This window comes from Sporosarcina sp. OR05, from assembly GCF_041414805.1.
In the GTDB taxonomy this organism is placed as follows: domain Bacteria; phylum Bacillota; class Bacilli; order Bacillales_A; family Planococcaceae; genus Sporosarcina; species Sporosarcina saromensis.
The window spans coordinates 57,672-114,283 of record NZ_JANKJL010000011.1 but is presented as its reverse complement, the minus strand read 5'-3'; the positions used below and the strand labels follow the sequence as shown (position 1 = coordinate 114,283).

62 protein-coding genes and 2 pseudogenes (1 of these 64 only partly in view) are annotated in these 56,612 nt (G+C 40.8%); 19 read left to right on the top strand and 45 right to left on the bottom strand.

The features are described 5' to 3' along the window. Positions 1–226: 226 nt before the first annotated feature. From NRI27_RS14445 to NRI27_RS14410, 8 genes are all read right to left on the bottom strand, one after another. Positions 227–1,006, bottom strand: coding sequence for a DUF4367 domain-containing protein (locus NRI27_RS14445; protein WP_371391359.1), 780 nt, complete (start codon positions 1,004–1,006; stop codon positions 227–229). Next, positions 993–1,568: an RNA polymerase sigma factor gene (locus tag NRI27_RS14440; RefSeq protein WP_317945056.1), complete on the bottom strand. Its 576-nt coding sequence runs from the start codon at positions 1,566–1,568 to the stop codon at positions 993–995. The genes NRI27_RS14445 and NRI27_RS14440 overlap by 14 nt, the downstream gene beginning before the upstream one ends. Positions 1,569–1,935: 367 nt before the next feature. Next, positions 1,936–2,130 (bottom strand): hypothetical protein, encoded by a 195-nt coding sequence (locus tag NRI27_RS14435; RefSeq protein WP_371391358.1) that lies wholly within the window; start codon positions 2,128–2,130, stop codon positions 1,936–1,938. A gap of 10 nt (positions 2,131–2,140) precedes the next feature. Continuing rightward, the gene (locus tag NRI27_RS14430; protein WP_371391357.1) at positions 2,141–2,389 is read right to left on the bottom strand and encodes a hypothetical protein; all 249 of its coding nucleotides are present in this window, start codon (positions 2,387–2,389) and stop codon (positions 2,141–2,143) included. Between the two features lie 55 nt (positions 2,390–2,444). After that, positions 2,445–2,867 carry a hypothetical protein gene (locus tag NRI27_RS14425; RefSeq protein WP_371391356.1) on the bottom strand — a complete coding sequence of 141 codons (423 nt, stop codon included), beginning with the start codon at positions 2,865–2,867 and terminating at the stop codon, positions 2,445–2,447. Positions 2,868–3,016: 149 nt separating this feature from the next. Next, positions 3,017–3,505 (bottom strand): GNAT family N-acetyltransferase, encoded by a 489-nt coding sequence (locus tag NRI27_RS14420; protein WP_371391355.1) that lies wholly within the window; start codon positions 3,503–3,505, stop codon positions 3,017–3,019. A gap of 478 nt (positions 3,506–3,983) precedes the next feature. Then, positions 3,984–5,342, bottom strand: coding sequence for an aspartate aminotransferase family protein (locus tag NRI27_RS14415; protein WP_371391354.1), 1,359 nt, complete (start codon positions 5,340–5,342; stop codon positions 3,984–3,986). A 20-nt stretch (positions 5,343–5,362) separates the two neighbouring features. Further along, positions 5,363–6,832, bottom strand: coding sequence for a CoA-acylating methylmalonate-semialdehyde dehydrogenase (locus NRI27_RS14410; protein ID WP_371391353.1), 1,470 nt, complete (start codon positions 6,830–6,832; stop codon positions 5,363–5,365). A 148-nt stretch (positions 6,833–6,980) separates the two neighbouring features. Here NRI27_RS14410 and NRI27_RS14405 point away from each other — a divergent pair, with 148 nt between their 5' ends. Continuing rightward, complete coding sequence (locus tag NRI27_RS14405) at positions 6,981–8,636, top strand: PucR family transcriptional regulator (RefSeq protein WP_371391352.1); 1,656 nt, start codon at positions 6,981–6,983, stop codon at positions 8,634–8,636. Positions 8,637–8,858: 222 nt separating this feature from the next. After that, positions 8,859–10,274 (top strand): GABA permease, encoded by a 1,416-nt coding sequence (gabP, locus tag NRI27_RS14400; protein WP_371391351.1) that lies wholly within the window; start codon positions 8,859–8,861, stop codon positions 10,272–10,274. Positions 10,275–11,240: 966 nt separating this feature from the next. Here gabP and NRI27_RS14395 read toward each other — a convergent pair. From NRI27_RS14395 to NRI27_RS14365, 7 genes are all read right to left on the bottom strand, one after another. After that, complete coding sequence (locus NRI27_RS14395) at positions 11,241–12,014, bottom strand: sulfite exporter TauE/SafE family protein (protein WP_371391350.1); 774 nt, start codon at positions 12,012–12,014, stop codon at positions 11,241–11,243. 60 nt (positions 12,015–12,074) lie between these two features. Then, complete coding sequence (locus tag NRI27_RS14390; RefSeq protein ID WP_317944925.1) at positions 12,075–12,302, bottom strand: sulfurtransferase TusA family protein; 228 nt, start codon at positions 12,300–12,302, stop codon at positions 12,075–12,077. Positions 12,303–12,331: 29 nt separating this feature from the next. After that, positions 12,332–13,459: an MBL fold metallo-hydrolase gene (locus NRI27_RS14385; RefSeq protein ID WP_371391348.1), complete on the bottom strand. Its 1,128-nt coding sequence runs from the start codon at positions 13,457–13,459 to the stop codon at positions 12,332–12,334. Between the two features lie 48 nt (positions 13,460–13,507). Beyond that, the gene (locus NRI27_RS14380; protein ID WP_371391346.1) at positions 13,508–14,071 is read right to left on the bottom strand and encodes a sulfurtransferase TusA family protein; all 564 of its coding nucleotides are present in this window, start codon (positions 14,069–14,071) and stop codon (positions 13,508–13,510) included. Positions 14,072–14,122: 51 nt separating this feature from the next. Beyond that, positions 14,123–14,419 (bottom strand): rhodanese-like domain-containing protein, encoded by a 297-nt coding sequence (locus NRI27_RS14375; protein WP_317944921.1) that lies wholly within the window; start codon positions 14,417–14,419, stop codon positions 14,123–14,125. Between the two features lie 83 nt (positions 14,420–14,502). Further along, positions 14,503–14,982, bottom strand: a complete 480-nt coding sequence (locus NRI27_RS14370) for a DsrE/DsrF/DrsH-like family protein (protein WP_371391345.1) — start codon at positions 14,980–14,982, stop codon at positions 14,503–14,505. Positions 14,983–15,061: 79 nt separating this feature from the next. Beyond that, positions 15,062–15,325 carry a metal-sensitive transcriptional regulator gene (locus tag NRI27_RS14365; protein ID WP_371391361.1) on the bottom strand — a complete coding sequence of 88 codons (264 nt, stop codon included), beginning with the start codon at positions 15,323–15,325 and terminating at the stop codon, positions 15,062–15,064. Between the two features lie 254 nt (positions 15,326–15,579). Between NRI27_RS14365 and NRI27_RS14360 the strand changes: the two genes are divergently transcribed. Next, a complete protein-coding gene (locus NRI27_RS14360; protein ID WP_317944917.1) occupies positions 15,580–15,801 on the top strand; it encodes a DUF2187 family protein in 222 nt (73 codons plus the stop codon). Positions 15,802–15,848: 47 nt separating this feature from the next. Here NRI27_RS14360 and NRI27_RS14355 read toward each other — a convergent pair whose 3' ends face one another. Continuing rightward, a complete protein-coding gene (locus NRI27_RS14355; RefSeq protein ID WP_371391344.1) occupies positions 15,849–16,871 on the bottom strand; it encodes a YeiH family protein in 1,023 nt (340 codons plus the stop codon). 111 nt (positions 16,872–16,982) lie between these two features. Between NRI27_RS14355 and NRI27_RS14350 the strand changes: the two genes are divergently transcribed. The 4 genes from NRI27_RS14350 to NRI27_RS14335 all read left to right on the top strand — a co-directional run bounded on the left by NRI27_RS14350 (position 16,983) and on the right by NRI27_RS14335 (position 20,910). Then, positions 16,983–17,879, top strand: a complete 897-nt coding sequence (locus NRI27_RS14350; RefSeq protein WP_317944913.1) for a LysR family transcriptional regulator — start codon at positions 16,983–16,985, stop codon at positions 17,877–17,879. A 55-nt stretch (positions 17,880–17,934) separates the two neighbouring features. Continuing rightward, complete coding sequence (locus NRI27_RS14345; RefSeq protein ID WP_317944911.1) at positions 17,935–18,594, top strand: lysoplasmalogenase; 660 nt, start codon at positions 17,935–17,937, stop codon at positions 18,592–18,594. Positions 18,595–18,699: 105 nt separating this feature from the next. Continuing rightward, on the top strand, positions 18,700–19,926 hold the full coding sequence (gene pepT / locus NRI27_RS14340; protein ID WP_371391343.1) for a peptidase T: 1,227 nt from the start codon (positions 18,700–18,702) through the stop codon (positions 19,924–19,926). Between the two features lie 15 nt (positions 19,927–19,941). Continuing rightward, a complete protein-coding gene (locus NRI27_RS14335; RefSeq protein ID WP_317944908.1) occupies positions 19,942–20,910 on the top strand; it encodes a DMT family transporter in 969 nt (322 codons plus the stop codon). Positions 20,911–20,958: 48 nt separating this feature from the next. Here NRI27_RS14335 and NRI27_RS14330 read toward each other — a convergent pair whose 3' ends face one another. Then, the gene (locus NRI27_RS14330; RefSeq protein ID WP_371391342.1) at positions 20,959–22,251 is read right to left on the bottom strand and encodes an ABC transporter permease; all 1,293 of its coding nucleotides are present in this window, start codon (positions 22,249–22,251) and stop codon (positions 20,959–20,961) included. Between the two features lie 354 nt (positions 22,252–22,605). On the opposite strand from NRI27_RS14330, the gene NRI27_RS14325 reads away from it, so the two are divergent. After that, positions 22,606–23,106 (top strand): hypothetical protein, encoded by a 501-nt coding sequence (locus NRI27_RS14325; protein ID WP_371391341.1) that lies wholly within the window; start codon positions 22,606–22,608, stop codon positions 23,104–23,106. Between the two features lie 159 nt (positions 23,107–23,265). Here NRI27_RS14325 and NRI27_RS14320 read toward each other — a convergent pair whose 3' ends face one another. From NRI27_RS14320 to NRI27_RS14295, 6 genes are all read right to left on the bottom strand, one after another. Next, complete coding sequence (locus NRI27_RS14320; protein ID WP_317944902.1) at positions 23,266–24,369, bottom strand: ABC transporter substrate-binding protein; 1,104 nt, start codon at positions 24,367–24,369, stop codon at positions 23,266–23,268. Continuing rightward, entirely contained in the window at positions 24,366–25,172 is an 807-nt protein-coding gene (locus NRI27_RS14315) for an ABC transporter ATP-binding protein (protein WP_317944900.1), read from the bottom strand. Before NRI27_RS14315 ends, NRI27_RS14320 begins: the two co-directional genes overlap by 4 nt. A gap of 4 nt (positions 25,173–25,176) precedes the next feature. After that, positions 25,177–25,998 carry an ABC transporter permease gene (locus NRI27_RS14310; RefSeq protein WP_371391339.1) on the bottom strand — a complete coding sequence of 274 codons (822 nt, stop codon included), beginning with the start codon at positions 25,996–25,998 and terminating at the stop codon, positions 25,177–25,179. A 308-nt stretch (positions 25,999–26,306) separates the two neighbouring features. Further along, complete coding sequence (locus tag NRI27_RS14305; RefSeq protein ID WP_371391338.1) at positions 26,307–26,657, bottom strand: rhodanese-like domain-containing protein; 351 nt, start codon at positions 26,655–26,657, stop codon at positions 26,307–26,309. Positions 26,658–26,671: 14 nt separating this feature from the next. Then, complete coding sequence (locus tag NRI27_RS14300; RefSeq protein ID WP_371391337.1) at positions 26,672–28,063, bottom strand: MBL fold metallo-hydrolase; 1,392 nt, start codon at positions 28,061–28,063, stop codon at positions 26,672–26,674. Positions 28,064–28,395: 332 nt separating this feature from the next. Then, the gene (locus NRI27_RS14295; protein ID WP_371391336.1) at positions 28,396–29,667 is read right to left on the bottom strand and encodes an acetyl-CoA hydrolase/transferase family protein; all 1,272 of its coding nucleotides are present in this window, start codon (positions 29,665–29,667) and stop codon (positions 28,396–28,398) included. Between the two features lie 93 nt (positions 29,668–29,760). On the opposite strand from NRI27_RS14295, the gene NRI27_RS14290 reads away from it, so the two are divergent. From NRI27_RS14290 to NRI27_RS14265, 6 genes are all read left to right on the top strand, one after another. After that, the gene (locus tag NRI27_RS14290; RefSeq protein ID WP_371391334.1) at positions 29,761–30,468 is read left to right on the top strand and encodes a hypothetical protein; all 708 of its coding nucleotides are present in this window, start codon (positions 29,761–29,763) and stop codon (positions 30,466–30,468) included. A 64-nt stretch (positions 30,469–30,532) separates the two neighbouring features. Further along, positions 30,533–30,862 (top strand): CHY zinc finger protein, encoded by a 330-nt coding sequence (locus NRI27_RS14285; protein ID WP_371391333.1) that lies wholly within the window; start codon positions 30,533–30,535, stop codon positions 30,860–30,862. A gap of 105 nt (positions 30,863–30,967) precedes the next feature. Further along, entirely contained in the window at positions 30,968–31,921 is a 954-nt protein-coding gene (locus NRI27_RS14280) for a calcium/sodium antiporter (RefSeq protein ID WP_317945623.1), read from the top strand. Positions 31,922–32,218: 297 nt separating this feature from the next. After that, positions 32,219–32,467 carry a DUF3923 family protein gene (locus NRI27_RS14275; protein ID WP_371391332.1) on the top strand — a complete coding sequence of 83 codons (249 nt, stop codon included), beginning with the start codon at positions 32,219–32,221 and terminating at the stop codon, positions 32,465–32,467. A gap of 63 nt (positions 32,468–32,530) precedes the next feature. Continuing rightward, entirely contained in the window at positions 32,531–32,926 is a 396-nt protein-coding gene (locus tag NRI27_RS14270) for a group-specific protein (protein ID WP_371391331.1), read from the top strand. A 113-nt stretch (positions 32,927–33,039) separates the two neighbouring features. Beyond that, entirely contained in the window at positions 33,040–33,762 is a 723-nt protein-coding gene (locus tag NRI27_RS14265) for a metallophosphoesterase family protein (protein ID WP_371391330.1), read from the top strand. 150 nt (positions 33,763–33,912) lie between these two features. Here NRI27_RS14265 and NRI27_RS14260 read toward each other — a convergent pair whose 3' ends face one another. From NRI27_RS14260 to NRI27_RS14225, 8 genes are all read right to left on the bottom strand, one after another. Continuing rightward, positions 33,913–34,419, bottom strand: a complete 507-nt coding sequence (locus NRI27_RS14260; protein ID WP_371391329.1) for a hypothetical protein — start codon at positions 34,417–34,419, stop codon at positions 33,913–33,915. Further along, positions 34,416–34,898 carry an NUDIX hydrolase gene (locus NRI27_RS14255; protein ID WP_371391328.1) on the bottom strand — a complete coding sequence of 161 codons (483 nt, stop codon included), beginning with the start codon at positions 34,896–34,898 and terminating at the stop codon, positions 34,416–34,418. The genes NRI27_RS14260 and NRI27_RS14255 overlap by 4 nt, the downstream gene beginning before the upstream one ends. A 25-nt stretch (positions 34,899–34,923) precedes the next feature. Then, positions 34,924–35,997 (bottom strand): metallophosphoesterase, encoded by a 1,074-nt coding sequence (locus NRI27_RS14250; RefSeq protein WP_371391327.1) that lies wholly within the window; start codon positions 35,995–35,997, stop codon positions 34,924–34,926. Between the two features lie 171 nt (positions 35,998–36,168). Further along, on the bottom strand, positions 36,169–37,254 hold the full coding sequence (locus NRI27_RS14245; protein ID WP_317945634.1) for an AI-2E family transporter: 1,086 nt from the start codon (positions 37,252–37,254) through the stop codon (positions 36,169–36,171). A 275-nt stretch (positions 37,255–37,529) separates the two neighbouring features. Next, positions 37,530–37,880: a DUF6568 family protein gene (locus NRI27_RS14240; RefSeq protein WP_317945636.1), complete on the bottom strand. Its 351-nt coding sequence runs from the start codon at positions 37,878–37,880 to the stop codon at positions 37,530–37,532. A 55-nt stretch (positions 37,881–37,935) separates the two neighbouring features. Further along, positions 37,936–40,194: a bifunctional glutamate--cysteine ligase GshA/glutathione synthetase GshB gene (gene gshAB, locus NRI27_RS14235; RefSeq protein ID WP_371391326.1), complete on the bottom strand. Its 2,259-nt coding sequence runs from the start codon at positions 40,192–40,194 to the stop codon at positions 37,936–37,938. A gap of 129 nt (positions 40,195–40,323) precedes the next feature. Continuing rightward, positions 40,324–41,157: an S-formylglutathione hydrolase gene (gene fghA, locus NRI27_RS14230; RefSeq protein WP_371391325.1), complete on the bottom strand. Its 834-nt coding sequence runs from the start codon at positions 41,155–41,157 to the stop codon at positions 40,324–40,326. Positions 41,158–41,162: 5 nt separating this feature from the next. After that, a complete protein-coding gene (locus NRI27_RS14225) occupies positions 41,163–42,278 on the bottom strand; it encodes an S-(hydroxymethyl)glutathione dehydrogenase/class III alcohol dehydrogenase (protein WP_371391324.1) in 1,116 nt (371 codons plus the stop codon). Positions 42,279–42,496: 218 nt separating this feature from the next. On the opposite strand from NRI27_RS14225, the gene NRI27_RS14220 reads away from it, so the two are divergent. Then, positions 42,497–42,865, top strand: a complete 369-nt coding sequence (locus tag NRI27_RS14220) for a winged helix-turn-helix transcriptional regulator (RefSeq protein ID WP_371391323.1) — start codon at positions 42,497–42,499, stop codon at positions 42,863–42,865. Positions 42,866–43,055: 190 nt separating this feature from the next. Here NRI27_RS14220 and NRI27_RS14215 read toward each other — a convergent pair whose 3' ends face one another. From NRI27_RS14215 to NRI27_RS14190, 6 genes and pseudogenes are all read right to left on the bottom strand, one after another. Then, the gene (locus NRI27_RS14215) at positions 43,056–44,186 is read right to left on the bottom strand and encodes a DUF4179 domain-containing protein (RefSeq protein ID WP_371391322.1); all 1,131 of its coding nucleotides are present in this window, start codon (positions 44,184–44,186) and stop codon (positions 43,056–43,058) included. Continuing rightward, positions 44,183–44,749 (bottom strand): sigma-70 family RNA polymerase sigma factor, encoded by a 567-nt coding sequence (locus tag NRI27_RS14210; protein ID WP_317945641.1) that lies wholly within the window; start codon positions 44,747–44,749, stop codon positions 44,183–44,185. The genes NRI27_RS14215 and NRI27_RS14210 overlap by 4 nt, the downstream gene beginning before the upstream one ends. A gap of 215 nt (positions 44,750–44,964) precedes the next feature. Then, positions 44,965–45,036 (bottom strand): annotated as a pseudogene (locus NRI27_RS14205) (GNAT family N-acetyltransferase); the annotation flags it as partial. Between the two features lie 30 nt (positions 45,037–45,066). After that, the gene (locus tag NRI27_RS14200) at positions 45,067–45,684 is read right to left on the bottom strand and encodes an NUDIX hydrolase (RefSeq protein WP_371391320.1); all 618 of its coding nucleotides are present in this window, start codon (positions 45,682–45,684) and stop codon (positions 45,067–45,069) included. Then, positions 45,681–46,324, bottom strand: a pseudogene (locus NRI27_RS14195) (HAD family hydrolase). Before NRI27_RS14195 ends, NRI27_RS14200 begins: the two are co-directional and overlap by 4 nt. Before the next feature lie 182 nt (positions 46,325–46,506). After that, positions 46,507–47,355 (bottom strand): VOC family protein, encoded by an 849-nt coding sequence (locus NRI27_RS14190; protein WP_371391319.1) that lies wholly within the window; start codon positions 47,353–47,355, stop codon positions 46,507–46,509. 101 nt (positions 47,356–47,456) lie between these two features. On the opposite strand from NRI27_RS14190, the gene NRI27_RS14185 reads away from it, so the two are divergent. Next, entirely contained in the window at positions 47,457–47,780 is a 324-nt protein-coding gene (locus NRI27_RS14185; RefSeq protein WP_371391318.1) for a winged helix-turn-helix transcriptional regulator, read from the top strand. A gap of 64 nt (positions 47,781–47,844) precedes the next feature. Here the strand turns inward: NRI27_RS14185 and NRI27_RS14180 are convergent, their stop codons facing one another. The 6 genes from NRI27_RS14180 to NRI27_RS14155 all read right to left on the bottom strand — a co-directional run bounded on the left by NRI27_RS14180 (position 47,845) and on the right by NRI27_RS14155 (position 52,903). Next, the gene (locus tag NRI27_RS14180; RefSeq protein WP_371391317.1) at positions 47,845–48,516 is read right to left on the bottom strand and encodes a DUF4956 domain-containing protein; all 672 of its coding nucleotides are present in this window, start codon (positions 48,514–48,516) and stop codon (positions 47,845–47,847) included. Then, complete coding sequence (locus NRI27_RS14175) at positions 48,485–49,276, bottom strand: polyphosphate polymerase domain-containing protein (RefSeq protein ID WP_371391316.1); 792 nt, start codon at positions 49,274–49,276, stop codon at positions 48,485–48,487. Before NRI27_RS14175 ends, NRI27_RS14180 begins: the two co-directional genes overlap by 32 nt. A 242-nt stretch (positions 49,277–49,518) precedes the next feature. After that, positions 49,519–50,097, bottom strand: a complete 579-nt coding sequence (locus tag NRI27_RS14170; protein ID WP_371391315.1) for a nucleotidyltransferase domain-containing protein — start codon at positions 50,095–50,097, stop codon at positions 49,519–49,521. A 106-nt stretch (positions 50,098–50,203) separates the two neighbouring features. Next, entirely contained in the window at positions 50,204–50,707 is a 504-nt protein-coding gene (locus NRI27_RS14165; RefSeq protein ID WP_371391314.1) for a GNAT family N-acetyltransferase, read from the bottom strand. Positions 50,708–50,731: 24 nt separating this feature from the next. After that, positions 50,732–51,520: an alpha/beta hydrolase family protein gene (locus tag NRI27_RS14160; RefSeq protein WP_371391313.1), complete on the bottom strand. Its 789-nt coding sequence runs from the start codon at positions 51,518–51,520 to the stop codon at positions 50,732–50,734. 900 nt (positions 51,521–52,420) lie between these two features. Continuing rightward, the gene (locus tag NRI27_RS14155) at positions 52,421–52,903 is read right to left on the bottom strand and encodes a hypothetical protein (RefSeq protein WP_371391312.1); all 483 of its coding nucleotides are present in this window, start codon (positions 52,901–52,903) and stop codon (positions 52,421–52,423) included. Between the two features lie 145 nt (positions 52,904–53,048). Between NRI27_RS14155 and NRI27_RS14150 the strand changes: the two genes are divergently transcribed. Next, entirely contained in the window at positions 53,049–53,183 is a 135-nt protein-coding gene (locus NRI27_RS14150; RefSeq protein WP_317945667.1) for a hypothetical protein, read from the top strand. Between the two features lie 165 nt (positions 53,184–53,348). On the opposite strand, the gene NRI27_RS14145 is transcribed toward NRI27_RS14150, so the two are convergent. Then, positions 53,349–54,194, bottom strand: coding sequence for a hypothetical protein (locus tag NRI27_RS14145; protein ID WP_371391311.1), 846 nt, complete (start codon positions 54,192–54,194; stop codon positions 53,349–53,351). Beyond that, a complete protein-coding gene (locus NRI27_RS14140) occupies positions 54,187–54,705 on the bottom strand; it encodes a sigma-70 family RNA polymerase sigma factor (protein WP_317945671.1) in 519 nt (172 codons plus the stop codon). Before NRI27_RS14140 ends, NRI27_RS14145 begins: the two co-directional genes overlap by 8 nt. 349 nt (positions 54,706–55,054) lie before the next feature. On the opposite strand from NRI27_RS14140, the gene NRI27_RS14135 reads away from it, so the two are divergent. Further along, positions 55,055–55,417 carry an FtsB family cell division protein gene (locus tag NRI27_RS14135; RefSeq protein ID WP_371391310.1) on the top strand — a complete coding sequence of 121 codons (363 nt, stop codon included), beginning with the start codon at positions 55,055–55,057 and terminating at the stop codon, positions 55,415–55,417. Between the two features lie 486 nt (positions 55,418–55,903). Continuing rightward, positions 55,904–56,612 carry the beginning of an SLC13 family permease gene (locus NRI27_RS14130; protein ID WP_371391309.1) on the top strand. 938 nt of this gene lie beyond the right edge of the window, so only the first 709 of its 1,647 coding nucleotides appear in the window; its start codon is at positions 55,904–55,906; the stop codon falls past the right edge of the window.

Sequence of the window (56,612 nt, the reverse complement as noted above, 5' to 3'; positions counted from 1 at the left end):
AAAAATCCCCCATAATCATGGGAGATTCATAATCTATATTCTTGAATCTAACACCCACCCCTATATAAGAGGACACCTTTTGCGGTGAGTTATTATAATCTATTTTTCCCCAGTGAAACCAAATAATCTAACTCACTTTTATAATATTTGGCTTCTGGTCATGCCAATAAATTGAATACAATATTTTTCAAGGCAAAAAGCAAAAGTAAAACGTATACTATACCCTTTACATCGATTCTGCAATTGCAACAATCTCAGCTTCTTCCAATTTCCCTTCGATACTATAATACCGGCTTGGTGTCGTCCAAATTAATTGACGTACTCCATTTTTAAATGTAATCAAATTGGCCTGGCGTTCATTAATGACGATTTCCTTTACTTTTGTATCCATGCGATCTGCAGACAAACCAAATCCAAATTCCCCATCGAGTAATTTCTGTTGAATAGACAGTTGCTTATCCATGCTTACATAATTTAACGTAATGTCTGTACTGAGCTGATTCTCAGGACGAATGACCGTGACACTTGCCAATTCAAAGGTAGCGGGTACAATCGGCGACTTGATGTTAAAGGCTGTTAGCGGTTGTGCCTCTTCCAGGCTGAGCTGTTCCGTCACATATTCAATATCCATCACTTGGTACCCCATATCTTCCATCTCGGTCGAAGGCGCATCCTCATTAGTTACATGCGTTGTATTGCCACCAAATATTTGAACAACCGACCCTTGCATCTTTTGATAGAATACAAACCAATTATTGAATGCTGATCCTTGCTGAGGGGTGCCAAGAGCGAAAAAGAGAAGACAAGCTGCTGCCATTATGAGTAAAGTGCTACCATATAACTTTTTCCGTCCAGGTTTACGCACTTTTTTCAAACTCTTTCTTCTTGCTTCAAATTGGCTCCATGCCTCTTCTACTGGAATTTTAGGATCTGGATTTTGATCCATCTGCTTCTGCAATGCTTCACGGATGATGTGATCCAATTCATGCTTTTCAGCTTTTGACATTTAGCACCACCTCCATCAGTTCCGTTTGCTGTTCCAATGTCTCTTTCAACTTCAACTTCGCCCGATGTACGCGTGTTTTGACAGTTGCCAACTTCACGCCCAACATCTCCGAAATCTCTTCATACGTCAAATCTTCATAGTAATAAAGATACAAAACCTCTTTGTGAGCAGGCGTCAATCGTTCAATCTCTCTCCACACAACCTCCTTCACCAACTTCTTTTCAGCTGCTATCTCCACAATGGATGACTCATTGACTTCTGCATTAGACAGCTCCTTACTAAGTAAGACGTCATCTGCAGCGAAATCATTCCATCTTTTCATTTTTCTTAAATGATCAATTGCAGTTCTCGTCGTAATCGTCGCCAGCCAAGCGCCAATCTTCTCAATTTCGTGCACCCTATCCATATGCCTGAACGCCTTTAAAAAACTTTCCTGTACAATATCTTGCGCCAAATCCGGATCTTTTACAATGAAATAAGCTGTATGATAAACACGTTTATAATATTTCTCAAAAATAATTTTCTCCACTTCGGGTGTCGTCGGTCGTTCTCTCTGAAACATCTTTTTCAACAAATGATTCACCCCTCTATCTCTACCCAAAATTCCTCATTTTCCACTATACCGCAAAAAAGTGATGAGGAATAGCAGAAATATTGAATGGTCATTCATTTAATTCCAGACATTTCACACTTATTTTTCATACTAAAATGATCTACTCCAACTCGTCTTTTTCCGTTATCACCGCTCAATAGACATTTATCGCCGCTTAACCTCAAGTTATCACCACTCACCCAGTTAATGGGAAGTATTTTCATTAAAACGATTACCGACAGACAACTCCCCCCTCATCCCTTTCCACACTACAAAAAAATCCAAGTAACCGTCGTTCGTGACGGCACTTGGATTTCTCAAGGATGCTAACATCTATCTACACACTCTCTACTGGTACCCTTTTCCACCACATCATGGAGACGAAAGCAAGCAAGTACACGACTGATATGATCGCCGAGAAAACGCCATAACCTGCATTCATCACAACATTTAAACCAAATAACGGAGTGATGAAAAGCACATACAATGGGTATTGGACGGAAAGAATAATATCCAGAACTGCATTATTCATACCGCTGCTTTCAAGTAATACCATAAACGGCTAGACCTGATAGCACGCCCACAGCTAGAAAAACTTTCAACCTTTTCATCCCCTTACCGGTGTAAAAGGCAAATTTCATGAGAACAAACAGCAAAGCCCCTACAAACAAAGCCGACGTCAAAACATTCAGTACGCCCATGTTTCCATCCGGATACTTAATCGATGGCATAAAGTTTACGAATAGCGCAAGTGCATAGGTTACGAATAACAATAATAATCCTTTCTTCAATCCAATTTCCTTCCTTCTTGAAGCTCCCTTAAAAGCCCCATATTCTATATCTATATCATTCTGCCTCCACCACAAAACTCGTCAACGGTTCCCCGTCAACCTCCACTTCAACTTTCCAAATTCCCGCTTCATCCAGTGCAAATTTCGCACCACTTTGTTTGTTCACAATGTCCCATTCATACAATTGAACAGTCTCCCCGCTATCTTTATGCTTGGCGATCATCTTATATTTTTCTCCAACATAAGACTTGTCACTGTCCAAAAAATACACTTCGTAGTGCCTACCCTTACCTGCCGGAAATGCGGATTCATCCGCCTCACCATTTGCCTTAATAATGCCGAACTTTCCTTCCGTCCCGTGATAGGTTTTATCGTCAACTGTAAAAGTTGGACTGATTTCCCACTTGGCAGCATCGTCTTCCGTACAACCTACAAGCATTACAAAAGTAGCGAGGAACAAACAGACAAGCTTTTTCAAAGACTCTCCCCCTCAATAAGCGTAGTTTCACAACGTAACAATTTCCCAAAATCTTTTTCCACACAACTCTACGAAGAGATATCCCGCATACTGTTCAATCACACAATGCAAAAACTCCTCTTCTTTACAAAAGACATGCCGTACTTTATTTAAAATGAATGTACATATCGATATTGAATGAGTTGGCTATCTTTCCCCATGTATTCTTCTGTACCGCACCTACTTGCCTCCACAAACCCAAGTTTTTGAAGCATGTTTCTAGCCCGTATATTTTCTTCGTTCGTTTCCGCATTAAACACGGTGATTCCTAACGTTTCACTAGCATACTTCATCAGGCAACGAACCGCTTCGCCACCAATTCCTTGACCCCATAACGTACGTTCACCTATCGCAATGCCTATTTCAGCAGAATCATTGTGAATACTAGCTAGGTCTACGTAACCAACTAACCGATCCCCCAGATCAATTGCCATGCGGATAAAATCTGCCGCATCATTGTTTACGCATTGAAACCACCACTTATATAATTCTTCTTCCCTTCTATTATGCTCCCACCCATTGGCTTCACAAAAAGTGGCATCTTTGCTCCAATTTACAACGTGCACGAAATCACTCATGCACAGTTTGCGTATCGTCAAGATGTCATGTCTAATGATATGCTACTCCCCCCTTTTAATTAGTCTGCGCTCAAACGTACAGATTCGTCTGCATACATCCTTGCCATGAGGAAGTTGAGAGAACCTTTTTACATATTTCCCTCGAGGTTCCTCTACTCGTTTTCGTCAGATACTTTCCTTCATCTGTAATTGCTCTGTTAAGTGCAATTCTTTTGGTTAAACAATACGCTTACAGGTAGTAAATTATTGCTGGAATGCTGTTAAAATCAGATCATCTTCAACTTCTACATTTAACCAAACCTAATGGCTATCAACTAAGACTCCGTCTCATAGCAACAAATTATTACAAATTTATACATGTCCACCATTATAAAACAACTGAATATTTACATTATAATACCAACTCACAATTAAAGCCACTAATTATCATATTCTCCCATGCTTACTTATCCACACAAAAAAATCCCAGCACTCTCACTAAAGAGTACTGGAACAATGATTATTTATTTTCATTAAACACTTTCTTCAAAACAGCGACGATAAAATCAAAGTCCTCATCCGTGCACGATAACGGTGGGCTCAACGCCATGATGTTGTTATAGCCGGCTACCGTGTCACCATTCTTGCCAACGATTAAGCCATTTGCTTTGCAATCACCCATGATTTTGGCCATACGGGCATTGGTAGCTGGCTCTTTTGTTTCTTTATTCTCAACGATTTCAATGCCGAGTAAGAATCCTAAACCGCGGATGTCTCCAACGTGCGGATGATCACTCAACTCCGCCAGTTCTTTTAACAATCTTTCGCCTAACTCTGCTGAACGATCAACGAGGTTTTCACGTTCAATAATTTCAATGTTCTTCAGCGCAAGCGCACAAGCGGCAGGGTTTCCACCAAATGTATTGACGTGGCGGAAATGGCTGTTGTCTTCCCCTGTATCGAATTTGTCATAAATGTCTTTTCGAATGGCAGTAATCGAAAGCGGCAAATATGCGCTCGTCAATCCCTTCGCCATTGTTACAATATCTGGTTTGCAGTTAAAATGCTGATGCCCAAACATTTTCCCTGTGCGTCCGAATCCACAAATGACTTCGTCGATAATGAGTAGCACACCATGTCGATTGCAAATCTCCTGGACTTTTTCAACATATACAGGATGGGGAATTAAGATCCCGCCGCCTGTAATAAGCGGTTCCATAATGATGCCGGCAATCGTCTCTTTTTGCTCCCAAATGATTTTCTCTTCAAATTCTTGTGCACGTTGGAGATTGTATTCCTCCACCGACTGGCCCGCTGGACGGCGATAGTTATCGGGAGGTGCAATATGCAAGAACCCCGGCGCCAATGGTTCGTACTTATATTTACGCAACGCTTGACCTGTCGCAGCTAACGCACCCATCGAACCTCCATGATACGCACGGTATCGAGAGATGAATTTATAGCGGGAAGCTTCTCCATTTTGTTGGTGGTATTGGCGAGCCAATTTGAATGCGACTTCATTCGCATCAGACCCTGAGTTGGAATAAAAGATTTTATAATCCCCGCCAAGTAATTCATTTACCTTTTCAGCTAGCTCAATGGCAGGCCCATGGCTTTGCGTCATTGGGACATATGCGAGCTTTATCATCTGTTCATAGGCTGCTTGCGCCATTTCTTCTCGGCCATAGCCGACATTTACTGCCCAAAGGCCTGCCATTCCATCTAAATAACGATCCCCTTTATGATCCGTAATCCAAGCACCTTCACCCTTTTCTACAACCATCGGAGGATTCTTTTCATTATAGGCTGAAATATGATGCCATACATTCTCCCGATCCTTTTCCACTAACGACTTCGTTTGCTCGTGTACTGTTGTCATATGCTCCACATTCCCTTCCCTTAATATGAATGACGTGCAGTCAACATTTTCTTGCGTGTATAAAATTCGACACCATCGCGCCCATTCGCATGCAAGTCTCCATAAAACGATTTTTTATAGCCAGAGAATGGGAAGAACGCCATTGGAGCGGGTACCCCTAAGTTCACACCAAGCATCCCTGCATCGATTTCTTCACGGAATTGACGAATCGCTTTTGCGCTATCTGTGAATAAACACGCACCATTTGCGAACTCAGACTCATTTGCGTAGGCAATCGCATCCTCTAAAGAATCCACACGGACAATGGAGAGGACAGGCGCGAAAATCTCATCTTTCCAGATTTTCATTTCATTCGTTACATTGTCGAAAATTGTCGGGCCGACGAAATAACCGCCTTCTGAAGTAGATTGATCCTTTCTACCATCACGTAACAACTTCGCACCTTCTTCTACACCACATTCGATATATGAAAGTGTACGATCTTTATGGGAGTCACGAATGACTGGTCCAAGGAAAACACCCTCTTCCATCCCGTTACCGATTGTCAGTTTGTCAGCTTCCTCAACGAGCCTTTCAACGAGTGTGTCTGCAACGTCACCTACCGCAACGACGACTGAACAAGCCATGCAACGTTCACCAGCCGAACCGAATGCTGCGTTAATGATGTCTTTTACAGCTAAATCCATATTCGCATCGGGCAGTACAATCGAGTGATTTTTAGCGCCAGCTAGTGCTTGCACACGTTTACCATTTGCTGTTCCAGTCATGTATACATATTCAGCAACTGGTTGGGAGCCAACAAATGAAATTGCCGGAATGTCCGGGTGACTTAAGATTCCGTTGACGATGTCATGTGCCCCATGCACAATATTGAACACGCCGTCTGGTAAACCTGCTTCGGTTAACAGCTCTGCAAGACGATTTGCAAGCAACGGCGTACGTTCTGAAGGCTTCAAGATGAACGTATTTCCTGTCGCGATTGCCATCGGGAACATCCAGCAAGGTACCATCATCGGGAAGTTAAATGGCGTTATGCCACCGATCACTCCGATTGGATAGCGATAAGCGCCCGATTCAATATTGGAAGCGATATCCGGGAGTTGATACCCCATCATGAGTGTTGGCGCGCCAGCAGCAAACTCCACACATTCAATCCCGCGTTGCACTTCACCATATGCTTCGTTGTAGTTCTTACCATTTTCTAGCGTAATCAACTTCGCCAACTCATCCCAATGCTTCACAAGCAATTGTTGGTAGTTAAATAAAATACGAGCACGTTGTGGTACCGGTGTCTTCTTCCATTTTCCAAATGCCTCTTTTGCCACTGCAACGGCCTCTTCTAAATCCTCTGCTGTTGAAATTGGCACTTCAGCGAGAATTTCACCTGTCGCTGGATTTGGTACTTCCTCATATCGGTCCGTCCTCGATTTTACCCATTGTCCATTCACAAAATTTGAAAGCGTTTTCTTTCCAACTGATACTGTTTGCATACAATCTCCTCCTTTTATTCTCTACTTGCGGTTTCAAAAGGTTTTCTGTTACACTTCTCCATATACTTTACAAACAATTCATTCTCTTTTCACTTTACACTATGTCAAATGATCGCGAGACTTTTTTTACGTTTTGGAGGGATATTCATTGGAAAAACACCAAATTACGGTCGGGACTATCCTCAAACGACCATTGTTCAAGGATGCCAAAGTTGTCGCCGGCAAGAATGGTCTACATCGCCAAGTGAAATGGGCGCACGTATTGGAAGTACGAGATTTTGAGTCTCTCATCAATGGTGGCGAATTAATTTTAACGACAGGGGTTGGGTTGCAACTCGATTTACCAACACAATTGCAATATGTCAAAAGACTGCTAGAAAAAAATGTAGCTTGCATTTGTATCGAGCTCGGAGCATACTTCAATGAAATTCCTCAAGATATCATTGAATTTGCAGACACGCATGATTTCCCGATCCTCGTATTCGAAAAAACAGTGAAATTTGTTGATATTACTCAAGACTTGCATACGATGATCATTAATCAGCACCACCAAGCGCTTTCTCAATTAGATACTCTATCAAGAACATTCATTGACTTATCCCTTTCACCAAATGGCATTTTAAAGATTTTACAAGAACTCCACAAAGTGTTTCGCCAAGGAGTTCTTTTTATTGGTGAACAACAAAAAACAATCCATTACCCTTCCGAAATGAAGGAAGTCGGAAAAGTACTGCAACAGGAATTAGAGTTGGTCAATACACCTTCTTCAAATGAGCTGACGGTTGTAGCAGAGGGACAAACTTTTGCTTGTGTACCAGTGCGTGGACTCGGGCAGCGATTAGGATTCATTTGCCTTGAAGCATCGCAGCCACCGATGAGCGATATGACATTTTTATTATTGGACAGGGCTGCTCTTGCAATTGCTCAAGTGGCGCTTCGCAGTCGGACAATTGCAGAACGCAAGCAGAAGAGTGAAGGAGAATTTGTTCGGAATCTGCTTAATGGTCGTTCAGTCGACCGAGACGATCTCAACACGTTCCTTCCGACACCTAGCCGAAACATGTATTATCGTGTTGTCACGATCGAATTAGATGACCTTTATGTAGAGTTGGACGATGATGACTGGGAGGAAATCCGCATTCAACGTTCGATGATGATTCGATCCCTTTGTCACAAAAACGGGTTTTTCCCTGCCGTCTCAAGTACTAAAAACGAAATTGTGCTCATCGCTTCATTCTTGTCGGCTGCAGAATCCAAACGAAGTGTCGATCGCTTCCTTCAATTATTTTCACACATCGCCCAATTGGACCAAGCAGATTCTTTAGTCGGTGCGACGTGCCGATTCGGCTGCAGTGCCGTTTATCATGACGTGAAAGATTTGAAGAAAAGCTACGAAGAATCTCGAAAAGTACTTGCTTTACAAAAAGCTTCCCTAGCAACGTCATCCTTTTATGAGAAACTCGGCATCTACCGCCTTTTGGCAGAATTAATCGCAACTGACCACTTATCCGCTTACGTCAAAGATCATTTAGAGCCTGTCATCGCCTATGATCAAGAGATGGCTAGTGAGTTACTCGAAACCTTGCGTGTATTTTTGGAATGCGGCGGTGCAAAAAAAGAAACAGCCGACCGTTTATTCATCGTGCGCCAAACACTGTATCACCGATTAGAGAAGTTGGAAGCCATTTTAGGCGAAGACTTTATGGAACCTGCAAATCGTTTAGCCCTTGAAGTAGCTATCCATGCGGAGCGCTACATTGCATCACAATCTGCGAAAAAGGATGTAGATCGAATTCATTCATAATCCGCTCCTAGTAACCTTACAGAAAAATGTAAGCCGAACGAAGGAACAAGTTGGATCCTGGCGATTTTAACAGTTTGTTTAGTCAACCTCGTAATCACCTTACAGTTTGTCCAATTCACAACAGAGCCATTTCCTGTAGACTTAACATAGTAATCAGAAAGTTTCATTTAATTAATTTGTAATCGCTTACAGGTACAGGTCATTTTAAAAGGAGATGAGCATATGTCTGATGAACAGCAGAAGCAACAATTGAATCCTGATTTAAAGATCCGACACATTAGCATGATTTCAATTGCAGGCGTCATTGGAGCAGGTCTATTTGTAGGAAGTGGTGCAGTCATTAACGCAACTGGTCCGGGGGCAATTTTATCCTATGCGTTTGCAGGATTTTTAGTCGTCTTAGTCATGCGGATGCTAGGAGAAATGGCAGCGGCACACCCAACGAGCGGATCGTTTTCTACATACGCAACTGAAGCAATCGGTCCATGGGCTGGTTACACGATCGGTTGGTTGTACTGGTTTTTCTGGGTCGTCGTCATCGCCATCGAAGCCATTGCCGGCGCTGCAATTATCCAATATTGGATTCCTGGCATGCCCCTTTGGTTGATGGCTTTGATCCTAACTGTATTACTGACAATGACAAACCTTTTTTCTGTTAAGTCTTTCGGTGAATTCGAATATTGGTTTTCTTTAATTAAAGTCGTCAGTATTGGGTTGTTCCTCGTACTCGGTTTGGCTGTCATTTTCGGTTGGTTCCCTAGTATTGATTCACCTGGAACGGTTAACTTATTAGGCGAAGGCGGCTTTATGCCATCCGGTTTTGGCGCTGTATTATTAGGTATTACGGTTGTAATCTTTTCCTTCATGGGAACGGAAATTGTCGCCATTGCAGCTGGTGAGTCTGATCATCCGACAAAAGCCGTTCGTATTGCCACAAACAGTGTCATTTGGCGAATTCTCGTCTTCTATATCGGCTCCATCGCGATTGTTGTTACGTTGTTGCCATGGAATTCAGCAAACATTCTTGTCAGCCCGTTCGTGGCCGTGCTCGACTATATCGGCATCCCAGCAGCTGCACAAATTATGAACTTCATCGTTTTAACTGCCGTATTATCTTGCTTAAATTCTGCATTGTACGCCAATTCAAGGATGTTGTTCGGGATGGCGAAAAAAGGCGACGCACCAAAAGCCTTTATGAAGCTAAGTAAAAAAGGAGTCCCTGTCCGGGCAATACTCTTTAGTACCGTATTTTCGTACATCGCGGTCATTTTCAGTTATACATCACCCGATGTCATTTTCCTGTTTTTAATCAATTCATCCGGTGCGGTCGCACTACTCGTCTACTTAGTAATCGCCTTCTCCCAATTGCGCATGCGCAAAAAAATGGAGAAAGAAAACCCGGACGCACTTGAAATCAAAATGTGGCTCTATCCATATCTTACGTATTTCTCGATAGTTTGCATTATCGGCATATACATTGCAATGCTTGCCATCGACTCACTACGTACACAAGCGCTACTAACGCTCTTAATCGCCGGCTTAACCGTCGCTTCATACTTCATTTTCGCAAGGAAAAAGCAAATGGCTCAACAAGTCCAAGGAGGCATTCTCCAAGCCACATCAAGAACACTTAAATAATTTGTAAATTGCTGATGAGGCTGGGACAGAACTCTAAATAGACCGTTCCTCTGCGCTCCAAAAGGCACGCTTTCCGCGGGGCGTGCTTGAGCCAATCGAACAACGAAGAGTTCGATTTGCCGTATTTCTGCGTACTTTGCAGAAATTAAGGCATCCTTGCTCCCAACGCTACGCTTATGCTCGCAAAAGCCGTTCTACGTGACGGCTTTCCCTGCGGGGTCTCAACATTCGCGCTACAATCCCGCAGGAGTCGGCCTTTTTCCGCTCCAATCCACTAATGCATATGAAAAAGAAAAATTGTAAAGCAGAAAAAATGCATGCCGGCGAATTTTTGCCTTTACGCATTTTTTTATGTTTTATCCTATCCTCCTCTTTTTAATGGAATGCCTGATCAAACGAATGTGTCAACAGGGTATTTTCCCAGTTATCACCGCTTAAGAAGGTTTTATCACCGCTCGACGTCTTGTTATCACCGCTCGCGCGCACTTTATCACCGCTTATGACCACTTTATCACCGCTCAATCCGCTTTTATCACCACTCGCCCATTTTATAGGAATTAATCACACTTAGTATGCCATGTCTTCAAGGCATCTTCCCTAACCCGCAGCGAATCGATTTCGCGGGTGGATCAAAGTAGATGGCGTGAAACGTCGCGCAGAAATGCTTTTGACAATTTAACGGTTTGATTAGTGACACGTAGCGGTTATGCAGCGTTATCACCGATTCGGGGGACGTTATCACCGATTCAGAGCACTTTATCACCGATTCTCGAGCCGTTATCACCGATTCGGGACACTTTATCACCGATTCTCCACTATTACGTTTTTTCATCTTCAATCTGACTCGTTCACCGGATACTTTTCCAGTTATCAAAGCTCAAGCCCCCATCCAAAAAAGCGATACGAAAAAGGACATCATCCTCTTTCGCATCGCTTCTATCAAATACCTTCAAGTCACTCACTGACTCAAAAATCCAACCAAATTTTAATCGCTGTCCCTAAAATCAACACTGCCAAAATCGTTTGCAGTACTTTCGTATTCATCTTCTGCCCAGCCTTTGCCCCTAATGGAGCGGCAAGAATACTGGCTACAATCATAATAGCTGCCGGGCCGTATAATATTTGGTCTGTCACAACCTTACCGACAGTTGAACCAATGGAAGAGATAAACGTAATCGCAAGAGACGTTGCAATCGTCATGCGTGTTGGGATTTTTAGCACGACAAGCATAATTGGTACTAAGATGAACGCACCCGCTGCACCGACAATTCCAGCTCCGATTCCTACGATGAATGAAAGGCCAGCCGCGAGCCATTTGTTGAAGACAACTTGATCTGCCGGGATATCGTCAAGTCCCTTTTTAGGAACGAACATCATCACCGCTGCAATGGTTGCTAAAATCCCATATACGAGATTAATCGTTCCCTCGGAAATTAAGTTCGAACCATACCCGCCGATGAAACTCCCTAACAATATTGCACTCCCCATATAGATAATGAGTGTTTTATTCAAATAGCCACTTTTCCGATATGCCCACACACCTGAAATCGTGGCGAAAAACACTTGAATTGCACTAATTCCGGACACTTCGTGTGCAGAAAATGCAACGAGTCCAAGCATTGGCGGAATGTACAGCAACATCGGGTATTTAATAATCGAGCCACCGATTCCAACCATTCCTGAAATATAAGACCCCACAAAACCAATGAGGAATATAGTAATGATAAACGCCAAATCCATCTCGTAATTCCTCCTTTTCATTAGGAAAAGGGTACCTGGTTAGATACCCCTCCACGCTAATTAGCCTTTTTGAATGTAAAACGTGAAGACGCCTGCATCTTCTTTTTGGTCAAGCATTTCATGACCACTAGACTTTGCCCATGCTGTCAAATCAGCAACGGAGCCTTTATCCGTTGTCAGGACTTCAAGGATTTCTCCAGTTTCCATTTCCTTCATCGTCTTTCTTGCACGTACGACCGGCATTGGGCACGCCAACGCCTTTGCATCTAATACTTTTGCGATATTCATTTCAAATCTCTCCTTTTAGTGTGTGTGATTTATCTTACTGCACAACGGTTTGGACCAATTTCCATCTCGCGTTGTGTGTCTTCGTCTGGTACAACTTTCCCCATGTTCGTTTGTCGAATCTCTTGATAAGCATTAGGTTGTGGCGGTAAATTGCCCGTTACCAATTCACGGAACTCCGCTTCATCCTCAATGTTCAATCCATGATTTTTTGCGAATAAAGTACCCAACTTCTCAGCAACACTACCATCCGCATTCAATTCCTCAATAATCATGAAGTGAGCTGGAAGAACAACTAAGTCTTCCGCAAGTTCACGGTAACGGCGATACAACGTTTCACGTAAATCGCCAACCCAATCCTCTGCTAACCCTGCAAGATCCGGTCTTCCGATTGAGTCAATGAATAATATATCCCCTGAAAGTAAGTACGCATCATCGACGATAAAGGAAGTCGATCCGATTGTATGGCCTGGAGAATACAATGCTTGAATATCAATTTTCGTATTCCCAACTGTAATTGTCCGACCATCTTCTAACGGGGCATACTCGAATACCACTTCCGTTGCGTCTTTTGGCGGAAGCCAATAAACACCATTGACCGCCTCTGCAATTTTACGTCCACCCGAAATATGATCCGCATGCAAATGAGTATCGAGCACATTTGTAATCGTTACCCCTAGTTCATTTGCATAGTTAATAAACACATCTGTCATTCTCGTTGCATCGATAATTGCCGCTTCTCCGTCAGAGACGATCATATACGAAAGACAACCTTTACCGATACGAACGAATTGATATATGGCTCCCCCGTCCTTCAAGTCACCGACTTTAACAGGCTCTAAATGCTCACTCCAAGCTTTCATACCACCTTGTAAATAGTGAACATTTCTTCCTTCTTCAGAAAGCATTTCTGCGACAAAGATTGAAGATCCTTCCTTCGCACAAATGACCACAACGTCTTTATCCGTCGGAATTTGGTCAAGAACGTCTTCGACTCCATCCAACAAATCGAAATAAGGGACGTTCAAGTATTGAATATTTTCGCCTTCCACTTTCCAATCTTCAAATGCATCTTCATTACGCACATCCAAGATGAAAAATGATTCTTTTGCAATTACCTTTTTAGCAAGTTCTCCTGCTGTCATAGCTGTAACCGTCATGCTTATATCCTCCTCTTACATTTCGTTTAGTTTGTAAATCAACACACATTACATGGACTTTTCCAATGCTCCATTCCAACCACTCATACCGGGAACAACATTTTTCACATTCACAAACCCAGCATTCGTCAGTTTTTGTGCTGCCAAATCGCTTCTACTGCCGCTTCGGCAAATCACATAGATCAGGGAATCTTTATCAATCGACAAATCGGCATCAAGATCACCCAATGGTACGGATTTTGCACCGGGTATATGTCCGAAAGCATATTCCGCCTCTTCACGAACGTCTAAAAGAATAATTTCCGCCCGATTCGTAAGCAACGTCTCCAATTCTTCATTTGAAACAATATGGGGGTACGTTTTTTCCTGGATTTCATCAGCATTCGACTTTCTTACATAGTGCGTGAGTGTTCCATCCTGTTCAGTCGTACCTAAGTATTGATGACCGGCACTCGTCGCCCACGCTTTCAAATCTGCTGTCGATCCTTTATCCGTCGCTTGAACTTCCATAACATTGCCCGGCGCCAATTCTTTCATCGCTTTCCGCGTTTTCACGATTGGCATTGGGCACGCCAAACCTTTCGCATCCACAATCATATCTGTCTGTATCATTTCAGCACTCCTTTATGCCCATAGGGGTATATTGGTGAATAAAAAAATTTGTTACTCCACGTCGCCTTCCCAGGCAAGCATACCACCTGTCATATTAACCACTTTATAGCCATGACTCTCAAGTAGTTGTGTCGCCATTCCACTACGGCCACCGGAACGGCAAACCATTGTGTATTCAACCGATTTATCCAATTCATGCATACGGAACTCTAACAAACCAAGTGGAATATTAACCGCCCCTGGAATTTTCCCTTGAGCTACCTCATCGACTTCACGCACATCGATCAGATGCACTGGTTGCTTTGCAGCCAACTTCTTCGCCACTTCACTTGTCGTAATGTCTTTCACGTCCAAAACCTCCTATTTTTGTTGTATGAAGTGACCATTCAACCAAGAATCGATCACTTTGCGCTGTTTTCGATTCTCTTGATTTAAATAAACAAATCCACATTGCCGTCTTCAGCGTCCGCTAAGTAAGCAGCTACGCCAGCGTACTCAATTCCTTCCATTAGCTCTTCTTGCTGAAGGCCTAACAGATCCATCGTCATTGTACATGCGACTAACTTTATATCTTGTTCTTGCGCTAATTCGATTAATTGTGGGAGTGTCATTGCATTATGCTTTTGGATGACGTGCTTGATCATTTTAGGACCGAACCCTGCAAAGTTCATCTTTGAAATGCCCATCTTATCCGCACCACGCGGCATCATTTTCCCGAACATTTTTTCAAGGAATCCTTTATTCACGGGAATTTGTTCTTCTTTTCGAAGTGCATTTAATCCCCAAAATGTGTGGAAAATCGTCACTTCATGATCATATGCAGCTGCTCCATTTGCAATAATGTAGGCGGCCATAGCCTTATCGTACTCTCCACTGAATAAAACAATGGTCGTCTTTTTTGTTTCCGTCAATTCAATCTCCCTCTCTTTTGTATATTACCATACCCCGTAAGGTATATTACCGTAGAAAAAGAAAAGAGTCAATGATTTTTTATCGACTCTTTACTAACAAGTCTACAGCTTCTTTCACAATGGCTTCTTGAGTCATCGGATTATTTTCATCTGCATTTTGAATACAGGAAATGATATTGGAACTGACAATGACGCCAATCGTCCTGTCAATTGCTGAACGAGATGCAGATAATTGTGTGACGACTTCTTTGCAATCTTTGCCTTCTTCGATCATTCGTAGCACGCCTTTTATCTGACCTTCTATTCGTTTAAGTCGATTTACGACTTTATCATCATAATGCAAATCGAACAGCTCCTTTCTTAACTTTATAGTAAACATCATATACCCCTTAAGGTATTCTGTCAACTATATTCATTTTAATACGTTTACGTTTCAGCAAAGTTCGACAATTTATGTTATACTAGTGTTAGACAACTTGATGCACATCGTTTTCAATCAGCTAGTTGTTTTCATCTTGCATTCTACTTGCTTAGGACAAGCCTAAGCATTTTTTCTTTCGGAATGCATGATGAAAAAAGACAATAGGAGGGATTCGATTGGCTTTTCCACGTAAGGAGAAAGACGTTTCTGATTTTGTCTCAGCTCGTCATATCGATGAAGAAATCACATTTGTTCGGAATGATCATGAAGTGAACGGGACGATTCAAAAGATTCTCGAGAACTCAGTCATTGTAAAGATTTCAGACGATGATGCTGACCGGATTGGAGCTGCATCCAATCTTACTGTCGTTGCACACAAGAACTATTCTGTCCATTAATTTATATGAAAAAGGGCTCTTCCACTAGCGAAGAGTCCTTTTTTTGTTCAAATAATAAAATAGGCTAAAACAGAAACGCAAATTGACACAATCGTCATGGCCAACAACGGTTTCATGGCACGATCTCGTAAATCCTTCAAGCTAACGTTTAATCCTAGACCAACCATCGCAGCAGTCAATAACCAAGTTGTGAGTGTGCTGACGCCTTCCATAAAACCAGCAGATACAGGGATGGAATGCCCTAACACATAACTACCGAAAATACTTAGTAAGATGAACCCAACAAGGAACCATGGGAATTCAATTTTATTCTGCTCTTCGTCTTGCCCTTTGCTTTTACGTTTCATGAGATATATGAGAATAAAGCAGAGCGGGACGAGAAGAAATACTCTACCTAACTTCGCAAGTAACGCAATCGCTAACGCATCTTCTCCAGCTGGTGCAGCCGCAATCGCTACGTGGGCAAGCTCGTGCAAACTCATGCCCGACCAAATGCCGTAATCTGTCGGAATAAGCGGAACGATTGGTCGCAATATTGTATAGCCGATTGCAAATACTGTCCCCATCAGTGCGATGATGCCGACACCGATTGCCGTATCCTCATCCTTCGCTTTTACGATTGGCGCAACCGCTGCAATGGCGGCCGCTCCACATACCCCCGTCCCTACACCTAATAGGAGGGAGATGTTTTTATCCGCCTTCATCCACTTTGCGAGTAACACCATTGCCCCGATTGCAAACGCAATAATGACCGCATCCCTCACTAAGAGCCCTAATCCATCTTTGAAGACAACGTCGATATTTAACTTCAATCCGTACAAAATTATTGCTAATCGAAGTAGCTTTTTAGACGAAAACGTAATCCCTGCACGGAGCATTTCGGGATAGCCAAATATTTGTCTGAATGCTACTGCAATAATAATGGCACTTGCCAATTGGCCAATATGGTCAAAACCAGGCACTTTTGCTAATAAAAATCCTAAGAGTGCAATGAAAAATGTAAAAGCAATCCCGGCGATCCATAAGGCATTTTTATTCCCATTCTTGTTAGTCACAGAATCTGAAGCCATTTTGCAAACACCTCCTGCTGTTAGAATAAACGTGTACATATGATAAGTAAAATAAATTATAATAATAGGTATGATAAGTAATCAGTTATTAATAGAGAGGAGTGGGTCATCATGGATCAGCAGCTACAAGTATTCATAACAGTCGCAGAGAAACAGAGCTTTTCGCGTGCGGCTGAAGAGCATCACATGACGCAACCCGCCGTCAGCCAATACATTCGGCAGTTGGAGGAGCAAATCGGGTCAAGATTGTTAGAGCGGACGAATAAATACGTTCGGCTCAATCAGGCAGGAGAAATTGTGTATCATCACGCAAAGGAAATTCTCGCATTGTATACGAAAATGCAAAATCTTGTCGATGATGTCGTACATAAAGCAAGTGGACCGTTGTCAATTGGCGCAAGCTACACGTTTGGAGAATATGTCCTACCACGTATTATCGCCAATTTAAAAGTGAACTATCCTGACATCTTGCCTACCGTTACGATTGGAAACACAACAACAATTGCGGAATTAGTCGCAAGTCACCAGCTGGACATCGGAATTGTAGAAGGTTCATTCAATGCATCGAAATTAATCGTAGAAGATTTCGCGGAAGATCGGATGGTAATTGTTTGTTCAAAAACGCATCCACTTGCTAACAGGCGGGACGCAATTGAGTTAAAAGCTTTAGAACAGGAAATGTGGATTGCCCGGGAACAAGGATCAGGAACGAGGGCTGCAATGGATAATTTATTTCACCAACATCAAATTGCCCCGAAAAAACTGATGAATTTTAGCAGTACGCAGCCGATTAAGGAATCCGTTGAGGCTGGCCTTGGCATTAGTCTTCTCTCTCACTGGTCCATTAAAAAAGAGCTGACGTGTGGTGATTTACAAATGATGCACGTAAAAGGGCTCCCTTATCCAAGAAAATTTTCAATTGTCACGAGTACACCCTTTCAAACGAAAGCCCTCGATGTCTTTATCGACATTTTACGGACGAATAAATTATTAACGACACTCAATTAGCAGGAATTTCCCTTCTCTCTCTCGAACTACATGAGAGAAAGGAGATGTACATACTGTGAGAAGTTTAGTCGTAGCAGCAATCATTGTTTTTAGCGCTGTTTATATCTTTTTCATTCCACCGGAGCCGGTTAGCTTTAAAATATTCATGAAACTGATTCCGATGGCACTCATCATTCTCTTTGGCGCCTTAACTTTACCGCTCGTCTCTTCAACCTATAAAAAAAGAATCCTGTTCGGGTTATTCATCTGTATGATTGCGGACGGTGTCATTTATTGGTTCATGGCAGGATTGGTGACGTTTTTCATCGGACATGTCATCTATATTTTCGCCTTTAAACAAGCTACTCGAAAGAAAATTCCTATTTGGGTAGCGATTTTACTACTTGCCTACGGAATTGGAATGGCCGTTTGGATTGCGGGCTCCCAATTCATGGCCGATCAATTCGTTTTAGGGATCGCCATACTTGCGTACATTGCGGTCATTTTAACGATGGGCTGGATGGCGATAAAAACCGGACTAAAACTCGCCATCATCGGTGCGTTACTCTTCATGTTTTCCGATTCGGTCCTTGCAATTGACCGTTTTATCGTCGAAATCCCTTACCGCGATGCGTTCGTGATGATCACTTATTACGCAGCACAAGTATTGATTGCTGCTAGTATCGGAAGTCGCGTCGTTAAGTATTCCGTAAATCGAAACAATCTGATAAGATGAACATAGCTATTTATCACGTATACAACGCGTCCATATAATAGATTCAAGGCTACATGGACGCTGACGATACAATAAACGCACTTTAACCTCGGGAGGTAGTTTCGAATGAAAGAAAAATTGATTGAACGTCTAACACGCTATGCAAAAATTGATACACAGTCTAACGCTGACAGTACGTCGACCCCGTCGACGCCAGGACAATGGGATTTGCTGCACGTTCTTGAAAAGGAACTGCAAGAAATCGGAATGGAAGAAATTACGTTAGATGAAAACGGCTATTTATTTGCCTCATTGCCTGCGAATACGGACAAAGAAATGCCTGTTATCGGCTTCTTGGCGCATGTTGATACGGCAACGGACTACACAGGGAAAAACGTCAATCCTCAACGAATCGACGCGTATGACGGACAGGACATCCAGTTGAATGCAAATACGACGATGGCCGCTTCTGCGTTTCCTGAGTTAAAAAACTATGTCGGGCATACATTAATTACAACGGACGGTACGACACTACTCGGCGCTGACAATAAAGCCGGAATTGCTGAAATCATGACAGCCATGGAGTACTTGATACAACATCCAGAAATTAAACACGGAAAATTACGCATTGGGTTTACACCTGATGAGGAAATTGGACGCGGACCACATAAATTCGATGTCGAAGCATTCGGAGCAAATTATGCATATACGATGGACGGTGGCCCGATTGGTGAGCTTCAATATGAAAGCTTTAATGCGGCAGGTGCAACGGTAACGTTCCACGGAACGAATGTGCACCCTGGTTCCGCAAAAGATAAAATGGTGAACTCCATCTTACTTGCTAATGCATTTCAAGCAGCGATGCCCGTCGATGAAATTCCTCAGAAAACAGATGGGTATGAAGGGTTCATTCACCTAATGGATGTGAGCGGGTCTGTTGAGAAGACGGAGTTGAGTTACATCATCCGTTATTTTGACCGTGAAACGTTCGAAGCGCGCAAACAGCTGATGATTGAAACAGCGGAGCAGATGAAAAAACAACACGGTGATCATGCAGTAGAATTGGAACTCGTGGAGCAATATTTCAATATGGGTGAGAAGATTGAGCCTGTCATGGAAATCGTGGATATTATTGCGGATGCATTCAAAATGCTCGATATTGAACCGAATATTGTTCCTATCCGCGGCGGCACGGACGGTTCACAGCTTTCCTATATGGGGATGCCAACACCAAACATCTTCACAGGCGGTGAAAACTATCACGGAAAGTATGAATATATTTCCGCAGACAATATGGTAAAAGCAACAGAAGTCATTATCCAAGCTGTTCAATTATTCGAGGAACGCGCTTAAGGAGGCTTACCCCTTATGAAAGCCATTTGGATTGGGATCATCTCTGCGTTATTTTTTGCAGTCACTTTCGTTTTAAATAGATCGATGGAAATGTCGGGAGGCAGCTGGTTATGGAGTGCTTCCCTCCGCTATTTCTTCATGGTCCCTTTCCTTATTGCCATTGTCGCTTATCGAAAGGGGCTCGGTAATATGCGAAAAGCGATGCTCGCTACGCCAGTTCCGTTTTTCATTTGGAGTGTCGTTGCATTCGTATTATTCTACGCGCCTTTGACGTTTGCTGCAGGCTATAGTCCCGGTTGGTTACTGGCAGGAACGTGGCAACTGACGATTGTTGCAGGGGTCCTGCTTGCACCACTGTTCGTTATCGTCGTTCAGACGAAGCACGGTGAGCAACGAATCCGACAAAAAATTCCGCTTGCGTCGTTGGGGATTACGTTGGTCATATTTATAGGGGTTGTGATCATTCAAATACCGAATGCAAACAGTGTGGACGCGCGGACATTCGTGCTCGGCATTCTTCCGGTACTCCTTGCTGCATTTGCCTATCCGTTAGGAAACCGAAAAATGATGGACTTATTACAAGGTCGATTGGATACTTTTCAACGTGTCCTTGCTATGACATTGATGACGATCCCTGTTTGGATTGGATTTGCAATTTATGCACTACTCACTGTCGGTCCACCGTCTACAAATCAAGTCGTCCAATCGTTAATTGTCGCCGTTAGTTCAGGCGTCATCGCGACGACACTATTTTTCCTGGCAACGGACCTTGTTCAAAATGACCAAGGGAAACTTGCAGCCGTGGAAGCAACCCAGTCGACTGAGCTTATTTTTGCAATGATTGGCGAAATGCTCATTTTACATATCGCCTTACCTGGCACACTATCACTAATTGGCGTAGTAGTCATCATCATTGGCATGGGCTTGCATAGTTATCAGACGGCTGTCGCGAATAAACATAAAACTGCCAACCTCCCCGAATAACGCTCGTTCCATGATGCGGATTTATCGCGATCATGGAACGTTTTTGCTTCAAGCCGATTCAATTCGAATCTTAGCCGGTCTACGAACGATTAATTTTTCTTGTAGTGTAGCGAGCAAAAATGTAGCCATCAATACGAGCACAGTTGCTAGCGCGAGCGTCATCATCCCTGTTGAAAACGAAAACGTAAAGTTCTTCATCGTTACGGCCAGTTCGTTTGTAACTACTTTTGAAACTGAAAAGTAGTGGAATGGACTGTAAGGAGCAAAGGCGGATAAGGACGATGCCTCACTCATATTCATGCCTAAAAATAGTGTAGTGAGCACTAAACTTATCGCTACAGGCACTCTTTTTGTTAGGACGGAGAATAAAAACAACAGGGCATAACAAAACAAGAGTACCATTATGAATAAAATCATCGATTTGATTAAAAATGTGCTCATATTCATAAAGTAAAATGAATATTTTTCTCCGTATATGAGCACTGGATAATTCCAATGGCCAAGGCGGTCAAAAATGGTTCCGAGTAATAAAGCGAAAACGCCTATACCGAAAAGGAGTAGGAGCGTAGCAATTACGACCGTTACAAATTTACTCACAAGGATGTAACCACGTCGAATGGGTTGGCTTCGAAGCAATTGAATCGGTCCGCTTGTGCCTAATCGCTCTCTTGTTACGATATCTCCAAAAAGCAATAGAAAAAAACTGGCCCCAAAAACACTAAAAATAACCGAGAACAGATGGTGCACATAATAAATACCTGTAGATGAATATTTCGTACTGAGTTTCTTAATCGATTCTTCCAATCCAGGTAAATCATAAACAACATCATATGCCGTTCGATAAGCTAACGAGTTAATCGGGTAAACGGGAATGATTTCGTGTTCCCGCATCCATTTGTACTGTTCATAATTGGTTTCGGTTGTAAAAAGCGTCTGCCATGTAGAAGTATAATAATCAAAGTTAGCAAGATCACGCTTCACAATCGGTTCCAAATGATCCAATTCCATATCTAACAAGGCCATCCAATCTTCATTTTTATATCCGTTTAGCTTTACTTTATGTTCTTCGATAATGCCTTTTAAATCAGTAATTCGCAAAACTACTTCTTCGTCATCCGCTTTAACTTCGCCCTTCTTGATAGATTCCTCTAGTTCAGCCAGTTCATTTGAAACGTTAATGATCTTTGCTTCTGACTCTGCTTGTAAGTCGTTTGCTCGAATTGTATTGGTATAGATAAAAACAAAATAAGTAAGTACAAAAATAGAAGAAATAAGAAGCATTAGTTGAAAGAATTTAGATTTCATTAATTTTGTCAATTCGAATTGTATTAAGTTCAACATAATGACAACTCCAATCATTTTACTCTGTGGGAGGTGTGCCTACCAGCATACGCAGTACATTCTATGTATATTATGTAATAGATATTTCCATCTAGGAGAACACTGCTCTTGCAGAGATTCTCCTAGATAGTTCTACACTTTGTGCCCGAAAACATGACTAGAGCCATACTACATGCAACCAACAATCCAACAAGTTTCTTCATTACTTACACCTCCTAAATAGTATTTTTTCTTACACTTATTACTATTTCTACACCCACACCAATAAACCTTTGAATATTCTTAAATTTTTATTTAAATAAATTTTTTTAATGGTAATATATTGAATAAGTAACCTAGAGGGGGAGAGTATATTTGAAGAAATGGGTAATACTGTTGTTTTTTTCTGCCACCTTCATAGTAGGAGGTTGTTCTAATGAGACACCGGCACCTGATTCATTACAAAATGAAGAGGTTGAACTTGGTAGACCAGATGGACTCTTTCAAACGAGAATGGCTGCATTTAAGCCCAAGTATTCAAAGCATTGCTGGGAGGACGAAGAGCAATCTTGCGCATTTGAACCGTTTAACCCAACAAGAGCATTAGAAGATGGAATTCCTACTAAGAGCGGTCCAGGTGAAAAAATTATACTGGGGCTATCTGCTGACGCAAATTCTAATGTGCCACAACCAGATAATTATCGTGTGTTTCTATATGCAGGCGAGGATGATCCTGGAACTCCGATTGACGTAATCGACAACAAAATTACCGTTCCTGAGGAAAAGGGAAAGTATTACTATCATGTCATTGCCGAGTGGACTGAAGACGTAAAAGGCGAAGCGGTTTTCATCTTTTCAATCACCGTAAAGCCGTAATGGGGATACCATTCAACTGTTCCTCACCATCAAGCATTACAACTTCTGGAAATATTTCTTTAGGGTATCAATGAAGCTCGGACAAGTTAAAACTCGATAGAATCAAAAATCGCGTGAAACCAAGTTTCGAGAACCTTGGTTTCACGCTGTGCAAATCATTTATTCCTCGTAAACCCCTATAACTTCTACTGCCTCTTCGGTCAATGATGTATCAATTGCTTTATCAAAATCGATATCTCCTAGAATTGCTCCATTTGCGTTGTACGTGTCGTATTGCTTTTTAATATCTTCTACGAACATTTTGCCGTTTGGATCGAGTCCCGTCACGAAGACGCGATCCCATAGCTCAGGGTCTTTCAATGCCGTGTGCTTCACCATGATGTCAACGATTTCAGCCTTGCCAATGTCTTTGAAGAAGGCATCATTGTAATCTCTTACTCCTTTTAAATACGCTGCCATGAAGCGTAAGGAGATTTCTTCCTCCCCCATAAATTTCGGTGAAGCAAGCACCATAGCAATTTGTGATTCAGGCGCATAATCGGTCGTGTCTCCAAATCGTACGTGGAACCCCTCTGCAATTCCTTGTGCGATTAACGGTTCAATACTAAGCGCTGCATCAATTGTTCCCGAATCGATTGCTCCTAACATTGTACCAAAGTCAGCCATATGGACATACTCTACGTCTTCCTCTGTTAATCCTGCATGTTTCAACATTTCTTCGTAAATATAGCCATCAATCGAGTTTCTGGACGATACGCCAATCTTCTTGCCTTTAAAGTCCGGATAATCTTTTATTTCGTCCACCATATGATTGCCTATTACAAACGAGAAGTACGATTTTCCAGGCATATTATGTCCTTTATCTGCAATGATCCTCACGTCGATACCTTGCGCAATTGCATTGAAGAATGAAGCAGTCGAGACGCCTCCTGCAATATCCACTTCCCCAGCCGCTAGTGCCGGCAGCATATCATCACTGTTGGCGAAATCCGCGAAATCCACCTCAATGTTATAGTCTTCAAAGTAGCCTTTTTCCTTCGCGATATAGAAGCCCGCTCCTGAAGCAGCGCCATCTTCTGCGATTAACACCTTCACACGTTTATCGAGCGGCGCTAAGTCTCCGGATGGTACTTCTACTGTTGTATCTCCAGGATCCTTCCCATCCGTCGGTTCTTTTGCAGGTTCTTTCTTGGCACATGCGCCTGCGAGTAATAGAACAAACGCAACTAACAACATCCATCCAACTCGAAATCCTTTCCTCATGTTTTCTCCCCTTTTCGACCGTTTTCTTTTCTTGACCGTTGCACTTCGTGTTGCAAATGATTCCAAATGTCGACAAACTGTCCCGCCATAACAGGGTCTTTCCGTATATCTTCAATCGTCCGGGGTCTTGGCGTATCGATATGGATTTGATTAATGATCTTGCCTGGTTGAGCACTCATTAATAAAATACGATCTCCGAGCAGCAGTGCTTCATCTATGCTATGGGTGATGAAAATAACGGTTTTCTTTGTTTCAGCCCAGATTGATAGCAATTCTTCTTGGAGGATAAATTTGTTTTGTTCATCCAACGCTGCGAACGGTTCATCCATGAGCAAGATTTCCGGATCATTGGCAAATGCTCTGGCAATGCTTACCCGTTGTTTCATGCCCCCTGATAGTTCTTTTGGATACAAATGTGCGAACTTATCCAGTCCGGTTTTCTTCAAATAATAGTCCGTTCGATCTCGAATTAGTGATTTCGGCATTTTTCGCATCTTTAATCCGAATGCGACATTTTCCTTCACCGTTAGCCAAGGGATAATGCCCCTTTCTTGAAACACCATTGATTGCAACGGGCGTCCCTCTTGTACGGAACGAATTTCGAATTCCCCTACACTCGGTTGTTCAAGGCCAGCTAAAATTCGAAGTAACGTCGTTTTACCACAACCGCTCGGTCCGACAATACAGACAAACTCCCCCTCACCAATCGAGAGGGAAATGTCGTCGAGCGCTGTCACACTTGCTTGTTTTTTGTAAAAGGCTTTCGTTAAATTTCTAATTTCAATTTTCGATTCTTTACGCATCTCATCACCTCCAAGGTAGCAACTTTTTCTGAACACCGCGAAGCAATAAGGAGAATAGATAGCCGAAAAATGAAATCAGAATGAGTCCGACATACATTTCCTTCAGCAGGAAGGCTTTGTAGGACGTCCATATTAAGTATCCGATTCCAGAGGTAGCCCCCATCATTTCTGCGGCAACAATTGTCAACAAGGCGATTGCCTGCCCCATTTGAATGCCTTCCAACATGACCGGGAATGCCCCGGGTAACGCAATCTTGAAAAAGAACTGCACCTTTCCGGCTCCATAATTATTCGCAACGTCCAAATAAATTCGGTCAATATTTAACACACCTGCTGCCGTATTAATAACGACAGGGAAGAAAACACTTCCAGCGATCGTAACGACTTTCGACAAATCACCAATCCCAAAAAGAATAATGATGATCGGGAGCAAAGCCAATGTCGGAATTGGCATAAGCGCCATCACAATTGGCTGGACAAAATGCCGAATTGGAGAATAAAGCCCCATCAGCAATCCAATGACAACTCCAGGAATAACGCCTGCTAGGAATCCAGCAAAAATCCGGTACAACGAAATGCCGATATGTTCAGCCATTACACCACTCGTCACCATGTCGAAAAAAGTGCCGATAATTGCGGAAGGTGGCGGAAAAAAGCGGATATCCATGATTCCCGTCCTCGACAACACTTCCCATACGAGCAATAGGAAAATCGGAGAAGCAATTGTTAACAGTTGCTTATACCGTTCCTTTGATTGTCGTTGCTTCCACTCCCGCTGTTCCACCGCAAACGGATCCTGTTCAACAAACACTCGATCTTTTTTCAACGTTCACCACCTCTTCATATCATTAATATGTATACGCCTATCCAGATGGTTGGGCAGAATGGGCTGGATTTTAGGGATTGAGAGGGATTTTTGTCGGTGTGGGTAGGCATTTGGAGATTGAGGAGGTTTTTTGGTGGAGATGTGGAAGGGACTTGATTTCTTGAGCGTGGAACTCGATTGCTTGAGCGCGGGACAACATTATTAAATGCATGCGAGTCATTTCTTGTATCCGCCAAGGACCGTGCCACCGACGCGATTAAAAAAAGCATCCCGCAGCACTAGAGGCTGTCGAGATGCTTGCTCAATTGTTAACGCCAGGCGCTCATGCCGCCTTTGACGTTCGTAACATTTGTAAAACCGGATTTTTTTAGGATGTTGGCTGCTTGTGCGCTGCGCATGCCACTTTGGCAAATGACGATTGTTTCCTTGTTTTTGTCGAGTTTGTCCACTTTCGCTTTGAGTGTGTTCAACGGGATGTTTTGAAATTCACGGATGTGATTTCCTTTGTATTCTGCCGGTGTTCGTACGTCAATAAATTGTTTCGATTTGTCTTTCAGCAGTCCTTTTACGTCATTCGTTGAAATTGTTTTTACGCCTTTTGCCGGCATCATGCGCCATACAAAAAAGGCGACGATTGCTAGGATGAATATCCATTCCATGGCCGAAATCTCCTTTATTTTTCAGAATAGGTGGCCGTATATGCGCTATACCCGCCAGCCATATGTTTTACATTGTTGAATCCTCGTGCTTTTAATACACTGGATGCAATTGCAGAACGTGCGCCACTTTGGCAATGAACAAGTAATGTCTTGTCTTCCGGTAGCTCAGTCGTACGCAATTTACCTAAGAAATGATGGTGCGCTTCCTCTAGATGTCCATCGTTCCATTCTCCGTCATTGCGGACGTCGATGACAAATGCATCTTCGTCTTTCATTTCCTTCACAAAGTTCTGTACGGACAACGTAGCGTAACTTTCCGTCTCAAGCCCTTTTAACAAAGCTGGATCTGCGAACGCAACAATTGCGTCAAACCCAATGGATTGCAATGCTTTTTGTACATCTTCTTGCTCAGTCTCTCCTGCTATGACGACGAGTTTTTCATCGTACCTTACTAACCAACCCGCCCAATTTGCAAAGGCCTTATTGAATGGGATATTAATGGATCCTTTCAGCAAGTCTTTATCAGCAGTTGTTGCCGGCCTTGTATCCAAAACGAGAACGCCATCTTCCGCAGCCATTTTTACAAGTTCTTCACTTGACGTGAGCACGCGTACTTTTTCATCGCGTAAGATGGCAGGTCCAACTTTGTTCAACTTCTTCATCTCAGCGAAATAAACAGGTGCTTCCGGCTGGTCTTTCAACAGTTCCGTGACAAACGTTTCTTCATCCGTAATTTGAAGTGCCCAGTTAAATTTCTTTTCATATCCGACTGTTGAAATGGGTACGGCACCTAATGATTTACCGCATGCCGATCCTGCGCCGTGCCCAGGCCAAACGACAAGATGATCTGGCAGTTCCTTGAACCGTTGGACGGACTTGAACATATCACGAGCACCACTCTCTGCAGTACCACCGATACCTGCCGCTTTTTCAAGCAAATCTGGACGTCCAACATCACCAACAAACACGAAGTCCCCTGTGAAAATCCCCATTGGATCGGTTGCGCCGCCTCCACGATCCGTTAACAAAAATGAAATACTTTCAGGCGTATGTCCTGGTGTATGCCATACTTCAAAATCAATATTTCCAATTGAAAACTTGGAACCTTCCGTGACAAACTCCACCTCAATACCATCTGTGTACGTATACTTCCAGTTTTCATCGCCTTCATCAGACAAATACAGCTTCACACCTTGCACCGCGAGTTGACGGGCACCTGAAACATAATCAGCATGGATATGTGTATCAGCTGCCGCTGTAACGTGTAGTCCTTCTTTTTCAGCCGCTTGTAAAATATGATCAAATTCACGTGGCGCATCAATAATAATCGATTCACCCGTCCGTTGACATCCGATTAAATATGCATTCTGTGCTAAATTTTCATCTGTGAATGACTTAAAAAACATATATACCCCTCCTGGTATTATTTTTATTTAATATACCATGAGGGGTATTAGATTGCAATGCATTTGTTTGAAAAGATGAGGCTGGGACATAACATAAAAAACTGCATAATAGGCTAATTCGCCGTGATGCAGTTTTTTTATATTTTTCCAATGTTTCTTTTCGAATTCATGAGTGAATCGGAGCGGAAAAAGGCCGACTCCTGCGGGATTGTAGCGCGAATGTTGAGACCCCGCAGGAAGCGCAGCGGACGAGGAGGCTCAAGCGCGCCCCGCGGAAAGCGTGCCTTTTGGAGCGCAGAGGAACGGTCTATTTAGAGTTTTGTCCCAGCCTCTCAGTCAATTAACCCAAATTCTTTTGCATCAAACCACAATTGTTCTCTGAATTTCGGATGCGCAATGCCAATCAATGCTTTCGCGCGTTCAGCAATCGATTTGCCATGTAAACGTGCAATTCCATACTCCGTTACAATATGATCGACATCGTTTTTTGAAGTCGTCACTATCGATCCTGGACTTAGATGCAGATTAATGCGTGAAATCGTATCGTTTTTTACTGTCGAATGCATGCATACATACCCTTTTCCGTGTTTGGAGAGCCGCACCCCTCTTGCAAAATCACCTTGCCCACCACTCGATGAGTAATAACGTCCACCGACCGTTTCGGACGCACATTGTCCATAAAGGTCGACTTCTGTCGTTGCATTAATTGACACCATATGTTCTTCTTTTGCAATTTCATAAGCATTATTGACAACACTTACCGGCAAAAATTCCACAGATGGATTATTATCTAGAAAATCGTATAAACGTTGTGTTCCAAAAGCAAACGCTGCGACAATTTTCCCTTTATGGGTTGACTTTCGCATTCCATCAACAGCTCCAGCTTCAACCAGGTCAACAATTCCATCGGTAAGCATTTCCGTATGAATGCCTAGATGACGCCGATCCTTCAACATACTCATGACTGCATTCGGAATGGCTCCAATGCCAATTTGCAACGTATCGCCATCTTGAATCTCTTCAGTAATATATTCGGCAATCTTGCGGTCTTTATCAGAAATGACTGGACGAATCTCTTCTGTTAACGGCTGATCATTTTCTATGTATCCTAAAATCTGACTACGATGAATGACGTTTTTACCGAATGTCCGCGGCATATGGCGATTCACTTCAAGGATAAAAGGAACTTCACCGATGAAGTCCGCGACATAATCTGCTTGTGTCCCAAGTGAAAAATAGCCGTGCTCGTCCATCGGTGATGCAACAGCTAGGACGATCGGATTTGTAGTTGTCTTTTTTAAGAGCGGATACAGTTCATGGAACGAATTAGGTATGAGTTCTACGTTCCCGTCCCAATATGCTTTTCGTGTCGCTCCGCTGAGAAAATAAGAGATATGTGAAAGATGACCTTTCATTTTACCGTTTATATAATCTCTTTCTCGTAATGCTAACATTTGATGCACGTTAACGTTTTGCAACTGCGTATAATTTTCTTCCAATATATCAAGTAGCTTGTGCGGCTCTCCATTGGATAGTGGAATAATAAGATCCATCTCATTTTTTACAAAGTTCATTACTTCCGCTTTTTCAAGACGTTTTGTCACCCACAACACATCCCTCATTTTTGTATTCAGTATAGCCCAGACTGAGCGCTCGCTCAACTTGTTGTATCATGCAAAACTATTTATACTGGAACTATGAAAAATTTAACAAGCGAACAAATTAGACAGTTGAATAGTTATAGTGTGTACCTAACTGAACCCGTTCATCCTTTATTTACACTTCAAGACCTCTTACATGAACAGAAAACACTGGATTGCTTGAACGCTGTGCAAGTAGTTAGTGGAAGTCCAAATTTGACGGTAGCAGCTTCCTTTATGATGCGTCGAGTCGGTATGTTTGTTGCCATGCAGTTTTATAACCTCGCAGCCTACGGAGATATTTGGGAAGGAGATGCAAGCAAACTTTCATTTGGGGCAATTGAGGAGTACGGAAATCGAACGGTTAGTCTCTATGCCGATGCAACTGACTGGCAACCTATAGATGATGATGCACATGAAGAAGCGATTCGAAAGATTTTACGACACGCACATGCAGTCATCAAGCAGTTGCGAACGGTCACTTCGGTTTCACCGTTGACGCTTTGGGAAAATATCTTTGGTTTCCTTCTTTGGCAATATCACGTGCTTCTTGGCAATCCAGCGACTTCAATGGAAGCTCGGATAGACTTGGATATCCTAAAAGACGATCAAACGTGGACCGGCATCGCCTCACACTCTTTGTTCGCAAATTATTTACAAGGGTGTGAGCCATCTGATTTGCTGAATACGACTGTGCGGACGACTTGTTGTTTTTCAAAAGATGTACCCGGCCTTATTCAGTGCGGATTTTGTCCGTTAAAGTAAAAATCACACCTTACAGGACTCTCACCTTATGAACAGGAATTTATGCAAACAGGAGCGTGGTTGAATGCTGTGCCATGGACATGATGTACAAGGGAGTCTCGTCGATCGCGAAACTCGTTGTGTACATTACCATTCTAAACTGGATATCATCGCAATTAAGTTTTATTGTTGCGGCTTGCACTTTCCCTGTTTTTCATGCCATGAAGAATCTGGTTGTGGGCATCCCGCCGTTTGGCCGAAGGAACGGTTCAATGAAAAAGCAATACTTTGTGGAGCATGCGGATGCGAAATGACTGTCGAACAATATATGAGCTGTCATTCAGAATGCCCGTCTTGTCGAGCCAAGTTTAATCCCGGTTGCAACTTGCATAAGGCTTACTATTTTGAAGTGTAGATTGCTTTGCATCCAAGCTTATAATTGGTGCAAAACGGGTATGTATGGATAGCGATTAGAAGATACTCGAAACAATAAGTAAATGTGATAGGGGACATCAAACACATGGCATATGTTTTATTAGTCGTTGGATTTATTTTATTAATAAAAGGAGCTGGCTACTTTGTCGATGGCTCTTCAAACATCGCAAGATTACTCCAAGTTCCGCCAATCCTCATTGGGTTAACCATTGTCGCATTTGGAACAAGCTCTCCAGAAGCGACTGTCAGTATTATCGCAGCATTGGAAGGAAGTGCGGACGTTGCAGTCGGAAATGTTGTTGGGAGTAATATCTTTAACATTACGCTCGTCGTAGGATTGGCCGCTTTCCTTTATCCTTTGAAGGTCGAAAGTGAAACGATTCGAAAAGAAATCCCGTTTACGTTACTTGCAAGTGTGGCATTGCTCATCCTGATGAGCGACATTTTCTTGCAAGGGTTCAGTAGCAATATGATTACACGCAGCGATGGTTTCATCTTCCTCTTGTTTCTTTCCATTTTTATGTATTACGTCATTGAAATTGGCCTAAAGAGCAGGAAAAATGCGGTGAATGAACCTACCCCTAAAAATATCACTTGGGGTAAAAACATTGTTATGACTTTACTCGGGCTTGCCGCAATTATTTTCGGGGGAGATTTGGTCGTCGATAATGGAACAAAAATTGCCTACTCTCTAGGCATGAGTGAAACATTGGTCGGTCTAACGATTATCGCTATTGGAACTTCTCTTCCTGAACTCGTCACGTCAATTTCAGCAGCATTGAAAAAACAAAGCGAAATTGCGCTAGGGAATATTGTAGGAAGCAATATCTTCAACATTCTATTTGTACTTGGTGCTTCGTCCGTCATTTCGCCATTAGCGGTGAGCGATAAAGTGTTTACAGACGTCGTGCTCATGATTATTCTCACTGTAGTCTTATTGGTGTTCTCACGGACAGGTTTCAAAATTGGAAAACGTGAAGGTTTCGTACTTGCGGCGGTTTACGTTATTTATTTGGTTTATATTATCGTACGGAATTAAGAGCGGCTGATTAGGATTAAGCCACTGATTCTGTACTACCCTATAAGAATCCAAAATGACAATGCCGTAACGATGAACAGCTGTAGCAAGTAAAAGATAAGCGTTAGAGCAAGTTGTTTAAACAATGATACCGACATTTTAACGTAACGATAATATTTAGGTAAATCAAGATTATACTTTTTACATCAAAACCTAATTACACCTTAAGCCGTAGTGTGCAATATAACTCAGGTCCATTTCCAAATATTCTTATGCACTATAGAATAGAGATATTCTGCTAAGATAAGGAGTGAGATTATGCGCAAGCTATGGCTTTATTGGTGGATAGCTAACATTTTTTGGGCTGTTATTTTTTCAGTAGGTACTGCCTTCGTCTGGCTTAGAGATATTGATGGTGCAGGCGTTACACAAACACCCGAGGCAAAATTAATTGCATTTTCATTATTATTGATCGTATTTATTTTCCCAGTAATCCTTCAAGTTGTTTGGTTAATCGTTAACATAGTAATTATCAGCAAAAACAAAAATAACAGATATCATGCATAAATCTGGGCGCAGTTTTCAAGTAGCAACTGCGCTCAATTTTATTACATTAAGGAGAAAATACATATGAAAAAGTTCTATGTAGCATCCAGCTTTCAGAACAAAGAAATCGTTCGCCATGTAAGTATGCGGTTAGTAGATAAAGGATACATTCATACTTATGACTGGACAAAGAACGATCGTGCTTCCACGATTGAAGAGTTAATGGAAATCGGACTACAAGAAAAAAATGCTGTTTTGGAGGCAAATTTCATTATCGTTTTATTGCCAGGTGGAAAAGGCAGCCATATTGAATTGGGCATTGCACTCGGCCAAGGGAAAACAATATATTTGTACTCGCCAAATGATGATATCAATAATTTTGAAACAACTAGTACCTTTTATCATCTATCCAATATTGAAAAATGTACGGGAACTATCGATGAGTTAATCGATATTGTTACAACTAGACAGATCACATGACGTTCCTTGAATGCACGCATTCAGCTGATAGTGCTTGAAGTTTAGTGGTCGGATTCACATGGAATTATTATCTTGTTCAGAAGAATATTTCACATTGATCTGGGGGGATTAGTTTGTCAAAAATAGCCATCATTTCAGATATTCATGGGAATTTAACTGCTTTAGAAGCCGTGCTGGAGGATATTGAAAAACGTGGTGTAGAACGAATTTTTTGTTTGGGAGATTTGGTAGGGAAAGGTCCGCGGGGTTCTGCATGTATTAAACTTGTTAGAAAGCACTGCGAGAAAGTCATTTATGGCAATTGGGATGTATTTATCCGAGAAAAGACAGATAATGAAATCCTAAAATGGTTTCAAAGTCAGCTATCAGATGAAGATTTTAATTACTTAGCTTCCTTACCATTTTTTATTGAATTTGAATTGAACGAGAAGCTAATTCGTTGTTTCCATGCCTCACCAAGGAGCGTTTTTGAGCGAATTGCACCTGAGTATCATCCAAAAGAAAAGTGTTTATCTCTCTTTGAAAATAGTGAAGAAACACAGTCTCTACATAACAAACGGACGCCAGATATTGTGTTTTATGGAGATATTCACATAACATTATTAAGAAGCTATGAGATCGGCACCCTTTGCAATGTAGGAAGTGTGGGTTTAGATTTAATCGATGCTACATATGTCATTGTGGATGGTTCTCATGGAACAAATTCCATTAACTTTGTGCGCGTTCCTTATGATAGAGAGGCAGAGCTTAAGGCGGCAAGGGAATTAGAAATGGTAGGTTATGAGCACTATTATAAAGAGATTATGTATGATCAGTTTATGGAATCAAAGAAATAATATCATCTATTGAAAGATTGTACACCATATAGACCCGGGAAAGCCGTCACAAAGACGGCTTTTGCACGGAAAAGCAAAGCATTACAAGTAAGGTGTTTAAAACGGACACTTTCCTCTCTAAGAGATCGATAAAAAAGGAAGGACAATCATTCAGGGCTTATTCGCAGGTGACCCTTCCGTTTGCGGTCTTTTCCACTTTTCAATAAACAAATAAATGAACATCGGCAATACAGACAAAACAATAAACAGAATTGCCAATTCCAAAAATAGCATATTTATGCGATAGACAGGAATTTTCATGTCCATTAAATCTTTAATAGGATCTGCACCTATGGAGAGAAGGAGTAAAGCAAAGACAAGTTCAAATCCCCAAGTTCGTAAACGAATGATTTTTTCCGGCAACTCTATCTTCAGCAACTTCTCAAATGGAAGCTTTTTATTCGAATAGGAAGAAGCCCATTTATGTAGCGCGTAACCAGTAATACAGATTACACTAAAAAACAACAATTTGCCGATTGGATAACTTAGAATTTGTGATAATAAGTACACTAGGAGTAGAATTGTCACAGTACCTACAAGTACAATCCCCGCTTTTCGTTTCACATCCACTGTCACATGCCACTTCATCGGTGGTAATTTTACTTGTCGTTTCGTCATACTTTCTGATCCAACTTTACACTGAATTCCGGATGTGTCACATATTCCATATAGGCAACGGCACCACTACCTTCCAAATATTTCTGAAAACGCGTGCGATACGCAGGTGCAGAAATGTAGTCGAGGACAAGCTCTTTTTGAACCCAACGGCTATCGGAAGTTTCTTCAGATGTGCATAGCTCCCCGCCTATCGGGACACACGCGAAATCCATCATCACCTTTGTCGGCACATCAGTTACTCCGTCATACCATTTATGGATACCCGTATTGGAATAAATACCGATCAGTCTCGTTACCTCAATATCAATGCCACTCTCTTCCTTTACTTCCCGGCAAACGGCATCCATTAGATTCTCACCCACTTCGACTTGCCCACCTGGAAATACCCATCCTCCATGTTTCGTTTTGACGAGGAGAATATTGCCAGCTTCGTCCTCTACAATTCCACCTGCAGCTACAATATGTGTTGGCATAGCCATTTCCCTATCCCCTTCCATGCTCTTTTTACTCAATACACTCTTTTGGAATCCAACCTACGCTCCCATCACTCTTCTTAACGAGCGTGAATCCTTCACATGTAGCATTTACGATTGAAACGGTTTCTTCTTTCTTCACACTAAGGAAAGTCGTACTTACATCGCCCTTGCACATGCCATTATCTATGTATTCATTCTTCACCCATTGCTGGATATTCAATTTCACGTTTTTGCAAAGTGTAAAATAGGATTCTTTTTTAATCTCAATAAGCTCATAGTTCGGATACGTCACCGTCCCAACTCGATTCGTTAAGTCCATATGGTCCTGTACAATTTCCTTTTCTTCTAATTCATCCACATACGTACAAGTTATTTCTCCGTTTTTAATAATAAGGGCATTTAATTGTCCGTCTTTTTTAATGCCATTGCCACCATCCAATGAGATAATTCTCTTAGTAGTATCTATCACAGGGAAATTTGAACTAACGGTTTCAGAACGGTAATTGACGACTGGCCAATGCCCGACGATGACCATATTGTCCAACTGATGACCTTGTTCATAAAATAAAGGCATATACAAAGCAGATTCGAGACTTGTATTTCTCCAATCTTCCCGATTTTCCACACCTGCATGGATAACAATGAATTCATCTGTCTCATAACCAACTGGTAAGTGATCCAGCCAATCGAGTGTTTCACCAAAATATTCTCGATAGAACTCCCCTAACTCCTGCAACGACGGGAAGTGCTCAAGTTGACGGTCATGCTGTTTCAACATTTCATTCAAAATGGAATGCGGTTGTTTCGCCATATAGTTTTTGATACCCTCCACATTGTTAAAAACATATTGGTGCACGACATCACAATTCCCTTTTGTAACAAAAACCCGATCTGCACAACTAGCAAGTTCTCTTGCAAAGGCAACCGTCGCAAGGCTGTCTGGCCCCTTCTCGCAAAGATCTCCATTGATGAACAAGTAATCTTCCGTTGTGTATTGGACCTTTTCAAGTAATCTTTTAAACAATGGCAAGTTTGCATGTATATCTGACACGATAATAATTCGTCTGTTTTTATCCAAATCCAATGGCTGAATGTCGATCAAATGCCCCGTCTCCTTCGTTTTACATAGCATGTAACTACTTCTAAACAAGTTTACCACATTCGATTGAATTTTCGATGATTTTATTAATAGAAGTATATTGAGTAGCTTCTCCTACTTGAAAAACTGTATTTTAGAATGAAAAAACCCCCATAATAATGGAGGTTCCCTACCTTAACCCGCTACATCCTTCGTAGCGGCTCGTTTTATTTTCATTCGTTGTTCATACACATTGCGCACGATCACTTTCGCTACTGCATAGACCGGGATGGCAACGATGATGCCTACAAATCCTGCAATATTTCCCGCAGCTAAAATAATTGTGATGACCGTGAGTGGATGGATGTCGAGCGATTTCCCCATGACGTTTGGTGTGATGAGGTTGCTGTCAATCTGTTGTGCTACCAACGTGACGATTGCGACAAGAATGACCATTTTTGGTTCATCCAGAAATGCAATGACGACAGCTGGCGTGACCGCAATCCATGGACCAATGAATGGAATGAGGTTCATGAATAAAGCGAATAGCGCCAACAACAGTGCATACTCCAATCCAATGATCTTGTAGCCGATAAAGATCAACATTGCGAGAATCGCGCTGATTAAAAATTGACCTTGAATATAAGAGCGAAGAACATTGTCAATGTCACTCAGCGTTTTCTTGACCCATTCTCTACGTTCTCCGGTAAATAAATTGTAAATGACCGGCGCAAATTTTTCGTGGTCTTTCAACATGAAGATGAAGAAAAACGGCACTAAAATGAGCAAAAATACTGCTTGGAATAGCGATTGTAAAAACTGAACAATCCACTTTCCGAAGTTTACCGCAATCGTTTGTAACGAGTCCGCAGCAGCATCAAGCGATTCTTCCAGTTTCTCCGGCAATTCGCCCTTTTGGTCAAGGAACACATCTTTCATCTTATCTAATTCTTTTCCAATTGCCGGTGCGTTTTCAACGAGTTTATTCACCTGTTGCGTGACAGGTGGACCAACAATTGCAAAGAAGCCCCAAGCAACGAGCGCAAGCGCTACAAGGATGGACACGATACTTGCCCAACGAGGAAACTTCCGCTTTTCTAAAAATCGTTGAATCGGTTCGGTCATGTAGTACAGCACGCCACCGAGCAAAAGCGGTAAAATGATCGCTTTAATAATGATGATAATCGGAGCGAACAAGAAACTGATCTCCAGGAAATACTTAATGACCAATATTGCTAACAGGATTCCTACTCCGACTTGGAACCATAATTTCTTCGTCAATCTTCCACTTCCTTTACCAATTATGTACATTACTTCTTAGTATACGGTTTATTACGGTCGGTGTCGAAAATAGTTTCACGATCACGTAGAAATTAGGAAGATTTTCTTTCTAGCATGTCCATAAATCTTCTTCTATAGAATTTTATCCATTTTTTGAGGTGACGATACTTTCACGTCAATACAAGCATTCATTCATCACATGCTAAAAACCGCGTGTAACCAAGACTCAACAGTTTGGTTTCACACGGTTTTCTGACAACTTCTCATCGATATAATCAGTCTTTCATAAAGTTTTCAATTTCTTCTTCAGTCATCGAAGAATCACATCTAACTTTAACGTCGCTGCCTTTTGTATAAATGAAACCAGGAACAGTCGGAATATCGTACTCTTTCCGAAAAGCAGTAATCCCGTCCATGTCCGATGGATCCACACTATCTACATAGTAGACAAGTGTATCTGTTTTATCCGCAACTTTTTTCAGCTTTGGAATGAACAATTGACAATACGGACAAACCGCCTTGCCAATGTAAATGACCGCCTCTCCGTCACCTTTGACCAATTCTTGTGCTTTTTCTGCAGTAATCTTCTCAAAACTTGCTACTGTTTCATTGTAAGTCGTATTCATCCAACATGCTCCTTTCATGATTGTTTTTGCGACTAAAACCTTGTTAAACGAAAGATTATCCTACTTCAGGAAAAAGTAAGCGTAAAATGTGTTGCGTTACGCGTCTAGATTCTCCTTTATACGGATAAATATGCATATACATCGATGGATTAAAGTTTGCTTCAATGATTCCGTATGCATTTTCATCCGTTGCAGGCACTTCCGTATTTTCAATAAGTAAATCAATGCCACAAATTCGTGCACCGATTGCAGTCACCGCTTCCGCTGCGATCTTTTTGTAATCATCCGGAATTTGATCCGTAACGTCAATCGAATCTCCACCTGTACTAATGTTCGAGTTTTCGCGTAAATAAACGATCTCTCCACTTTTAGGAACAGAACTGATTTCAAAACCTTGACCTTTTAGCATCAGCTTTTCCAGTTCTCCTAATTGGATAATCTCTAACGGCGTACGGTGGTCTCTCCCTCTTAGTGGATCACGATTTTTCTGGGCGACTAATTCTTCAATTGTCTGTTTGCCGTCTCCTTCGACATTCGCAGGCACTCTTAATAGAACCGCAAGCACTTTACCGTCTACAACGAAAAAACGGTACTCTGTTCCGTGTATGAATTCCTCAAGCAATACCGAAGAATCTTCTTTAAAAGCAAGTGAAATGGCTTTCTCGTAGTCTTCGTATGCTGCACCTTCTTTAAAGATGGAAATGCCTAAACCATAATTTGTTGACTTTGGTTTCACAACAAAAGGTTTCGTTGAAAATTGTTGATAGGCACGCATTGCTTGTTCTTCACTTTGAAATTCTTCACCTTGTGGCACGCGGTAACCATGTGCATGAAGAATCTTCTTAGTAACTGTTTTATTCTCCATTATGAGTGACGAAATATACGTATCTTTACTTGTCATATTGCCGTTTTTCACGTATTCCACATGTTCATTGACTTGGAGTTTAATGAACTGCTCTTGACGATCTATAATGTCGACTTTAATACCTTGTTGCATTGCATCAAAAAGCAAAATTTGCGTTGAGAGCTCCATATCCGTGAAACCTGCTAACTGATAAGGATGCTTCCAAGCAGTATCGTAATTATCCTTCGCAAAAGTTGTTGCGACTTGACGTTGCTCGCCAGTACCGATTTGTTCCACTAGTCTACCTGCTAACGTCAACGTTGGTTCTTCGATCATATTTTTGACGTTTTCAAACAATGATTCAGGAACTTCTAGCTTAAACTTCTGGACAAACTGCTCCATCTCTTCAACGATTGTACGTGCTTCCTTATGAAATACCGTTTTTTCCAGAGGATGTTCTAACGCAACGGTATTATTGTTTAAATCCCCTTCTTGCACCCACTCATCGGAACATGCCCCTTCTTCTTTCCAAAGAAGATACACTAAAAAAACATGTAAAAACTTGGCCTGTTCGTAGCTAATGCCGTTCAGTTCAAAAGGATTCAAATCGATATTTCGTAATTCGATGTACTGAATTCCATGATTCTGTAAATCTGCAACCCGCTGCCCACCACGTAATCGAACCGGTGAATAAAACTCTTTTTCCTCCACCAACTGCCCATTTTTCACCAAGGTTGTGAGGTCTGAAACATAGTCGTGAATACTATTAAAGGATACTTTAACATCCTCACGATTTGTATAACCGAATTTGCTGTTTCGTAAGCTTCTTACCGGCTCATTCGTCGTATTTTCCTCGAAAAAGTTTTGTTCACTAAGTGGAGATGCACCGAACAAATAAGTATAGAGCCAACGATAATGCAAATAATTTCTTGTCACTTTTAAATAGACTGCAGTTTTAAATTGATCATAATCTGCAATTTCTGTTTGTGCAGAAAACAGCGCTTTCAGCAGTTCCTCGCTAAACTCAAAATTAAAATGAATCCCACTAATCATTTGCTTTCTACGGCCGTATGATTTTGCTAACGCTTGGCGATATTCCACACTGGCCGGATTATTCAGTTTGGCAATTAAAATCTCTTCTTCATTTTGAGGAAGCGCAGGAGGCATGCTTAATGGCCAAAGCATTTCATCTTCACTGATCGATCGATACGTGACATCATGAATGGCAGATAAGAAATTAAGTAGCTCTTCCAAAGACTCGGTTACAGGCGTGATTAACTCCATTTGGGTTTCAGAAAAATCACGCTGTATATAAGGATGATGATCTTGCACCGATAAGCTGCTTGGATGATCCGTTTTGGCTAAGTTTCCTGAAAGGTCTACACGGTGACTCTCCTTCTCTACTCCAAAACGTGCTTTCCCCAAAAATGGCATCACGCGACGATCATCCAGTAATTGTTTGAAATCCATTTAATAGCCTCCTTCATACTGGCTTGTAGCAACTTCCCGTTCATAACGAAAAGCACCAAGCGAAAATATCCACATTGACGAATCATGTGGATATTTTCATACGTGCACTATACGTAACTGCGGATTGTTTTATTGAAAGTGGTTCATATGGAAAGCGAAATGCTCCTCTAAGAAAGTTGCAATAAAATAATAACTATGATCATAACCTTCTAGTTTTTTATATTGCACTTCCTGGTTTGCTTGGCGGGCATTCGCAAGAAAATCCGTCTCTTCCAATTGAAGTGGATAAAAATTATCCGCACTCCCTTGCATGATTAGTATAGGAGGAACATTTCCATCCTTTATCAACTCTGCAGCGTCCCATGATTTCCAGTCGGATTGATTTTCACCTAAGTACGCTGTAAACGCCTTAATGCCCCAAGGTGATTTACTTGGATGCAAAATCGGTGAAAATGCGGAAATCGCTTTATATCTGCTTGGATTTTTCATGCCGATTACGAGCGCTCCATGTCCGCCCATGGAATGCCCCATTATGCTCTCTTCACCTGAAAAGTTCGGAATTAGCATCTTCGCAATTGCTGGTAATTCTTCAACGATGTACGTATACATTTGATAGTTCTTTGCCCACGGTTCCTGCGTTGCATTCACATAGAATCCTGCACCTTGCCCTAAATCATAGCCATCATCATTTGCTACCTGTTCTCCACGAGGAGATGTATCCGGCATGATGACAGCTGTTTGATAGTGATCTGCGAGGCGTTGGAACCCACTTTTGTGGCTAAAGTTATCATCCGTACATGTTAAGCCTGAAAGCCACCAAATAAGAGGAATGGGCTTTTGACTTTCATTTGAAGGCAAATAGAGACTAAATGTCATATCGCACTGCAACACTTCTGAAAAGTGACGATACTTATTATGCTGACCACCGAATGAACGATGCTGTTCAATAAGCTCTACACTCATTTAAATCACTCTCCATATGTCAATATTGTACGGATCGACTCACCTTTGTGAAGTAATTCGAACGCTTCGTTGATCTCTGTAAAATCCAAGTGGTGCGTAATGAAAGAATCTAAGTCAATTTCACCATTCATATAGTCATTTACCATACCCGGTAATTCAGTTCTTCCTTTTACGCCTCCAAAAGCAGAACCTCTCCACACGCGTCCTGTCACTAATTGGAATGGACGTGTATGAATTTCTTTCCCGGCACCTGCAACACCAATAATTGTACTTTCACCCCAGCCTTTATGGCAACATTCAAGGGCTGCTCTCATCACTTCTACATTTCCAATACATTCAAAGCTATAGTCAACGCCACCGTCTGTCATTTCGACGATGACTTCTTGGATTGGTTTATCGAATTTAGCAGGGTTTACAAAATCCGTTGCACCCATTTTCTTCGCTAATTCAAACTTGTCTTCATTCAAATCAATAGCAATAATTCTTCCTGCTTTCGCTTGCACCAACCCTTGAATAACTGCTAATCCGATAGCACCTAATCCGAATACAGCTGTCACAGACCCTTCTTCTACTTTCGCCGTGTTGTGTACTGCTCCAATTCCAGTCGTCACACCACATCCAAACAAGCAGACTTTATCAAGCGGGGCTTCAGGGTCAATTTTAGCTAATGAAATCTCGGGTACCACTGTATATTCACTAAACGTACTTGTTCCCATGTAGTGATAAATAGGCTCTCCATTGTAAGAGAAGCGCGTTGTACCATCCGGCATGAGACCTTTACCTTGTGTTTCACGAACTGCGCTACATAAGTTTGTTTTCCCCGAACGACAGAATTTACACTCTCCACATTCAGCTGTATATAACGGAATGACATGGTCGCCCGGTTGGACAGTTGTAACTCCCTCACCAACTGCTACAACAACGCCAGCACCTTCATGGCCTAACACTGCTGGAAATACGCCTTCAGGATCATCGCCTGATAATGTAAAAGCATCTGTATGACAAACGGAAGTATAAAGGATTTTCACTAACACTTCTTTTGCTTTCGGTTCTGCTACGTCAATCTCCACGATTTGTAGTGGTTCACCCGGTTTAAACGCTACGGCCGCTTTACTTTTCATTAAACATCCCTCTTTCTAATTATTGTATTTACTGTATCCATCATGGCATGCGGACATACAATATTTCAATACTGACATTTTTGTCACTATGAACATAAAGCATAATAAGTTATGATGTATCACATAATGCACTTTACTCTTCTTATATTTGCATAGTAAAATTCTAATGGCAATACTGACATTTTTGTCAGCAAGGAGATTATTTAAAGGATAAAGGAATGAAAAAATTGGAGATTACGTATAAAGAAAAAGAGTTTTATACAAGTAAAGATTTGGCTCTATCTGTTATCGGAGGCCGTTGGAAAATCGCAATAATTTGGTGCTTACTACAGCAATCCCCTTTAAGACTAAGTGAAATACAAGAAAAACTTCCAGATGTTAACCAACGAATGTTGATCCGGCAGTTAAGAGAACTGGAAGACGATCATATTGTTACGCGATTTGTCTATCCTGTCGTTCCCCCAAAGGTTGAATACGAGTTAAGCGAAATTGGACGTCGTTTAGAACCCGTTGTTACGTCCATCTGCAATTGGGGTGATCAATTCCTGAACCATGTCGAAAAGAATGAAAACGAAAGTCACTCATAGTCTTCATCGGAAAGTTCATAAACATTGTGGAGAGAAATCGGATTGTAAAACCGCGTGAATCGACGTTTACAGAACTCCGATTCACGCGGTATTTTTTATACAATTCTAGACGCGCTAACTCCCCACGAGTAGACTGAATAAAGCAATAGAGACATCTATTTACTAGTGAATAGATGTCTTATTGCTTAAATTAGTTACTATCCAATTCAATAATAATGTCTTCCAGTGTAAATTCTTCTCTACCCTTTCCTTCCTTTGTAGGATTGGTAATTTTTTTCACCGTTTGGTTCGCACCGTTTCCGGTAATTGCGACACCACCATGATTTTCTGCTGTATACTCAATCATTGTCACATAAGGTGTAATAATTAGCTTTGTCGCATTCGGATCCAACTTTTGAAATGTCTTACTCCAGTTCATTTGCGTATCATTTACATTACCATACCCACCATTTCCAAAACCTTCATAGCGATTTCCTAAATCATCTCTAACTTCAATTTCAACATCGACATTGTGCCATTTATCGCTAATTTCTTTAGAAACTAGTTGATTATAGTACACAATGAAAGACATTGGGGTTACTGAAATTTTATCAACCGTTACTTTCACCCCATCCTGTTCAGCACTTTGGCCAAATAGCTGAACATCATTAGCAGATGCTTTTAATGAAAGAGAGAAATTCCATTTTCCTTTAATTTCTTCTTGTGTTTCCTCAATTGTAATATGGTCAACTTTCCATTGTACCTTTACACTTTTTGGATTCTTTTCATCTAATCTACTTCCCGTAATTAAGCCCACATATTGATTTTCGCCTACTTGTGAAATTTGATTACTTACTGAACCACCATTTGTCCCTTTAATATCCAAATAACCACCTGCAAACGGCTTTTCCCCCAAATCTTTTTCACTTTCCATGGAGTAGGTCAGTAAAACGGTTTTCCCGTCGTATATTGCATCATTTATGGTAATTTCCACGCCATCACTTTCCTCCGTCAAATTGACTGCGCTGGAATACTCTTGATAATTGTCGTAGATGCCCGTTCTTCCATTGTCTAAAAACCTAAAAACATCACCGATAATCGGTATGTTTCCAGCATGAGCAGGAAAAGCCAGGCTTAATGTAGAGACTGCTAATCCACATACAACTACAGCTGCTACTACTTTCATTTTCCATCCCTGTTTCTTCCTCTTTCGACGTATTGATGCTTTTAATTTCTTTTTCGCTTTGGCTCTATCAAATTCACTAATCTCCATTTCTTCCATTTCACTATCATTAAAATCCATTTCATTTAATAACTGATATATATCTTTTTTATCTTTCATAACACAAAACCTCCTGCTTTAAGATCAATCGCTTCCTTCAACAATCTTTTCTTGCCACGAAACACCCGATTGTCTATTGCGGTTATACTTAGACCTGTTTGTCTGGAGATGTCTGCCGTCTTGTAGCCTAAGAAGAATTTCATCAAAAATATATCTCGATCAATGGGCTCTAGTTGATTGATGAGCGTAATCAATTCTGTTCGATCTTCCATTTTGATTAATTCCTCTTCAATGGACATTTCGGCATTCAAATTCATATGTTCCGAAGTAATCTCCACCTGTTTCACTGCTTTTCTGTAGTAATCGATGGATTTGAATTTAGCGATTGCACAAATCCATTTTCTGAAATCCGTTGCGTCTCCGCGGAACTTATCTGCGTTGTCCCAAATGGATAGAAATACATCATTCACACATTCATCCACAATCCCTTCGTTTCCAAGAGGGGAGAGCACCTTGTACGTAATTCCTTTTATTAACGGTAAGTAGGCGTCCACAATGAATTCTAGCGCGTCCTCTTTTTGTTTCTGTAATCTTCGGATAAAGTTTTTACTAGTTGACTTCATTTACAAATCCCCTTATTTTTTGTAAAAGCTTTTACACCTTATACAACGTACGGAAAAATTTAATCTCTCACATTTTATTGTTATGTATGCTAACATCTAGTTTTCCAAAGTAAAAAGCGATTCCCTGAGTGATAAATCGCATAAAAAACTGAAGTCATCAACAAAAAAACACTGATACGAAATCAGCGTTTTTAAACTACAGTTTCCCTATTCATCTAAAATTTATAATACCAAAAAATCGCGATTTCATTAGCTGTTGGGGAGTTTGAATAAAGGATTGTATCAACTAACCTCTATGCCATCATTACAAATTAATCTTAATCAAATAGTGTTTCTTTTTCAGGAGTCCGCAAAAATTCAAAGAGTGTCTTAATTTGACACTCGGTATTTCTATTCGTAGAAAGCTGCGGTAAATTGTGTTCCGAAAAAAATTGAATTTTATTCGTTTCAATGCCTGTAGTTGCTTCTCCTCCAACAATCTCACATAAGATAAATATCTTATAGTAGTGATATGGTTCTGGAGGGTGTGGGTGTTTATTCTTATCCAATAACGCAAGTAATCTGATTGGAACTACATCATATCCGGATTCTTCTTTTATTTCCTTTACTACATTCTCTGAAGGGGATAATTCAATGTCACAAAACCCTCCTGGCAAAGCCCATTTATCATCAATATTTTCTTTCACCAGTAAAATCTGTTGGTTTTTAAACACTACACCTCGAACATCAACTTTAGGCGTTTGGTATCCTTTTTCATTCGCAAATAAATCTTTAATTTTGCTCATCTCAAGTTCAGTGTAAGCTGACATTATTTCTACACTAATTGTACGTAATTCCTCATAACGCTCAATGTCATACATATCTTTCGAAAAAGTTAATCCCGCCTGAGACAAAGCTTGAATTCTTTTTGCCCACTCCAACCATTGATGTTTCATAAGGCACCTGCTTTAAGAAACCTTCTAAATTCCTTTACACTTTTGATGACCAAATCAGGTTGTTCGCTAAATGCAGGTGTTTGATATTCAGGTAACCACTGTACGCCGATTGTATAGACATTAGCTTGTACACCGGCAACTATATCAGCATCACTGTCTCCAATATAAATCGCCTCAGAATTTGCTACTTGTAAAAGAGACAAGGCTTTCAGTAAACCCTCTGGATGAGGTTTAGGTTTTATGACATCATCACCCGTTATTATCACATCAAATAAATCTTCCATATTTAGTGCTTTTAGAGAGATATCTAAACTTCTTTTAGCCTTTCCTGTAAAAATCCCTGTTTTATGTCTGCTTCTTTCAAGGACTTCAGTAAATTAAGAATTTCAGGATTGACATCTACTAAGCTTTGATGTGATTCCGAATATTTTTCATAGAAATATTCAATTGCTTCTTCCTTATTAGGATGTAAAAGATTATTTCGAATAATTCCTGTTTCAGAAGGGCCAAACATTTCTTTAATGGTATCCGAAGAAAGTTCCCTCTTATCAAATTCTTTAAATACAGATTGAAAAGCATAAAAACAAATCGGTAAAGTATTTGCTAATGTTCCATCAAAATCAAATACTACAGCATTCATAATTAGCTCCTTTGGGTTTAGCATGAGGACAGCAATCTTCACGCATTTAGTAATAGTCTATATAAGTATTCTATATTTTTGTATAAAACCCTTCTTTCTTATAGCTATTTTCACTGTAATTGACTTGACGAAGATTAATAAAACCAAGATTCAATTCATCACGAATATTTTAGTGCATATTCTTATACGTCCAATCTCAAGACAATACGATTGCCTGAAGGGTCTTCCACGCGAAACGTTGCATCAATACGCTCAACGATATGCTCGAGCTCTTGAACGTTTTTTATCGCTTCTTGCAAAGTTTTTTCATCTGGATAAACGAGCGTAAATGCGTCCATTCCAGCACTTCCTTCAGTAGGACGAGGTGCATTCATCCCATTCCACGTATTTAATCCAATGTGATGATGGTAGTTCCCATTCGCCATGAATAATGCTTGCGGGTAATGGCTCACAACTTTGAAACCTAACGCTTCATAGAACGCTTTCGTATCCCCTAAGTTGGCTACATGTAGGTGAACATGCCCCATGACTGTGTCTGCCGGGAGGCCATTCCATTCCTCATTCCCACTTTCAGCAACGACGCCATTCGCGTCTAATGGGTCCGTGCTCATTGCCACGAGCTCATTTTGCCACTTCCAGGAATCAGGTTCACGATCGCGATAGATTTCAATTCCATTTCCATCAGGATCATTTAAATACAGCGCTTCACTCACAAGATGGTCTGACGCCCCTAATGGCACTTGATTCCGTGAAAAGTGCTTAATCGCTTTTCCAAGATCCGCGCGTGTCGGTAGTAAAAGAGCCAAATGATAGAGCCCCGTCCGTCTCGGTTCTTTGGGCAGTATCGCTTCCGGTTGCTCCAATACGAGTAAAGGTGTCTTCCCATCTGCTGTCAATACTACTTGGCCACTTCCTTTTTCCAAGACACTGAACCCAATAATTTCTGTATAAAAGTCTGTTAATTTGTTAAGATCTGTTACCTTTAAACGGACTTCTCCGGTATAAATATACGGTCGTTGATGAAATTTCATTTCCATTCCTCCTGGTAAGTTACTTACTTTATGTAACTAACTTTATATGCTACAATGGATATTGTCAACAACAAACGATTAGAAGCGAAAGGACCTTTGCCATGAATAACTTTGAACTATGCCCACGATTTGAAAAGGCCATTGCCATATTGAGTCAGCGTTGGACAGCCTTAATTTTGTATCAATTGATGTCTGGACCACAGCGATTTTGCACGATGACCGAGAAATTAGGCGTGAGCGGAAAAACGTTAACGGAACGCTTAAAGGATTTGGAGCAACAAGGTTTTGTCGTTCGCGAAGTATACCCTGAGACACCAGTACGGATTGAGTATTCATTGACCGACAAGGGGATGTCTTTGACACCGATTATGCAAGAAATTGAAAAGTGGTCGAGTGAGTGGATAGAATCGAGTTCTACTCAGTAGTCCGAAACCCATAAAAAAACCACTCCCCTACAGCATTAAGGGTGAGTGGTTTAGTAGTTAGTCATTATAAATAAGACAGCGACACTTTTAAGTTCGCATTACGTTCGCGAATTGCATCTAGTAGAACTTGATCCTTCGTGTTTACCTTACTACGAATGGCAAATGTATATAAAATCATCGTTCCTAAATTGGTCGTCTCCACTTGGCGCAATTGGTGGAAATCTGTCAGCTCCCTAAGAATATCCTCGAACAAATCTTCATGATTCAAGTTTTCAGGTACAGTCACTTTTAAGATTTGCGTGTCTTTCCCTTTGCCATAGTCAAATTTAAATAACAAATAGAAAATCAGACTAGCAAATACAGTTAGGACAATTGCCAACTCAAATTGAAATAATCCCGCCGTCATACCGACACAAAGACCAAAGAAAATATAGGCAATATCCTTGGCATTCGTTACCGCACTTCTAAAACGAATTAACGAAAATACAGCGAATAAACCAAACGCCACACCTGCATTCCCACTAACCACATTCATGACGACAGATACGACGACAGACATCATGATAATCGTATGCACGAATGCTTGCGAATACCGTTCCCCTGTAAATGTTGATATGTACACCTTCGTAATGATTAAACTTAATACTGCAGCTAAAGCCATTGCCGCGATACTCATTAGAATCGTTGGCTGCCCTTCTAATCCGTTAAATGAAAACAAGTTGTTGATCTGTTGCATCTTCCATTCCTCCAATAGTTGTTTTCTCTCGAACTACCTGTGGTGCCACAACACCCTTTAATAATTCTGTACTCGTGCAAAACTTCGAAGCACTTCGTTGTTCGCACTCCAAACTTTGTAGAATTCGTGCGAGCCATAAAGGCACACTGTGTTCAACCTTCACTTCCAATACGACAAGATCTTCGTCAATGAAATAATCACCATACGGACCGTGTTCAAGCATTAAGTCCTCTCTTCTACATCGCAAGTCAAAGTCGAACGTCATTCGTAAATCCGCGTTATCGACACCATGCAGTGCGTGTCTGTTGTAGCTAACAATCATTTCTGGTTGCAACTCGTAATACCTACGAAAATAATCAATTTCTTTTAGCACTTGATAATTCGTCGTATCATACTGACTCAAGCCTGAATCAGTATCCGCAGACAAATAGCGATATGCTTCTTTTAGCGGCAAGAGCATACGCCTCTTATTCACCACTTTGTTATGCTTTTGCTTCACTTCAAAAAAAGCAGTGCTTTCCGGAGTTGCCTCATCGTACACGCGCAATCTCAACTTTTGGCGATACTTCAACTTGTTTTTCGTTTCAAAGTAAATCGTCCGATCCGGATTATCGAAGTATAAGCTTGTGACGGTATACCGGCCATCTGTCCCGTTTTTATCATTTCTCATTATTGGTCCAATCTGCTCAACTAATTGCTCATATTGGTTTCGGGTAATCAAATATTTTTGTTCTTTCCGACAAAATATCTCAATTGCCATGAGACCGTCCCCTTTCTCTTTTAGTGACTTACTTAACCGATAGCTATAATCATAGACTCACTGAATTTGAATTCACTGTGAGATAGATTAGAAATTGGTGAGGAATATATAGAAATTTAAAGTTACATATGCATAAAAAACCGATTGCAATTATGCAATCGGCTTCTAATAAGTAGAACTGTATGGCACTCGTCTTTGTTAATTGAGAAAACCATTTTAACGCTTCATTATCATCATTCGATTCATACCAGCTCTCCTTGCAACTCAGAAATCCACAAATGACCAGGAACATGAACCTTAAGTGCATCACAAAGCCATTCCTGATCCTCTTTGCCAATCAAACCTTTTACCGCAAGAAAGTCCGCATGATCTTTCTCTCGTGTGTTGTTAGCCTTATACAAGAGCACGATAGCTGGATGTAAAAGAGGGATTCCTTGTGGAGACTTTAAGAATAGCGCTGAACTTGGAAAGCTGATCCTCGGATCCCTTCTAAAAATCCATTGATCATTGACCACTTCATTCAACAGCAGCTCCAATTGGTCACCATAACTTTGATGCGTTCCATGCAATTCATGAATCGGCAATTCCAATGTCTCTGGACCCCAGTCAACAAATTGATGCTTTACAACTTTCTTGAATGACCAGTCATGCAGCAATCTTTTTAGTCCATGCTGATCCTCCCGAAGTATGGCAATTTCAATATCTGAATGCTCTCGGGTTACCTGTCCAACAAAAAGATCAATTGCCCACCCACCTGCAATTCCCCACGGTCGGTCGTAGGCCTCCATCCAAATTGCTACTTTTTCAAATGGACTTAGCATTATATTAATCCCCTCCAATTAAGGCTGTTTCGATGACGCAACAGAGTGAGAACAAAGATGAATCAAAATGAGTACTTCATGTCGTTTATTGCGCTCAGATTTGACCTTATTCAGCATGAAATAAAACCATCAAATCTTCATCATAGTAATCATCACCTAGCTGTAATGCTCGTTTCTCTGTTCCATAACATTCAAATCCCATTACAGAATAGAGTTTTTTCGCTGGCTCATTTGTCGATACGACCGATAAATAAACCTGCTCGACACCTTCTATTTCTTTTGCCTTCGCAATCACTTCTTCTAGTAAAGCTTTTCCAATCCCCATGCCGCGTTTTTCAGGCGAAACATACATAGCTACAATAGTTGCTTTATGACGGAGTTTAATCTGCTTTTCTTTTATGAGCGTAACGACTCCTACAAGTGTCCCCTTGTCAAAAGCCCCAAACGTAAACGAGTCTTCGGATTGAAACCGCATTATGTATTTTTCAATAGGTTGTTCTTTTTCTTCTTCAAAGCTAGCAGCAAATGCCACAGGATTTTTTTGTAAAGCTTCTAGCCGTAGATTAAAGTATTCTTCAGCATCAAGTGCTTGTAAAAGTCTTATCTTCATAGTATCGCGCCCCCATAGATATGATTAAATTCTTTTAAAAAACTCTAGTGAACTAATGACTTCTTTCCATGCGACGGAAGAAGGATCGATAACCATAAAGTGTTCCACTTCTGGCAGTACAACTAAACTCACTTCATCGCCCAGTTCAATAGCTCTTCGAGAATACTCAACGCTCAAACCAACTGGAACGTGCCGATCCACTTCACCATGAAGTAAAACTTGAGGAATACCTAAAGGCAATAATTCAACCGGGGAAGCAAGATGATATCGCTCAGATACTTCTTGAGGTGAGCCACCGATAAAAGAAGTTACTGGACTAATCATCCCTTTACGTTCATGCGTTTCTACCATTTTTCTTAAATCTAGAACTCCCGCTAAACTTATTACTCCTCGTATCGAGATATGCAACGACTGTTCCATCTCACTCATTTGTCGATTTTTATTTTGAGCAGCTACCCATAAAGCTAATTGCCCTCCGGCGGAATGTCCCAACACAATGACTCGGGACAAATCGAGCTGAAAACGGTCCACAAGTTGGCCAAGGTGATTGACAGCATCTAGTATGTCGCCCAATGTTCCGGGCCAACCGCCTCCTTCTTCACCTACTCGACGATACTCAATATTCCAAGTAGCGTAACCACGCTTCGTTAAATCCTCAGCAAGAGGCGTATTTTCTTCAAGGTCGTACTTCGATTGCCAAAAACCTCCATGAATTGTTATCACAACTGGACTTGGTTCAGCTATTGCCGGCATCCGTAATACACCGTATTGGGATGGATGGTCTCCATAGGGTATGTGAAATTTTTTTACCATTTTAAGATCCCCTTATCGATTATACAATTAATTTTTAACTGCTCTATACTTTAGAACAGCAGCTGTTTTTAATTAAATTCAAATCGCGTTGTCTTTGCTGAGTTGCAGTAGTACAAATTGAGATAAAAGAGGGTCATATTTATTTTGACCCTTTGAGAAATACTTATTTCGTACCATCAACACTTTTTATTACTTTCAACATCATTTTTGCTGCGGCACGATGTCCGTAAAACTGATTGACCGTCCCCGTTAAATATAGATCAGTCTTTGGATGGTAAAATGAAAATGCGCCTGTTTGTCCCCAATGGCCAATGTTACGTAGCCTATACCACTTCCTACGGTAACTGCAGATAGCAATGAAATCGGTAAAAACATAGATAAAATTACACCGATTTAACAAATGTAAACGAATCTTCAGATTGAAACCGCATTATGTATTTTTCAAAGTTGTTCTTTTTCTACATCAAATGGCTATAAAAGTCTTATCTTCAAAGTTTTGCTCCCTCACGTGTCCAATTTTCTGTTTCTCTACATCTTATTTAGTTTACAACAATTTAATAAATAATCTAACATCTTTATTTTCGGCAAAAATATTTTTATGAATGAAGGGGTCTCTTTGTTTTAGCAAAGCCTCTTGTTGGATCATTACATTTATTTATTATTTTATATTTATTCAGACTTTTGTATTTGATTCTGGACAAATAGCAAAGGATTTTTAAATCGAAAGTAACTCGTGAAAAATTATGTACAGATAATCCTAACGGTTCGGTCGATGGGAAGATCTGATTTAATAGTGAAGTGGCTATATAAAATACAAATAAAAACGCTCAAAAACGAGCGTTTTTTCGAAATATTTTACCAATCTTATTGAACGGAAGCCCTCGTTAGTTGAACAAGGAATTATTTAACTTCCGTAATTTTAGAAACAGGAATTTCAAACTTTGTTTCTAATACGTCATCTGAATCCAAGGAAAAATTAGCAATAGCTTCAAATTCATAAGTACCTGTCTTTAATTTAAGTTTTTCTATCCCTTCAAATTTTACTATGTGAGGTTCATTCTGAATCAGAGTTGTTGTTATTAATGGTTGAGTCATAGCACCAAAATATTCAAAATCACCATCTTGTTGATAGACATTAAAGAAAAAAATACTTCCACCATGATATATATCTTTTTCTGCTGCTTCTCCTATATAAGTAATCGTGGCATAAACATTAAGGTCTTTTTCAACATTTATTGTTACTTTGAAATCATCTACCTGTTTAGAGTCATTGGTAATTTTCGGTTCACCACTTACATTTTCTTCATTGTTGTTATTTTTCACACAGCCAAATAGTCCAAAAATCAAAATTATAGAAACAACGATAAATAATCTTCTAATCATTCCCACCCCCTTTTACGATTAGACGGAATCCTAGTCGGTTTGTTTCATGCTTCAATCATAAAAATGAAGTGACTATGGATAACTTCAACCTTTTAGGGCACCTTAACAGAGATCCACAATCCACAGTGAGAAAGGTGGCTTTTTAATGAAGAAAATGGCGATTGCGGCATTAGGCATTGGAGCGGCCTATCTGATGCGAAATAAAGATGCCAGAGGAAAGCTGATGAAACAGTTTGAATCCCTCGCAGAACCATTCACCTCGAAAAACGGATCAGCATAAAAAGTCTTTCTCACAGATAAACGGCATCCTTCAACGGGGTGCCGTTTTTTCGTTAGCGTCTGTTTAGTTTCTCCTCTATTTGAATTTCTATGTGAATTGAGGTTACTTTCACTCAAGATAAATCCTTAGATTGGCCATCTGGCGTCTTCTTCCATTTACTATTTGTCATACAGTAGCTACATCACGAGCTATTCCTATAAGAAACCATTCTCCGTCTCTTTCTTGGTAGATGAACCGCAGTGATTGGAATAAATGCTCGGTTTCTCCTGGCGAATAGTATTCTACGTATTTAGCATCGGGGTAAAATTCATGGACGGTATTGATAACACCCGCAAAATTCTCTGCTGGTTCATTAAAAGTAACAATACTATAATCTACATCTCTCCATCCCCATCTTCGTAAGAGGAACTGCTGAACATATTCATCTAAAGACATTTCAAATTCTTTTTCTGATTCATCCATTCCCCATACATACTTTGTATCATTTTTTTTACTTATGTCCTTCTTTGATAAGTTGACATATTTCCCTCCATAGCCATCGGGATGACCAAAATCCGCATAAAAAGCAAAGGTAACACCATGTTCTGGATCAACCTTTTCAGCTATTTTTTCGTAGTTGGACTCCTTTAACAGGGAAAAAAGTTCTTCCGTCAATGCTAATAACTTTTTTTCAATTTCTTTTTCTGAACTGTTTTCCGCGCGGTCATATTTTTCAATTTCTTCATCAGGGATTAAAGATCCTTCAGAATTCTCGAGTTTTGGATGCGAAATGTGTGTTTGATTGATAACTTCATTGTTCTCTCTTTCAACTGAAATATAATAAAAGAATGCACCACCGAACAGCAGAAAGAGTAAAGATACTGATGGGATTAAACGTGTGGGCGCATACTTCTTTCTTTTTTCACGGTTAGTGTATAAACCATTTAGAAACCTTTCCTTCATTGCAGGGTCATACATTTTTTCTTTTCCAATATAATTATCGATAGCTTCCTTGATTTTTTTGTCATCCATTCAGAAATACCTCCTTAGCCTTCAGCTTCTCCTTCATTCGCTGTCTAGCTCTTCGAAGTCTAGTTTTAATTGTGGTTGTCCGGCAGTCTAGAATTTCTGCTATCTCATCTATTGTGTAATCTGCATAATAATATAAAACGAGTACTTCACGATATTTCACAGGAAGTTCAAGTACTTTTTTTCCAAGTTGGTCTTCTTCACTTTTGGTTACAATAAGTGCTTCAGTAGAAGATGCTCTATGAATTGTTTCAGCTATTCTATTTGTAAGGAGCGTATTTTTATAGTGCCAGCTTCTTAAGTAGTCATGACTGCGATTTATTGTCATGCGATACAAATATGTTTTGTAACTTGCCTCACCCCGGAAATCCGCTCTTTTCTCATACGCACGCATGAAAACGTCCTGCACAATGTCCTCAGCAGTCTGATAGCTCTTTACGTATGTAAAAGCTAACCGCAATAGAGACTCTCCATAATCATCTAGAATGCTCCCGAAATCATTGTTATTTTGCATGATTAACTGTTAACACCTCCCTGACTTTATCTGTTAGACGGAGTGGAGCAACTTTCGGCTTCAAAAAAACATGCTCAACTCTTGGCTCTTGTAGAAAAATACTAAAATACATATTTAACAGCATGTCGATACTCAACCAAAGCAACTTACCCAATAGATGGAAGGACATAAATATTTTTCAGCTTCAATTTCCAGAACAAATTATGACTTGATCATCATTTAAAAATCTTTTCCAGGAGAACGAATTATTGAAACTTTCAATCCTTTCATACCGTCTAATGTCTACCTACGCTAGAGCAGGTAGAAGAAGATTCACCCTATTATTATAAAATTGGAAGGTTGGATTTACATGAAAAGAATATTGGCGTTTGCTTTTATTTTGTTGTTTGTAGTCGGTTGCTCGAATGATGATAAATTGAATCAAACAGTTATAAAATACGAGAATAAAATTGAAAATCAAGAAAAGGAAATCCAGGAGTTGAAAGAAGAGAATGAACAACTTAAAACGGATATTGCAGAATATAGTAGTTACTTACAGGTTGCTGATCGCCAATCGAGAAATATTATGGGCTATATTTCGGATGGAAAGTTCGAAGAGCTAAAAAAGGAATACAACGTAGAGTTTAATCTAAGGATGATAAAATTGATTTTGGCGTACCAGAGAGCAACCTTCCATTTCCTATTAAACTATCTGGATATCCAATGCATATAGCTAGTTTTTCTATGCACCCTGATGGTGTGGATATCAATTACTTTATTTATGATCTTGAGAAAGAAGAAAGCCATTTAATTAATATGTCTTTTGCCAAAGACAGAGAGTTTGAATTCATATTCTTTGGAGGTAGATAAAGTAAGCACAAAATATCGGAAGGGTTAAAAGACGACGTAAGAACAGAAATCATGAAGTGGAGAAATAAAAGAAAGATTTATCTTCTTTTATTTCTACATTAACACTTTTAGATGAAAATGCTCAAACAACGATGGATTATAAATTTCTACTGCAATTGCTTCCCCTGCTATTTTTTGAACGCCCTCTGTTTCCAAACGAGAAGAAGGGTCTTTAAGCAACCAACCGATTGGTTCCCACCTCCTATAATCGACAGCATTTTACTAATTCCAGCTTGATTCGACAATGATAGATTAGTATACTTACTAAAAACAGAATTTAAAATTCTCTAACAAAAGGGAGGAATTTAAAGTGTTGTCGTCTACTTGGAACCGTTTATGGGACATGCATGACCAAGCAAAAGGTTTATTTCGGTTTTTCTTTCAGCCAAATTCGTCTGAAGTTGCTTCAGGGGGAGGGGGTGGACAGGCGGTTGGTGTAGGAAATGCCGGTGGCGGCAAAGATCCACGAAGCTATTCTCCAGCACAATTGGTTGGTCTCATTGTAGGACCGCTATTATTTTTCATAACGTTATTGTTTTTCAAACCAGAAGGGCTATCTCCAGAAGGCGTCGCTATTTTAGCAAGTACAATGTGGATTGCGACTTGGTGGATTACTGAAGCCATTCCAATCCCCGTTACATCACTGTTGCCGCTCGTATTATTCCCACTTTCAGGTGGGTTGGACGTGAAGGCGACTGCATCTGCTTATGGAGATGAAACCATCTTCTTATTCATGGGTGGATTCATGATTGCGCTAGCAATGGAGAAATGGAATTTACACCGACGGATTGCGTTGACGATTATTTCTGCAATCGGTACGAATATGGACCGTATTGTTCTCGGGTTCATGGTGGCTACAGGGTTTTTATCGATGTGGATTTCCAATACAGCAACGGCCATGATGATGGTACCGATTGGACTTGCCATTATCTATCAAATTTCTGATGCTTTACGTGATGACCCTTCCGTTGATACGTCGAAAGAAAATTTCGGTTTTGGCAAAGCACTCATGCTCGGAA

Excerpts from the sequence above, each read along its gene's own strand:
- NRI27_RS14445 (WP_371391359.1), bottom strand. The coding sequence starts at position 1,006 with ATGTCAAAAGCTGAAAAGCATGAATTGGATCACATCATCCGTGAAGCA.
- NRI27_RS14440 (WP_317945056.1), bottom strand. The coding sequence starts at position 1,568 with ATGTTTCAGAGAGAACGACCGACGACACCCGAAGTGGAGAAAATTATT.
- NRI27_RS14435 (WP_371391358.1), bottom strand. The coding sequence starts at position 2,130 with ATGAATAATGCAGTTCTGGATATTATTCTTTCCGTCCAATACCCATTG.
- NRI27_RS14415 (WP_371391354.1), bottom strand. The coding sequence starts at position 5,342 with ATGACAACAGTACACGAGCAAACGAAGTCGTTAGTGGAAAAGGATCGG.
- NRI27_RS14410 (WP_371391353.1), bottom strand. The coding sequence starts at position 6,832 with ATGCAAACAGTATCAGTTGGAAAGAAAACGCTTTCAAATTTTGTGAAT.
- gabP (WP_371391351.1), top strand. The coding sequence starts at position 8,859 with ATGTCTGATGAACAGCAGAAGCAACAATTGAATCCTGATTTAAAGATC.
- NRI27_RS14395 (WP_371391350.1), bottom strand. The coding sequence starts at position 12,014 with ATGGATTTGGCGTTTATCATTACTATATTCCTCATTGGTTTTGTGGGG.
- NRI27_RS14390 (WP_317944925.1), bottom strand. The coding sequence starts at position 12,302 with ATGAATATCGCAAAAGTATTAGATGCAAAGGCGTTGGCGTGCCCAATG.
- NRI27_RS14385 (WP_371391348.1), bottom strand. The coding sequence starts at position 13,459 with ATGACGGTTACAGCTATGACAGCAGGAGAACTTGCTAAAAAGGTAATT.
- NRI27_RS14380 (WP_371391346.1), bottom strand. The coding sequence starts at position 14,071 with ATGATACAGACAGATATGATTGTGGATGCGAAAGGTTTGGCGTGCCCA.
- NRI27_RS14355 (WP_371391344.1), bottom strand. The coding sequence starts at position 16,871 with ATGGCTTCAGATTCTGTGACTAACAAGAATGGGAATAAAAATGCCTTA.
- NRI27_RS14350 (WP_317944913.1), top strand. The coding sequence starts at position 16,983 with ATGGATCAGCAGCTACAAGTATTCATAACAGTCGCAGAGAAACAGAGC.
- pepT (WP_371391343.1), top strand. The coding sequence starts at position 18,700 with ATGAAAGAAAAATTGATTGAACGTCTAACACGCTATGCAAAAATTGAT.
- NRI27_RS14335 (WP_317944908.1), top strand. The coding sequence starts at position 19,942 with ATGAAAGCCATTTGGATTGGGATCATCTCTGCGTTATTTTTTGCAGTC.
- NRI27_RS14330 (WP_371391342.1), bottom strand. The coding sequence starts at position 22,251 with ATGTTGAACTTAATACAATTCGAATTGACAAAATTAATGAAATCTAAA.
- NRI27_RS14320 (WP_317944902.1), bottom strand. The coding sequence starts at position 24,369 with ATGAGGAAAGGATTTCGAGTTGGATGGATGTTGTTAGTTGCGTTTGTT.
- NRI27_RS14315 (WP_317944900.1), bottom strand. The coding sequence starts at position 25,172 with ATGCGTAAAGAATCGAAAATTGAAATTAGAAATTTAACGAAAGCCTTT.
- NRI27_RS14305 (WP_371391338.1), bottom strand. The coding sequence starts at position 26,657 with ATGGAATGGATATTCATCCTAGCAATCGTCGCCTTTTTTGTATGGCGC.
- NRI27_RS14300 (WP_371391337.1), bottom strand. The coding sequence starts at position 28,063 with ATGTTTTTTAAGTCATTCACAGATGAAAATTTAGCACAGAATGCATAT.
- NRI27_RS14290 (WP_371391334.1), top strand. The coding sequence starts at position 29,761 with ATGAAAAATTTAACAAGCGAACAAATTAGACAGTTGAATAGTTATAGT.
- NRI27_RS14285 (WP_371391333.1), top strand. The coding sequence starts at position 30,533 with ATGCTGTGCCATGGACATGATGTACAAGGGAGTCTCGTCGATCGCGAA.
- NRI27_RS14280 (WP_317945623.1), top strand. The coding sequence starts at position 30,968 with ATGGCATATGTTTTATTAGTCGTTGGATTTATTTTATTAATAAAAGGA.
- NRI27_RS14275 (WP_371391332.1), top strand. The coding sequence starts at position 32,219 with ATGCGCAAGCTATGGCTTTATTGGTGGATAGCTAACATTTTTTGGGCT.
- NRI27_RS14270 (WP_371391331.1), top strand. The coding sequence starts at position 32,531 with ATGAAAAAGTTCTATGTAGCATCCAGCTTTCAGAACAAAGAAATCGTT.
- NRI27_RS14260 (WP_371391329.1), bottom strand. The coding sequence starts at position 34,419 with ATGACGAAACGACAAGTAAAATTACCACCGATGAAGTGGCATGTGACA.
- NRI27_RS14255 (WP_371391328.1), bottom strand. The coding sequence starts at position 34,898 with ATGGCTATGCCAACACATATTGTAGCTGCAGGTGGAATTGTAGAGGAC.
- NRI27_RS14240 (WP_317945636.1), bottom strand. The coding sequence starts at position 37,880 with ATGAATACGACTTACAATGAAACAGTAGCAAGTTTTGAGAAGATTACT.
- gshAB (WP_371391326.1), bottom strand. The coding sequence starts at position 40,194 with ATGGATTTCAAACAATTACTGGATGATCGTCGCGTGATGCCATTTTTG.
- fghA (WP_371391325.1), bottom strand. The coding sequence starts at position 41,157 with ATGAGTGTAGAGCTTATTGAACAGCATCGTTCATTCGGTGGTCAGCAT.
- NRI27_RS14225 (WP_371391324.1), bottom strand. The coding sequence starts at position 42,278 with ATGAAAAGTAAAGCGGCCGTAGCGTTTAAACCGGGTGAACCACTACAA.
- NRI27_RS14220 (WP_371391323.1), top strand. The coding sequence starts at position 42,497 with ATGAAAAAATTGGAGATTACGTATAAAGAAAAAGAGTTTTATACAAGT.
- NRI27_RS14215 (WP_371391322.1), bottom strand. The coding sequence starts at position 44,186 with ATGAAAGATAAAAAAGATATATATCAGTTATTAAATGAAATGGATTTT.
- NRI27_RS14210 (WP_317945641.1), bottom strand. The coding sequence starts at position 44,749 with ATGAAGTCAACTAGTAAAAACTTTATCCGAAGATTACAGAAACAAAAA.
- NRI27_RS14200 (WP_371391320.1), bottom strand. The coding sequence starts at position 45,684 with ATGAAACATCAATGGTTGGAGTGGGCAAAAAGAATTCAAGCTTTGTCT.
- NRI27_RS14190 (WP_371391319.1), bottom strand. The coding sequence starts at position 47,355 with ATGAAATTTCATCAACGACCGTATATTTATACCGGAGAAGTCCGTTTA.
- NRI27_RS14185 (WP_371391318.1), top strand. The coding sequence starts at position 47,457 with ATGAATAACTTTGAACTATGCCCACGATTTGAAAAGGCCATTGCCATA.
- NRI27_RS14180 (WP_371391317.1), bottom strand. The coding sequence starts at position 48,516 with ATGCAACAGATCAACAACTTGTTTTCATTTAACGGATTAGAAGGGCAG.
- NRI27_RS14175 (WP_371391316.1), bottom strand. The coding sequence starts at position 49,276 with ATGGCAATTGAGATATTTTGTCGGAAAGAACAAAAATATTTGATTACC.
- NRI27_RS14170 (WP_371391315.1), bottom strand. The coding sequence starts at position 50,097 with ATGCTAAGTCCATTTGAAAAAGTAGCAATTTGGATGGAGGCCTACGAC.
- NRI27_RS14165 (WP_371391314.1), bottom strand. The coding sequence starts at position 50,707 with ATGAAGATAAGACTTTTACAAGCACTTGATGCTGAAGAATACTTTAAT.
- NRI27_RS14160 (WP_371391313.1), bottom strand. The coding sequence starts at position 51,520 with ATGGTAAAAAAATTTCACATACCCTATGGAGACCATCCATCCCAATAC.
- NRI27_RS14155 (WP_371391312.1), bottom strand. The coding sequence starts at position 52,903 with ATGATTAGAAGATTATTTATCGTTGTTTCTATAATTTTGATTTTTGGA.
- NRI27_RS14150 (WP_317945667.1), top strand. The coding sequence starts at position 53,049 with ATGAAGAAAATGGCGATTGCGGCATTAGGCATTGGAGCGGCCTATCTG.
- NRI27_RS14145 (WP_371391311.1), bottom strand. The coding sequence starts at position 54,194 with ATGGATGACAAAAAAATCAAGGAAGCTATCGATAATTATATTGGAAAA.
- NRI27_RS14140 (WP_317945671.1), bottom strand. The coding sequence starts at position 54,705 with ATGCAAAATAACAATGATTTCGGGAGCATTCTAGATGATTATGGAGAG.
- NRI27_RS14135 (WP_371391310.1), top strand. The coding sequence starts at position 55,055 with ATGAAAAGAATATTGGCGTTTGCTTTTATTTTGTTGTTTGTAGTCGGT.